This is a genomic window from Mesorhizobium captivum, from assembly GCF_033977165.1.
Classification (GTDB): Bacteria; Pseudomonadota; Alphaproteobacteria; order Rhizobiales; family Rhizobiaceae; genus Mesorhizobium; species Mesorhizobium captivum.
In genome coordinates this window covers 1-41068 of record NZ_JAVIJB010000052.1, presented here as the reverse complement: position 1 = coordinate 41068, position 41068 = coordinate 1, and the positions used below count along the sequence as shown (strand labels likewise).

42 protein-coding genes are annotated in these 41068 nt (G+C 64.5%); 25 read left to right on the top strand and 17 right to left on the bottom strand.

Annotated elements, in window-relative coordinates:
- Window positions 1–154: 154 nt before the first annotated feature.
- A complete protein-coding gene (locus tag RFM40_RS29625) occupies window positions 155–427 on the bottom strand; it encodes a hypothetical protein (protein ID WP_320276348.1) in 273 nt (90 codons plus the stop codon).
- 83 nt (window positions 428–510) lie between these two features.
- Window positions 511–1260, bottom strand: a complete 750-nt coding sequence (locus tag RFM40_RS29620) for a DUF899 domain-containing protein (RefSeq protein WP_126100585.1) — start codon at window positions 1258–1260, stop codon at window positions 511–513.
- Between the two features lie 136 nt (window positions 1261–1396).
- On the opposite strand from RFM40_RS29620, the gene RFM40_RS29615 reads away from it, so the two are divergent.
- Together RFM40_RS29615 and RFM40_RS29610 are read left to right on the top strand one after the other, a co-directional pair.
- Window positions 1397–2617: a helix-turn-helix domain-containing protein gene (locus tag RFM40_RS29615; protein WP_320229006.1), complete on the top strand. Its 1221-nt coding sequence runs from the start codon at window positions 1397–1399 to the stop codon at window positions 2615–2617.
- A 31-nt stretch (window positions 2618–2648) separates the two neighbouring features.
- Window positions 2649–3287, top strand: coding sequence for a Vgb family protein (locus RFM40_RS29610; RefSeq protein ID WP_320229007.1), 639 nt, complete (start codon window positions 2649–2651; stop codon window positions 3285–3287).
- A 28-nt stretch (window positions 3288–3315) separates the two neighbouring features.
- On the opposite strand, the gene RFM40_RS29605 is transcribed toward RFM40_RS29610, so the two are convergent.
- The 4 genes from RFM40_RS29605 to RFM40_RS29590 all read right to left on the bottom strand — a co-directional run bounded on the left by RFM40_RS29605 (window position 3316) and on the right by RFM40_RS29590 (window position 7651).
- Window positions 3316–4404 carry an acyltransferase family protein gene (locus RFM40_RS29605; RefSeq protein WP_320278745.1) on the bottom strand — a complete coding sequence of 363 codons (1089 nt, stop codon included), beginning with the start codon at window positions 4402–4404 and terminating at the stop codon, window positions 3316–3318.
- 130 nt (window positions 4405–4534) lie between these two features.
- The gene (locus tag RFM40_RS29600; protein WP_320278744.1) at window positions 4535–5425 is read right to left on the bottom strand and encodes an ankyrin repeat domain-containing protein; all 891 of its coding nucleotides are present in this window, start codon (window positions 5423–5425) and stop codon (window positions 4535–4537) included.
- Window positions 5426–5666: 241 nt separating this feature from the next.
- Complete coding sequence (locus RFM40_RS29595; protein ID WP_320278743.1) at window positions 5667–6923, bottom strand: MFS transporter; 1257 nt, start codon at window positions 6921–6923, stop codon at window positions 5667–5669.
- Window positions 6920–7651, bottom strand: coding sequence for an MBL fold metallo-hydrolase (locus RFM40_RS29590; protein WP_320278742.1), 732 nt, complete (start codon window positions 7649–7651; stop codon window positions 6920–6922). Before RFM40_RS29590 ends, RFM40_RS29595 begins: the two co-directional genes overlap by 4 nt.
- A gap of 109 nt (window positions 7652–7760) precedes the next feature.
- On the opposite strand from RFM40_RS29590, the gene RFM40_RS29585 reads away from it, so the two are divergent.
- Window positions 7761–8426 carry an ArsR/SmtB family transcription factor gene (locus tag RFM40_RS29585; protein WP_320278741.1) on the top strand — a complete coding sequence of 222 codons (666 nt, stop codon included), beginning with the start codon at window positions 7761–7763 and terminating at the stop codon, window positions 8424–8426.
- Between the two features lie 20 nt (window positions 8427–8446).
- On the opposite strand, the gene RFM40_RS29580 is transcribed toward RFM40_RS29585, so the two are convergent.
- Window positions 8447–10441: a BTAD domain-containing putative transcriptional regulator gene (locus RFM40_RS29580; RefSeq protein WP_320278740.1), complete on the bottom strand. Its 1995-nt coding sequence runs from the start codon at window positions 10439–10441 to the stop codon at window positions 8447–8449.
- Between the two features lie 170 nt (window positions 10442–10611).
- Between RFM40_RS29580 and RFM40_RS29575 the strand changes: the two genes are divergently transcribed.
- Together RFM40_RS29575 and RFM40_RS29570 are read left to right on the top strand one after the other, a co-directional pair.
- Window positions 10612–10860: a DUF1127 domain-containing protein gene (locus RFM40_RS29575; protein WP_320278739.1), complete on the top strand. Its 249-nt coding sequence runs from the start codon at window positions 10612–10614 to the stop codon at window positions 10858–10860.
- 19 nt (window positions 10861–10879) lie between these two features.
- Window positions 10880–11755: a phytochelatin synthase family protein gene (locus RFM40_RS29570; protein WP_320229014.1), complete on the top strand. Its 876-nt coding sequence runs from the start codon at window positions 10880–10882 to the stop codon at window positions 11753–11755.
- A gap of 184 nt (window positions 11756–11939) precedes the next feature.
- Here the strand turns inward: RFM40_RS29570 and efp are convergent, their stop codons facing one another.
- Window positions 11940–12509: an elongation factor P gene (gene efp / locus RFM40_RS29565; protein WP_126100001.1), complete on the bottom strand. Its 570-nt coding sequence runs from the start codon at window positions 12507–12509 to the stop codon at window positions 11940–11942.
- Between the two features lie 129 nt (window positions 12510–12638).
- On the opposite strand from efp, the gene epmA reads away from it, so the two are divergent.
- Window positions 12639–13685: an EF-P lysine aminoacylase EpmA gene (gene epmA / locus RFM40_RS29560; RefSeq protein ID WP_320278738.1), complete on the top strand. Its 1047-nt coding sequence runs from the start codon at window positions 12639–12641 to the stop codon at window positions 13683–13685.
- 129 nt (window positions 13686–13814) lie between these two features.
- On the opposite strand, the gene RFM40_RS29555 is transcribed toward epmA, so the two are convergent.
- Window positions 13815–14231, bottom strand: coding sequence for a VOC family protein (locus tag RFM40_RS29555; protein ID WP_320229016.1), 417 nt, complete (start codon window positions 14229–14231; stop codon window positions 13815–13817).
- Window positions 14232–14423: 192 nt separating this feature from the next.
- Between RFM40_RS29555 and RFM40_RS29550 the strand changes: the two genes are divergently transcribed.
- The 6 genes from RFM40_RS29550 (at window position 14424) to lpxK (ending at window position 20082) form a co-directional block, all read left to right on the top strand.
- On the top strand, window positions 14424–15767 hold the full coding sequence (locus RFM40_RS29550) for a TldD/PmbA family protein (protein WP_320229017.1): 1344 nt from the start codon (window positions 14424–14426) through the stop codon (window positions 15765–15767).
- Entirely contained in the window at window positions 15754–16563 is an 810-nt protein-coding gene (locus RFM40_RS29545) for a 3'(2'),5'-bisphosphate nucleotidase CysQ (RefSeq protein WP_320229018.1), read from the top strand. Before RFM40_RS29550 ends, RFM40_RS29545 begins: the two co-directional genes overlap by 14 nt.
- Before the next feature lie 75 nt (window positions 16564–16638).
- Window positions 16639–16884: a DUF4170 domain-containing protein gene (locus RFM40_RS29540; protein ID WP_320229019.1), complete on the top strand. Its 246-nt coding sequence runs from the start codon at window positions 16639–16641 to the stop codon at window positions 16882–16884.
- Window positions 16885–16889: 5 nt separating this feature from the next.
- Entirely contained in the window at window positions 16890–17666 is a 777-nt protein-coding gene (locus tag RFM40_RS29535) for a lysophospholipid acyltransferase family protein (RefSeq protein ID WP_320229062.1), read from the top strand.
- On the top strand, window positions 17663–18979 hold the full coding sequence (gene waaA, locus RFM40_RS29530; RefSeq protein ID WP_320278737.1) for a lipid IV(A) 3-deoxy-D-manno-octulosonic acid transferase: 1317 nt from the start codon (window positions 17663–17665) through the stop codon (window positions 18977–18979). Before RFM40_RS29535 ends, waaA begins: the two co-directional genes overlap by 4 nt.
- A 74-nt stretch (window positions 18980–19053) precedes the next feature.
- A complete protein-coding gene (gene lpxK, locus RFM40_RS29525; protein ID WP_320278746.1) occupies window positions 19054–20082 on the top strand; it encodes a tetraacyldisaccharide 4'-kinase in 1029 nt (342 codons plus the stop codon).
- A 106-nt stretch (window positions 20083–20188) separates the two neighbouring features.
- Here lpxK and RFM40_RS29520 read toward each other — a convergent pair whose 3' ends face one another.
- Window positions 20189–20422: a DUF2093 domain-containing protein gene (locus tag RFM40_RS29520; protein WP_320229021.1), complete on the bottom strand. Its 234-nt coding sequence runs from the start codon at window positions 20420–20422 to the stop codon at window positions 20189–20191.
- Window positions 20423–20536: 114 nt separating this feature from the next.
- Between RFM40_RS29520 and RFM40_RS29515 the strand changes: the two genes are divergently transcribed.
- Complete coding sequence (locus RFM40_RS29515) at window positions 20537–21136, top strand: hypothetical protein (RefSeq protein ID WP_320278736.1); 600 nt, start codon at window positions 20537–20539, stop codon at window positions 21134–21136.
- Window positions 21137–21224: 88 nt separating this feature from the next.
- Here RFM40_RS29515 and RFM40_RS29510 read toward each other — a convergent pair whose 3' ends face one another.
- A complete protein-coding gene (locus RFM40_RS29510; RefSeq protein WP_320229023.1) occupies window positions 21225–22151 on the bottom strand; it encodes a LysR substrate-binding domain-containing protein in 927 nt (308 codons plus the stop codon).
- 90 nt (window positions 22152–22241) lie between these two features.
- On the opposite strand from RFM40_RS29510, the gene RFM40_RS29505 reads away from it, so the two are divergent.
- Complete coding sequence (locus RFM40_RS29505; RefSeq protein WP_320278735.1) at window positions 22242–23135, top strand: DMT family transporter; 894 nt, start codon at window positions 22242–22244, stop codon at window positions 23133–23135.
- Between the two features lie 152 nt (window positions 23136–23287).
- Window positions 23288–24013: a hypothetical protein gene (locus RFM40_RS29500; protein WP_320229026.1), complete on the top strand. Its 726-nt coding sequence runs from the start codon at window positions 23288–23290 to the stop codon at window positions 24011–24013.
- Between the two features lie 52 nt (window positions 24014–24065).
- Here RFM40_RS29500 and mutL read toward each other — a convergent pair whose 3' ends face one another.
- Together mutL and RFM40_RS29490 are read right to left on the bottom strand one after the other, a co-directional pair.
- Complete coding sequence (gene mutL / locus RFM40_RS29495; protein WP_320278734.1) at window positions 24066–25934, bottom strand: DNA mismatch repair endonuclease MutL; 1869 nt, start codon at window positions 25932–25934, stop codon at window positions 24066–24068.
- Between the two features lie 45 nt (window positions 25935–25979).
- On the bottom strand, window positions 25980–26882 hold the full coding sequence (locus tag RFM40_RS29490; RefSeq protein WP_320222213.1) for a LysR substrate-binding domain-containing protein: 903 nt from the start codon (window positions 26880–26882) through the stop codon (window positions 25980–25982).
- Between the two features lie 90 nt (window positions 26883–26972).
- Between RFM40_RS29490 and RFM40_RS29485 the strand changes: the two genes are divergently transcribed.
- The 4 genes from RFM40_RS29485 (at window position 26973) to RFM40_RS29470 (ending at window position 31377) form a co-directional block, all read left to right on the top strand.
- Entirely contained in the window at window positions 26973–28523 is a 1551-nt protein-coding gene (locus tag RFM40_RS29485) for a trimethylamine methyltransferase family protein (protein WP_320229028.1), read from the top strand.
- Window positions 28524–28567: 44 nt separating this feature from the next.
- Window positions 28568–30217, top strand: coding sequence for an ABC transporter substrate-binding protein (locus tag RFM40_RS29480; protein ID WP_320229029.1), 1650 nt, complete (start codon window positions 28568–28570; stop codon window positions 30215–30217).
- 100 nt (window positions 30218–30317) lie between these two features.
- Entirely contained in the window at window positions 30318–30791 is a 474-nt protein-coding gene (locus RFM40_RS29475) for a DUF3828 domain-containing protein (RefSeq protein WP_320229030.1), read from the top strand.
- 4 nt (window positions 30792–30795) lie between these two features.
- Window positions 30796–31377, top strand: a complete 582-nt coding sequence (locus RFM40_RS29470; RefSeq protein ID WP_320229031.1) for a hypothetical protein — start codon at window positions 30796–30798, stop codon at window positions 31375–31377.
- A gap of 11 nt (window positions 31378–31388) precedes the next feature.
- Here RFM40_RS29470 and queF read toward each other — a convergent pair whose 3' ends face one another.
- A complete protein-coding gene (gene queF, locus RFM40_RS29465) occupies window positions 31389–31850 on the bottom strand; it encodes a preQ(1) synthase (protein ID WP_040986590.1) in 462 nt (153 codons plus the stop codon).
- Between the two features lie 13 nt (window positions 31851–31863).
- On the opposite strand from queF, the gene RFM40_RS29460 reads away from it, so the two are divergent.
- From RFM40_RS29460 to RFM40_RS29450, 3 genes are all read left to right on the top strand, one after another.
- Window positions 31864–32088, top strand: a complete 225-nt coding sequence (locus RFM40_RS29460) for a hypothetical protein (RefSeq protein ID WP_320229032.1) — start codon at window positions 31864–31866, stop codon at window positions 32086–32088.
- A 16-nt stretch (window positions 32089–32104) separates the two neighbouring features.
- Window positions 32105–34150, top strand: coding sequence for an NADH:flavin oxidoreductase (locus tag RFM40_RS29455; RefSeq protein WP_320278733.1), 2046 nt, complete (start codon window positions 32105–32107; stop codon window positions 34148–34150).
- 147 nt (window positions 34151–34297) lie between these two features.
- Window positions 34298–35029, top strand: coding sequence for a hypothetical protein (locus tag RFM40_RS29450; RefSeq protein ID WP_320278732.1), 732 nt, complete (start codon window positions 34298–34300; stop codon window positions 35027–35029).
- A gap of 223 nt (window positions 35030–35252) precedes the next feature.
- On the opposite strand, the gene RFM40_RS29445 is transcribed toward RFM40_RS29450, so the two are convergent.
- Window positions 35253–35660: a hypothetical protein gene (locus RFM40_RS29445; protein ID WP_320229035.1), complete on the bottom strand. Its 408-nt coding sequence runs from the start codon at window positions 35658–35660 to the stop codon at window positions 35253–35255.
- A gap of 156 nt (window positions 35661–35816) precedes the next feature.
- Here RFM40_RS29445 and RFM40_RS29440 point away from each other — a divergent pair, with 156 nt between their 5' ends.
- Entirely contained in the window at window positions 35817–36245 is a 429-nt protein-coding gene (locus tag RFM40_RS29440; protein WP_320222221.1) for a MarR family winged helix-turn-helix transcriptional regulator, read from the top strand.
- Between the two features lie 6 nt (window positions 36246–36251).
- On the opposite strand, the gene RFM40_RS29435 is transcribed toward RFM40_RS29440, so the two are convergent.
- Together RFM40_RS29435 and RFM40_RS29430 are read right to left on the bottom strand one after the other, a co-directional pair.
- Window positions 36252–36986 (bottom strand): polysaccharide deacetylase family protein, encoded by a 735-nt coding sequence (locus RFM40_RS29435; protein WP_320278731.1) that lies wholly within the window; start codon window positions 36984–36986, stop codon window positions 36252–36254.
- 72 nt (window positions 36987–37058) lie between these two features.
- Window positions 37059–39128, bottom strand: a complete 2070-nt coding sequence (locus tag RFM40_RS29430; RefSeq protein ID WP_320278730.1) for a putative bifunctional diguanylate cyclase/phosphodiesterase — start codon at window positions 39126–39128, stop codon at window positions 37059–37061.
- A 288-nt stretch (window positions 39129–39416) separates the two neighbouring features.
- Between RFM40_RS29430 and RFM40_RS29425 the strand changes: the two genes are divergently transcribed.
- On the top strand, window positions 39417–40604 hold the full coding sequence (locus tag RFM40_RS29425) for a glycine C-acetyltransferase (protein WP_320229038.1): 1188 nt from the start codon (window positions 39417–39419) through the stop codon (window positions 40602–40604).
- A 52-nt stretch (window positions 40605–40656) separates the two neighbouring features.
- Window positions 40657–41068, top strand: a 412-nt coding sequence (locus tag RFM40_RS29420) for an alcohol dehydrogenase catalytic domain-containing protein (protein WP_320278729.1), incomplete at its 3' end; no start/stop codon positions are given.

Here is a 41068-nt window from a genome sequence, read left to right as displayed (position 1 = left end):
GAGCGCGACGTCCGGCTCGTGATCTCTACCTCACCGCACGGGCCCATCCCGCGCAGCGGGTTCGTTCATCGGCCCGTTGCGGTCATTCGAGAACTGGCGGCGGATGACCTGGCACTTTGGGCCTGTTCGGCGGTCACTAGCCGCGGTGCAAACCTCACGCCTGCCTCGCCATCAACCTTAGCCAAGGCGCCAGATGGAACGCCGCCATCAGGAGATACATCGGCACCATGCCGCTGAGCAGCGAGGCGCCGGGGCCGGACATGCACATCATGTCCTGGCCACCATAGGCGGCTGTGAGCAGCGCCATAGTCGCAAAAGTCGGCGCTGCCGCGAGGCAGAGGCAGTCGGCCAGGCCGAAGCCGCTCGAGCCGGACGGGCGAGGGGCGTTCGGTCTTTCGATGGCCAGGTCTGGGTTCTCGCTGCTCATCTCATCCACCTTCCAAATGGCCGGGCTTTCAAGGCGCGCTCGGCTCTGGCGGCGCAGTCGGCACCGCCAGAGTCGCTCCACGCTCAGGCGTCCTTGTTGCGGAACGCCGCTTCGCCGGCATCCGACACCTCGACCCATCTCTGGTCGGGCGCGGCGCCTTCCTCATAGTTGTCGTGCCAGTTCCACCACTTGTAGGTCTGGGTCTGCGGATAGCCCTTGGGCGAATCCTCCCATACCTCCTGGCGGCCGAGCGGGGTGACGTCGAGATAGCTCCACACGGTACCAAATGCCTCGTCGCCGCGGTTGTTGACGAAGTAGGTGCGGAAGATGCGGTCGCCGTCGTGAATGAAGACGTTGTGGCCGTGCCATTCGTCGACGCCGAAATCCTTATCCCAGCTGTCGGTGATGGTGTACCACGGCATCTTCCAGTCCATCCGCTGCTTCAGCCGCTGGATGTCGGCCTGGGGCGCGCGCGAGGCATAGGCAAGCGTGGTGTCGCGGGCATTGAGATGGGCGAGGTTGCCGACCTGGTCGGCGCCGAGCGAGCAGCCGCGGCACGCGTGCTCCGGCCAGCCATAGACGCCGGGCTCGAAGAAGGCGCGGTAGATGATCAGCTGTCGGCGGCCTTCGAAGAGGTCGAGCAGGCTCGCCTTGCCGTTCGGGCCTTCGAACACATAGTCCTTCTCGACAAGCATCCATGGCATGCGGCGGCGTTCCGCGGCTAAAGCATCGCGAGCGCGGGTGAGGGCTTTTTCCTTCACGAGCATCTCATCATACGCGCCTTCCCAGGCTTCTGGCGAAACGACCGGTGGTGTGTGCATTTGCTGGGTCATTGCTCTTGTCCCATTCTCTCGGTTGGTTGAGGGTGACGAGGAGAGACATAGGGCCGGATGGCGCGATGGTGAGAGTTACAAGTGTGACGCGATTTGATCCGGCGGGCCCAGAAGCGGGCATTGAGGCGGGCATTGCATGGACTCGCTGATCAACGCCGCCGGCCGCGCGCTTGCCGCGGGCGATCCGCTCGGCGCATTGAAGCGCGTCGCGCTGCGCGACGACGCGCCGGCGCTGGCGTTGCGCGGCATCGCCATGGCGCAGCTCGGCGACTTCGCCAAGGCCAAGACGCTGCTGAAGAGCGCCGCCCGCGCCTTCAGTCCGAAGGAGGCGGTGGCGCGCGCCCGCTGTGTCGTCGCCGAGGCCGAGATCGCGCTGGTCTCGCGCGATCTCGGCTGGCCGGAGAAGGCGTTGCGAGCCGCAAGAACGACGCTTGCAGTGCATGGCGACCGCGTGAATGCCGCCTATGCCGGCAGCCTCGAAGCGCGACGCCTGATCCTGATCGGCCGCCTCGACGAGGCCGAGCGCCTGCTTGCCGGCTTCGATCCGGCGCCGCTACCGCCGGTGGCGCGCGTCGCGCATGAGCTCGCCGCCGCGGGAATCTCGGTCCGGCGCCTGAGGACGAAGGCGGCCCGCTCGGCGCTTGGCCGAGCGTCGCTTGCTGCTTATGAAGCCAACATTCCGGCGCTGAAGGCGGAGGTCGAGAGCGCTTCGCTGGTTTTGAACGTGCCGGTCGCGCGGCTCGTATCGAAGGGTTTGGAGACGCCGCTCCAACTCGATGAGGTTGAAGCGCTGCTCGCATCCGGCACGCTCGTCATCGATGCCTGCCGCAATGTCGTGCGGCAGGCCGATACGGTTGTCTCGCTGGCGACCCGGCCGGTGCTGTTCGCCCTGGCGCGCGCGCTCGCCGATGCCTGGCCGGCCGATGCGTCGCGCGAGGTGCTGCTGAGGCGCGCCTTCAGGGCCAGGCACGCCGATGAATCGCACCGTGCGCGGCTCAGAGTCGAGATGGGACGGCTACGGGCCGAACTCAGCGCGCTTGCAGAAGTCAACGCGACGGCCGCCGGCTTTGCGCTCACGCCGTTGAATGCCGCCGAAGTCGTGGTGCTCGCGCCGCCCGTCGAGGAGGAGCATGGCGCGGTGCTCGCATTCCTCGCCGACGGCGAGTCGTGGTCGAGCTCGGCGCTGGCGCTCGCGCTAGGCGCCAGCGCTCGTACCGTGCAGCGGGCGCTGGAGGAGCTTTCCGCGCAGGAAAAGGTACAAGCCGTCGGCCGCGGCCGGGCGCGCCGCTGGATGACGCCACCGGTGACCGGATTCCCGACCGTCTTGTTACTCCCGGGTCCGCTGCCGAGCGACTAGTCTGCGGCCATTGTTCGAATGGAGATCAGAAATGAAACGAGCCGCTGCCGAGATCCTGCGGGAATATGGGCCCTTTCCGGATGCCGAGCGCATCAATGGCGTCACCTATGACGGCAAGAATGTCTGGTTCGCCACCGGCGACAAGCTGAAGGCGCTCGACCCGGAGAGCGGCACGATCGTGCAATCGATCGACGTCGCCTCGCATGCCGGGACCGCCTTCGACGGCGAGTACCTCTACCAGATCGCCGAGGATCGCATCCACAAGGTCGATCCGAAGACCGGTAAGGTCATCGCCACCATTCCCGCCCCCGGCAATGGTGGCGATTCAGGCATGGCCTGGGCCGAAGGTTCGCTGTGGGTGGGCGAATACAGGGCGCACAAGATCCATCAGATCGATCCTGAAACGGGCAAGGTGATCCGCACCATCGAGTCGAAACGCGTCGTCACCGGCGTCACCTGGGTCGATGGCGAGCTCTGGCATGCCACCTGGGAAGGCGAGGAGGGCGATCTGCTGCGCATCGATCCTGAGTCCGGCGACGTGCTGCAGGAGGTGGCGATGCCCTCCGGTGTGTCGGGACTGGAATCCGATGGTGGCGGCTGCTTCTTCTGCGGTGGCGGCAGCAGCGGCAAGATCAAGGCCGTGCGCCGTCCCGGACACACTGGCAAGTAGCTGGCATACCGAGACGAAACAGGCGGTCTCAGGCCGCCTCGCGCGCCGGCCTAGCAACGCCCTTGTTTGAGATTTGGCCGGCATTCGCTCTGTCGATATGCGCCCAGGCCGGCCGCTCGAACAGGAAGTTTCCGAAGCCGGTGCGCTTGACGATGAAATAGAGAATGACCGGGCTGATGACCGAGACGAGCAGCACCGCGAGGCTCAGCATGCCGGTGTCGGTCAAAAGGCCGCTTGCAAGTGCTGCACCGCGGAAGATCGACATCGGGATGGTGAAGGCGACATAGACGACTAGCGAATGCTCGCCCAGCCAGCGCAGCCATTCCATCGAGGCGAATTTCGACAGGAAGCCGCCGGCGACGCAGAGCGCCACCGCTCCGGCGACGGCAAGCGTAAGATGCAGCGGCGGCCATGCCGCAACGCCCATCTGCATGCCGACCGGCTGAACGGCATAACCCGGCGAATAGACGAGCAGGCCGTTGACGATCGCCCACGCGGCCAGGCCCGCAACGGCGATCGCCGGTCGATTTTGCGTCCATTCGACGAGACGGAACACCAGTGGCGCCATGACGAAGCCGAGATAGAAGAACACGAAATAGGCGGCGAATTGCGTGAGGGCATAGCTGTCCGAATGCGGCGCCCACATCTGCAGCGCCGCGGCGGCCAGGATGACAATCCAGTGCGGCACGCCGAGCTCTCGCAACACGCGCGCGACGAGGCCGAACACCGCCAGCATGTAGATGAACCACAACACGCCATAGGGCTGGACGAGAGCCATTGCGAGGTCATGCAGCATACCTGCGGGATCGCGGCTGAAGATGCCGATCTTCAGCCCGATCGAGATGATCGCCCACAGCACATAGAAGTAGAGGTAGTGAACGGCGCGCCGGTCGATGTAGCGCCGCCACGGCCGGTCGATCACCTGCGACAGGAACAGGCCTGAGATGAGAAAGAATTCCGGCATGCGGAACGGCGTCGCGAAGCCGATGACATAGTGGAGGAAGCCGACACCGCCGGTGTATTCACCGGTGTTGTAGGCAGAATACATCATCACCACCAGGATGATCGAAAGACCTTTTGCCGTGTCCACCCACGGCATGCGTGTCGAGCTGCTCATGAACGATCTCGAGGAAAAATACCTGCGCCATAGTACCGGACAGGCTCACCTCTAGCAGCATGAAGCTTCGGATATCGTAAACGCGGCGACGACGCAGGCCTGTGCAGTAGTTGCAGCAGAGATTATCGATTCAGGGTAGCGGGATCGGCTTGTCACTGAGTGTGCGCAAGTAGGCGATCAGGTTGACCCGTTCGGCCTCGTCCGGGACACCAGGAATCTCCATGGAGACGCCCGGCCTGGTGAGCATGGGCCCGAAGAGATATCTGTTCAGGTCCTCGTACGACCATACGCCTTCCCAGCCCAGCAAGGCGTCAGAGTAACGCATATTTGCCATAGATCCCTTGTCGCGGCCGACGACGCCCCACAAGTTCGGTCCCGTTTTGGTCCCTCCCTGTGGCTCGGCATTGTGGCAACCGTGACACACACGGGTGAAGTAGGTTCGGCCTTTCTCGACATCGGCAGAAGCCAACTTCATCGAGATCGGGGCTGGTGTTGGCAAGACGACGCCGTGCGACATCAGATAGTCGGCAACTTCGCGTTGCCCCCGGCGTTTTGCCAGATGGAGCGGTGTCTTGCCGCCATTTGTCTTCGCATTCACGTCCGCGCCGGCCTCGACCAGTGCCTTCACGCAGTCGAGACAACCGAGAATGACGGCGACATGAAGGGCGGATTCGCCGTCACGGTCCGAATTTGGATCTGCGCCCCGCTCCAGCAACAGTTTTAACAGATCGATCTTGCCTTTCCCCATAGCCGCCATCAGCGGGCGACCCCAAGTCGTCTGGGCGTTGACGTCCGCACCGCGTTCTATGAGCAGTTTTGCCGCTTCGATGTGGCCCATCATGACCGCAAAATAGAGCGGCGTTGCGTCTCCATCGCTCTCATCGACGCCGGCGCCTGCGTCGAGCGCTGCCGTGATCGCCGCGACTTCGCCGTTCTTCGCGGCGTCGTGAATGGCGGCAGCGCGCGATTCAATCGGGAAATGTACAAGCAGTAGCGCGATGAAAAGCAGGAGCCTGCGCATTTGGCACCTCTCCAAGGTAAACCGGAGGACGCAGCATGCTTTTTAGCAAATAAGCATATCTCAAATGCCCCGTGAGAACGAGAGTTTTCACGAAGACTGGCCACGGCCTTTTCTGGCCGTCAGTCAGCGGGCTGTGAGGTCCCATGCGGATCAACTCGTGCCGTAGCGCGTGCAAAGGTGGACGGCTGAAAGGGTCGTCTCCAGCCCTTCTACGCGGGTACCAAGCGTAAGGCTTTCGCCACTAGCCGTCGCTTCGTGCCGGCGTTGACGCTGTTGTCTCCCGCATCGCCACCGCCACGATCGAGCCCGACAGGAAGGTCAGCGCCGCGATTGCTGCGATTGCCGCGACGAAACCGAAGAAGTCGGCGATCAGCCCTGCCGACAGCGCGCCCACCGCATAGCCGAGATCGCGCCAAAAACGGTAAACGCTGAGCGAGCGCGCCCGCCAGGAAGGATGCGAGGCGTCCGATACCGCCGCGATCAGGCTTGGATAGACCATCGCCGTGCCGAGGCCGAGCAGCAGGCTCGCCAGCAGCCACCAGCCGAAATCGCGCGTCATGGCGGTGGTGAGAAGCCCCGCCGCCTGCACCCACATGCCGGCGACGATCAGGCCCTTGCGGCCCCACCGGTCGCTCAATGGCCCGGTCGCAACCTGCAAGATGCCCCAGACCGCGGGGTAGACCGCCTTGAGGATGCCGATCCGCTCGACGCCGAGGCCGTTGGCGACGAAGAAGAGCGGAAACAGACCCCAGCTCATGCCGTCGTTGAGATTGTTCACAAGGCCCGCCTGCGAGGCCGCGAACAGGTTGCGGTCACTGAGCGAGGTCAGCATGAAGATCTCGCGGAAGCTGAGCGGCGAAGCTGCTTTCTGATGGTTGGCCAGTTCCAGCCGCACATGCTCGCGTGTGTCGCGCACCAACAGGATCGACAGCGCGGCGCCGAGGATCGCATAGCCGACGCCGAGATAGATCGGCACCGGACGCAGTCCGTAGCGGCTCGCCAGGTAACCGGTAAGGAACGCGGTGACGCCGACAGCGAGGTAGCCAGCGAACTCGTTGAGCCCGACGGCGAGCCCACGCGATTTCGGCCCGACGAGATCGACCTTCATGATCACGGTCATCGACCAGGCAAGCCCTTGGTTGATGCCGAGCAGCGCATTGGCGGCAACGATCCAGCCCCAGCTCGGTGCCCAGATGATGATGAAGGGCACCGGCAGGCCGAACAGCCAGCCCAGGATCAGCACGCGCTTGCGGCCCCATTTGTCGGCAAGCTGGCCGGAGACGAGGTTGGCGCAGGCCTTGACCACGCCGAAGCTGACGATGAAGGAGACGACGAGCGTGGTGGAAGCGACGCCGAATTCCTCCGCGCCGATCAGCGGCACGACGGTCCTCTCGATGCCGACCATGCCGCCGACAAAGGCGTTGATCAGCACCAAAAGCGAAAACTGCTTCCAGTTGGCCTTCAGGCCGAGCACAACGGTGGGCGCAGTTGCGCTCAAGACCGAGCCCCGGCATTCGCGGCCCGGGTGCGGGCGGCGTCCGGTGGCGGGGCAGGGATGTCGGCGGTCATTGTGGCGACGAACTGATCCTCGTCCTCGATGCGGAAGGCCTTGTTGAAGCGCCGCTCGAAGCCGATCGTCGACGTCGGCTTGCCACTAAGCGAGCGGCCGCAGACAGAGCCGGAATAGGCGCCCGGCAACACCTCGATGTGGTCGGGCAATTCCTTCAAGCGACGCACGCTGGCGTAGAGCGCTCGGGCGCCATCCTCGGCGTTTGAAGCGAGCTCGGTGCGGCCGAGATCGCCGACCATCAGCGTATGCCCCGTGAGTACGAACCAGGGTTCGGTCGACCGCGTCCAGTCGGTGACTAAAAGGCTCAAATGCTCCGGCGTGTGGCCGGGCGTGTGCATGACGGTCGCCGTCACATTGCCGAGTTCCAGCACCTCGCCGTCCTTCACGCGCCGAAACGGGAAGCCTGCCTCGGCGCCCTCGAACAGAACATATTCGGCGCCGGTCGCCTCGGCGAGCGCGCGCCCGGCCGAGATATGGTCAGCGTGGATATGCGTGTCGACGACGTAGAGGATGCGCATGCCTGTCGCGCGCGCAGCTTCGACATAGGGCGCGATGTCGCCAACCGGATCGACGACCGCCGCGGAAGCCTTGCCGCCGCAGCCGAACAGATAGGAGGCGGCGACGGGGTTGGTGTGCAGGAACTGCCTGAGAATCATCGCTTTTCCTCCGAACGGGCGACCGCGCCGGGCGAACGCACGGCTTGACAGCAGGTCGGAATCGTCATTCAATTATTCTATTGAATAACGATGCGTCGCTGAAAGGCCTATGTCAATCCGCAATCCGAAACAGGCGCTTTACGAACAGTTCGCGATCGTCGCCAAGGCGCTCGGCCATCCGCTGCGCCTGGAAATGATCGAGCATCTCGCGCAAGGCGCGCGCAGCGTCGAAGCGCTGGCGGTCAAGCTCGGCCAGCCTGTCGCCAACATCTCCCAGCACCTGCAGGCACTGCGCCGCGCCGGCATCGTCTCGGCAGAGCGCGACGGCAAGTTCGTCCACTATACGCTTGCGGACGACAGCGTGCTTTCCGCCTTCGCCTCGGTGCGCGCCGTTGCCGAGCGGCATCTCGCCGAAGTCGACCGCATCGTGCGCGGCTATTTCGAGGCGCGAGACCAAATGCGGGCCGTCAACCGGGACGAACTTCAAGCGCTGATGCGCGACGGGCTGGTGACGCTGATCGACGTCCGCCCGCCGGACGAGTTCGCGCTTGGCCATGTGCCAGGCGCGATCAATGTCCCGCTCGGCCAAGTCACGGCCTGGGCCCGCAATGCCGATACGAGCCGGGAAATCGTCGCCTACTGCCGCGGCCCCTGGTGCGTGATGTCCTTCGAGGCCGTGGCCGCGCTGCGCTCGCTTGGCCATTCCGCGCGCCGCCTCGAGGACGGCATGCCGGAGTGGAAGGCCGCCGGCCTGCCGGTGGAAATGGCCGCCTGATGGTGTGGTTAAACGGATAGTCAGCGCTCGGGCAATCCCACCTGCTTCAAGGCTTCGACGACCTGGTCCGCCCATTTCGCTGTGTTTCGAAAGATAGGCAGCGACCGGTATCGCTCGATCGTGAAGTCCGGTTGGGCGGTGAGCAGCTTTTGCGCGGCCCAGCGGGCGGTCTCCAGGTCGCCGCTCATGGCCGACCAGGCGGCGAGGTATCGATAGGACATGATGATGTCGGGATGGGCGGCGATCACCTCGCGGGCGATCGCGACGGCCTGGGAAAGCAAACCTGTCTTTGCCATGGCGGTGGCCATTCCCAGCCTCATGTTGAATGCGAAGGGATCCATCGGGCTCAGCGTCATCGCCCGCTGGAACCGTTCCGCCGCGCGGGCGGCTTCGTCCATGTAGATCGCGATCCAGCCATGTCGTGCCCATGCCCACGCATTGTTCGGATCAAGCGTGAGCGCCTTTTCGATGAAGGTGGCGGCGCGCTCCTGGTCGCCGCACATGCTCAACGCCGAGCCGGCAGCGGCCAAAGCGGTTGGATCATCGCCGATCGAGCCCGCGGCCTCGACCGCCGCGCGCGCCTTTTCCAGCTCGCTTTCAGGGTGCTCGGCCCACAGATAAGCGGCGTTCGAAGCGTGGCACCATGCCAAGAGCGCATGGGCGCGGCTATAGGTCGGATCGATTGCGATCGCTTTCTTGAGCAGCTCTATCGCCTGGCTGTTGGTGTCCTTGCGGCGGCCCCAGATGTTCGGATAGGCGCGCATGACGAGATCATAGGCCCGCAGGCTGATCGGCGGCTTGCGCTTGGCCAGCTCGATCTCGGCGCCGCGGATGGCCGGATGGATGGCGCCCGCCACCTGCGCCGCGATCCTGTCCTGGAACTCGAAAACGTCCTCGGTCGCGCCCTCGTAGCGCTCGGACCAGAGCTGTGTCCGTGTCTCGGCATCGACCAGCTGCACGGAAATGCGCAGCCGGTCGCCGCCCCGCCGAACGGTGCCTTCCACCACGTAATTGACGCCGAGTTCCCTGCCGACATCGCGCACGTCGACGAAGCGTCCCTTGTAGGTGAAGGCGGACTGGCGGGCGATGACGAAGAAGTCCCGGATGCGCGAAAGCGCGGCGGTTATCTCCTCGACGACGCCATCGGCAAAATACTCGTCGTCCGCCCCGCCAAGATTGTCGAAGGCCATCACCGCCACCGAGGGCTGGTCATGCGGTCTCGCCTGGGCGGAGACAGGCTGAGGCGGCTGGGCGGTGTCGTGCATCGTCGCGGTCAGGCGATTTCCGCCACGCGTTTGCAGCGACGCCGCCAGTGCGTTCGTCTGCGCCTCCGGCTCCACGTCCAGATGCTTCCTCAGCAGCGCTCGGCAGGACTCGAACTGGCGCAGGGCCGCATTCTCGTGGCCCCTGGCGGAGTGGATCCGCATCAATGCCCGATGGGCCGCCTCCGCGGTCGGATCCGAGGCGAGCAGCCTTTCCGCGAGCCGTTCGCAGGCCGCTTCGTCCGCGGTTCCGGCTTCGGGCTGCACGAGGCTCAGGCGTTCCACCAGTTGCAGCGCTTTCTGCCGGTACCTGATCTGATGCGGGCTGAACCATTCATCCAAGCCGTCGGGAATGACTTCGCCCGCAAGCACGTCCCCACGGTAGAGCTCGGCCGCGAAGGCGAGGTCCGCCGTCCCGCTTTCGGCGAGCTTGCGCTCAAGGATCCAGATATCCGCTTCGTCCGCGCCGGCCGTCAGCGCGACCGTTTCCTGATCGCCCTCGATGGAAATGGCTGCATTGCCGTCGGTGGGAAACCATCGCCTGATGTCGGCAAGGGCCTGGCGCAGGCTGTTTCGCGACTGCGCATCGCCGCGCCGCGGCCAAAACCCCTCGGAAAGCCGTTCGCGATGGTGGCCGCGGCGACCGGCCAAGGCCAGGGCGGCAAAAAGAAGCGCGGACTTGCGCGTCGCGAAGCGGACGGGCTGGCCGTCTGCGGAAGTTACTTCGAGACCGCCAAGCAACCGGATGCGCACTACGCCCCTCCGAATTTCGAATGCGCCGGCACAATAGCATCTTCGCCGCAAGATTTAACGCGGATTTAACGGCGGCCCGCCGGCCTTTCCTCGACGGTTCACGCCGGGCTGAACAGCCGTAAATCGCGTGTGTGACAAGCTTCGGCCATAATCTGGAACGGGAGAGCAAGATGGCTCACACGGAAGCTCACGCGGAGACCCACGCATCGAAACACCGGCTGCTTGGGGCAGCGTCGAAAGGCATGGCGACAGCACTCGCTGCCTTCACAGCCTGGCGGCGCACCATTGCAGGGCGCAGGGCGTTAGCAGACCTGACGCCCGATCAGTTGAGGGATATCGGCCTTTCGCGGCCCCCGGCACCAAAGGTCCTCGTTAGCGTCGGCGTCGGCCTGATGACGGACCTGATGTCAATGAGATGAGGCGGATCCGGATAAGCGCTTGCGCAGCGCAGCGTCCCGACGCCGGCATCGGCGTCGGGATTGGGTTGCGAGGCTTGAGGCGGCGTGCCGGCAGCATCGAGATCGAACGTGCCACAGCATCGACAAGCTGGTACATTCCTCGACGCTTTCTTCAACCGGGCGGAGGATCACAATGTCTGCGCGTCTGTATTCGCTCCTGCTAACGCTTCTCTTGATTGCACCCAGCGCCTTCTCCGAGACGCTGAAGCTTCCCGACAACCTGACCGGGTTCGGTTCCCCATCCGGAGAGAATTTTCTTATCGAGAGCACGGCGAAGGAGGCCTATTTCCCTCTCGCGAGCAACTTTCTCACGCAAAAGACGCAGTCCTATTGCGGTGTGGCGAGCATCGTCATGGTGCTGAATGCGCTCAACGTTCCTGCGCCTTCGGTGCCGGAATACGAACCCTACAGGACGTTCACGCAGGACAATGTCCTCAATGAGCGCACAGAGGCCGTTCTTCCCCGCGAGGTCCTGGCCAAGCAGGGAATGACGCTCGACCAGATCGGGGCCATTCTTTCCACGCAGCCGATCAAGGCCGAGGTCTTCCATGCTTCGGACGCCAACCCCGAGCAGTTCCGAACCCAGGCCAGTTCATTCCTCTCCAAACCCGGACACTTCGTCATCGTCAACTATCTGCGCAAGGCAATGGGCCAGGAGAAGGGCGGGCATATATCCCCGCTGGCCGCTTACGACGAGAAAGCGGACAGGTTCCTGATCCTCGATGTCGCTCGCTACAAATATCCGCCGGTGTGGGTGAAAACGGTCGACTTGTTCGGGGCGATGAACACGGTCGACAGCGACAACGAGAACAGAACCCGCGGATACGTGCTGATATCGTCGCCTTCGGGGCAGTAGGTCAGCTGAACTTGCCGCTGAGAGTGCCCACAAGGGACCTTCATCCGTGCGGAAGTCGACGGGCGCGTTCGCGACGTAGCCCGCCAAACCCGCCGGATTCACGCCCGGAACACAGCACGACCGCCAGCAGCAATCGGCTCGCCTGGTTGCAGGCGAGCTGCGTAATTGCGCTGCTCCAGGCCCCTCAGTCCTTGGCGCGCTCGACGTAGGAGCCGTCGGCGGTCATCACCACCACGCGCGTGCCGGCGCTGATATGCGGCGGCACGGCCGTGCGCACGCCGTTGGAGAGCACGGCTGGCTTGTAGGACGAGGACGCCGTCTGGCCCTTGGTGACCGGCTCTGTCTCCACGACCTCGAAAGTGGCGCGTTGTGGTAGCACCAGCGAGATCGGCACGTCGTTGAACTGCGCAAGCTGCACGGCCATGCCTTCCTGCAGGTAGGGAGCCATGTCGCCGACCACGCTTTCCGTAGCCACGACCTGGTCGTAGCTTTCCGGGTTCATGAAATGGAAGCCTTCGCCGTCGGAATAGAGGAAGGTGTGCTCGCGCTCCTCGACATAGGCGCGCTCGACCATCTCGGTGGTGCGGTAGCGCTCCGAAACCTTCACGCCGTCGCCGATGCGGCGCATGTCGAGCTGCGTCACCGGCGTGCCCTTGCCAGGGTGGATGTTTTCGGCAAAGAGGATGACATAGAGCTTGCCGTCCTTATCGACGACGTTGCCTTTGCGTAAGGAACTGGCGATGACCTTGACCACGATATTCAATCCCAATCGAGTTTTTCGGCCTGCAAGCGTCTATGCCCATGAAGCGGCGACGGCGGCCTTCGCGTGCGCCCTAGCGCATCTTGCGTCGAACCGCCAGTCTTCTCGGCGATTTTCCCGCTCATGACCGGCGCTTCGCCCTGGTGGACGCCGCATATTCATGCCGACCGCCGGCCAAGGCTGATGGCGCGCAACGCCATTGCGAATGCCCTGCGTAGCTGGTTCGCGACGCGCGATTTCGTCGAGGTGGCGACGTCGGCGCTGCAGGTCTCGCCCGGCAATGAGGCGCATCTGGCCGCCTTCGCCACCGAGGCGATCGGGCCGGACGCATCGCGCCGGCCGCTCTATCTCCACACATCGCCGGAATTCGCCTGCAAGAAGCTGCTTGCCGCCGGCGAGAGGCGCATCTTCAGTCTTGGTGCGGTTTACCGCAACCGCGAGCGCGGGCCGCTGCACCATCCCGAATTCACCATGCTCGAATGGTACCGCGTCGGCGAGACCTACCGGAGTCTGATGGCCGACTGCGCCGAGTTCCTGGCGCTCGCGGCGGAAAAGGCCGGCACAAAGCGCTTCCGCTTTCGCGGCCGCGAGGCCGACCCGTTCGCCGAGCCGGAGCGGTTGAGCGTGGCCGAAGCTTTTTTTGCGTATGCCGGCATCGACCTGCTGGCGACCGTCGCCGCCGACGGCGGCACCGACCGCGACGCGCTTCATGAGGCGCTGGTCCGCGCCGGACTGCGCACCGCGCCCGATGACAGTTGGGCCGACCTGTTCAGCCGGGTTATGGTGGAAAAGGTCGAGCCGGCTCTGGGGCAGGGGCGCGCCACCATCCTCTACGGGTATCCTGTGTCGGAGGCAGCGCTTGCCCGTCCGAGTGCTGCGGACCCACGCGTTGCCGAGCGCTTCGAGCTCTATTGCTGCGGCGTCGAGCTCGCCAACGCCTTTGGCGAGCTCACCGATCCGGCCGAGCAGCGCCGCCGCTTCGTCGCCGAGATGGACGAGAAGGAGCGCATCTATGGCGAGCGCTATCCGCTGGACGAGGATTTTCTCGCAGCCCTTGCAATCATGCCGCAGGCCAGCGGCTCGGCCCTCGGCTTCGACCGGCTGGTGATGCTGGCAACGGGAGCGCAGAAGATCGAGGATGTGATCTGGGCGCCGGTGGCAATGCCTTGATTGCCGGCTGACCCGTGACCTGTGCGCTTAGTGCGGTTCAGCGTTTGATAGAATCGCCGAACCGCTCTAACTATTTGTTTTGACGCAATTCCGGACGGAAAACCGCTACGCACTTTTCCTGGAATTGCTTTAGTGCGCGAAGACCTGCTCCAGCGAACGAAAACCCTTGAATTCGAGCGCATTGCCCGACGGGTCGCGGATGAACAGCGTCGCCTGCTCGCCGGGCTCGCCCTTGAAGCGCACCATCGGCCGTTCCAGCCAATCTATGTCCGAGCGCGCCTCCAGCCGCGCGGCAAGCCTCTCCCATTCGTCCATCGGAAGCACCGCACCGAAATGCGGGATCGGCACCGCCAGGCCGTCGACCTTGCCGTCGCGAGCCGCTTCGGTCGCCTGCGGCCGCAAATGCGCCGACATCTGGTGGCCAAAGAGGTTGAAATCGACCCAGGTGGCGGACGCGCGGCCGATCGCGCAGCCCAGCACCTCGCCATAGAAAGCGCGGGTCTCGTCGAGATCACGGACCGGGAAGGCGAGGTGGAAGGGCGTCATGCTGGAACTCCGGATAGGCAATAATGCAGCGGCTGGCCATTCCAGCCGCTTCGAGCGAATCGGTCGCGGCAACCTGATTGGCCTTCGCCCATTGCACAAGCGAGGATGGAACAATAGATGGTGCGGCAGCATCCATAGATGGTGCGGCAGCGTCTGCCCTCCCGGACCGCTTGAACAAACAGGACTAAATGCATGACCGATACGCTCGACGCAGCGAAACTGACCGACCGTGTCGCGGCGCTTGTCGAGGCGGCGAAGCGTGCAGGTGCCGACGCCGCCGACGCGGTCGCGGTGCGTGGCCGTTCGGCCGGCGTGTCGGTGCGGCTGGGCAAGGTCGAGGGCACCGAATCGTCCGAGAGCGAGGATGTCTCGCTGCGCGTCTTCGTCGGTCAGCGCGTGGCGAGCGTTTCGGCAACCGCCGCTTCCGATCCGAAGGCGCTCGCCGAGCGCGCCGTCGCCATGGCGAAAGTCTCACCCGAGGACCCGTTCCAGGGTCTCGCCGACCCGGCGCTGCTCGCCCGCAATCTGCGCGATCTCGACCTCTTCGATCCGACCGAGGTTTCGGCCGATCAGTTGAAGGAAGCGGCGCTTGCCGCGGAGGCGGCCGCCCTTGCCGTGAAAGGCGTCACCAATTCCTCCGGCAGCGGCGCCAGCGCCGGATTGGGCGGGCTGGTGCTCGCCACCTCGCATGGCTTCCTCGGCCAGTACGTCGCCTCGCGTTTCTCGCGCTCGACCAGCGTCATCGCCGGCGAGGGCACGGCGATGGAGCGCGACTATGAATTTTCCTCGCGCCAGCATTTCGCCGACCTCGACGCGCCCGAGGAGATCGGCCGCAAGGCCGGCGAGCGCGCGGTGCGCAGGCTCGGTGCCCGCAAGGCGGCGACCGGCCCGGTCGACGTGGTGTTCGACCCGCGCGTGGCGCGCGGCATTGCCGGTCATCTCGCCGGCGCCATCAACGGCGCTGCCGTGGCGCGCAAGACGAGCTTCCTGCGCGACATGATGGGTAAGCAGGTGGCTTCCACTGCGATCACCGTCACCGACGAGCCGCTCCGCCGCCGCGGCCAGGCCTCGCGGCCTTTCGACGGCGAAGGCATCGAGGGTGAGAAGCTTTTGATGGTCGACAAGGGCGAGCTCAACCACTGGTTCCTGTCGACCTCGGCCGCGCGCGAGCTAGGCCTTACCACCAACGGCCGCGGCTCGCGCAGCGGCTCTTCGGTTTCGCCGTCCTCGACCAATCTCGCCATCGAACCCGGCGAGCGCGCGCCGGAGGAACTGATCGCCTCGCTGAAGCGCGGCTTCTACGTCACCGAGGTGTTCGGCCAGGGCGTCGACATGGTGACCGGCGAGTACAGCCGCGGCGCCTCCGGCTTCTGGATCGAGAACGGCGCGCTCGCCTATCCGGTGGCCGAGGTGACGATCGCCTCGAACCTGAAGACCATGTTCCTCAATATGGTGCCGGCAAGCGACCTCGACCGCAATTTCGGCACCGCCGCTCCCACGCTCCTGATCGAGGGGATGACCCTTGCCGGTGCATGACGCGGTCATCTCAGCCGGGGCACGCGAGGACCTCGCTTTGCTGCGCGACGCGGCCCGCGAGGCCGGCGCGATCGCCATGCGCTATTTCGGCAACAATCCGCAGGTGTGGATGAAAGGCGGCACCTCGCCGGTCAGCGAGGCCGACCATGCCGCCGACGCCTATCTGCGCGAGACCTTGCTCAAGGCGCGGCCGGATTACGGCTGGCTGTCGGAGGAGACCGCCGACGATCATGCCAGGCTTTCGGCCCGCCGCACCTTCGTCGTCGATCCCATCGACGGCACGCGAGGCTTTCTCGACGGCCTGCATTCCTGGTGCGTCAGCGTCGCCGTGGTCGAGGACGGCCGCTCGCTGGCCGCCGTGCTCGAATGTCCGGCAAAGCATGAGACCTATTGGGCGCTGCCGGGCGAGGGCGCCTTTCTCAACGGCAAGCGCATCCATGTGCGACCGCTCGGCGACACTGTCGAGATCGGTGGACCAAAGCCGCTGGTCGACCTCATACCGGAAGCCTGGCAGGGGAGGCTGCGCCGCATCGCTTATATTCCCTCGCTTGCCTACCGACTGGCGATGATCGCCAACGGCAAGATCGACGCGACCTTCGTCAAGCCCAATGCGCATGATTGGGACATCGCTGCCGCCGACCTCATCTTGAAAGAAGCGGGCGGCGCCTTGTTCGACCGCCGCGGCGAGCGGCCGCGCTATGCCGGCGAGGTGATCAACCACGGCGCGCTCGCCGCCGGCAGCGGCGAGTTGCTCGACGTCCTGGCCGGTGTCATCGCCGGAGCTGACGAAGGGTGAGCCGGCCCACAGTTCCAAAACCGGCTGCTTTGGTCTAAACGTTTCACAAAATTCATGAATCTGCGAAGGATCGGCATGACCGTGGAAGACGGAAAGAAACAGCTTTTGCACCTGGTGTTCGGCGGTGAGCTGAAAAAGCTGGGTGGAACCGAGTTCCGCGACCTGGACGCGCTCGACATCGTCGGTATCTACCCCGACTATCAATCAGCGCACGCCGCCTGGAAGGCAAAGGCGCAGGCCAGCGTCGATAATGCCCATATGCGTTATTTCGTCGTTCACCTGCACCGATTGCTCGACCCGGAAACAAAGGCAGCCGGTTGACATCGATGGAGCATGAAGCGGTGAAAGGGGCAACGGGGCGCGCCGCCGGGCGGGGCGGGACGCGCACGCTGTGGCGCCGCATCCGCGAGCCGCTCGCCCAGTCGCGATTCGTCAAGAATTTCATCGCCAGCCTGTTCGCCTGGTTCGTGCGCCTGATTCGCATTACCAGCCCGCTGGTCAAGGGATCAACGCAGGTTGCGGGCGGCGCCTACGCGTATCTCGAGCCCGGCATCATCGCGCTCTGGCACGGCCAGCATCTTCTCACTCCAGCCTATTACCCGAAGGGCCGGCCGCTGGTCGCTATGGTCTCGCGCAGCGCCGATGCCGAGCTCAACGCGCTGATGATCGAGAAATTCGGCATCGAGGCGGTGCGCGGCTCGGGCGGCCGCGACAGTTCGAGGCATCTCGACAAAGGCGGCGCCAAAGCCTTGATCGCGCTCAAGAAAGCGCTGGTCGCCGGCAAGAATGTCGCCATGATCGCCGACATTCCGCACGGCACGCCGCGCGACGCGGGGCTGGGCATCGTGCTTTTGGCCAGGCTGTCCGGCCGGCCGATCCTCCCCTCCGCGATCGCTACCAGCCGCCGCAAGGTGTTGGAAAAGAGCTGGGACAAGACGACCATCAACCTGCCGTTCGGCCGCTCCGCGGTCATCGTCGGAACACCCGTCTTCGTGCCGGCCGATGCCGACGACGCCGAGATGGAGCGCAAGCGTCAAGAAGTTACCGCTTCCCTCAACGCCGCGACGGCCGAGGCCTATCGCCTCGTGGACGGCGACAAATGAGCGAGCGCTGGGCGCGCGCGGCCCTGAGGGCCTACCGCTATGCGGGGGCCGCCGCCTATCCGCTGATCGGACCCTATGTCGCCTGGCGCGCCTCACGCGGCAAGGAAGACCGCGTTCGCCGCCGCGAGCGCTACGGCGTCGCCGGCCGGCCGCGTCCGGAAGGCCCGGTGATCTGGATCCACGCCGCGAGCGTCGGCGAGACGATCGCCGTCGTGCCGCTGGTCGAATGCATCCTCGACTACGGCGTCAACGTCGTGCTGACGACCGGCACCGTGACCTCGGCGAAGGTTGCCGACGAGCGGCTGGGGAGCCGCGTCATCCACCAATATGTGCCACTCGACCTCAAGCCGGCGGTCAGCCGCTTCCTCGATCACTGGCGGCCGGAATTGGCCATCATCGCCGAATCGGAGATCTGGCCGATGACCATCCTGGAGCTCGGCGCGCGCAACGTGCCGCAGGTCCTCGTCAACGGGCGGTTGTCGGACCGCTCCTTCCGCTCGTGGAAGAAGCGCGCCAGCGTTGCCGAGGCGCTGTTCGAGAACCTTGCCCATGTCGTTGCCCAGTCGGATGTCGACGGCGAGCGCTTCCGCGCCCTCGGCGCCCGGCCGGTCACCATCTCCGGCAATCTCAAGGTGGACACCAATCCGCCGCCGGTCGACGAGCGGGCGCTGGCGACGCTCCAGCGCCAGATCGGCAACCGCCCGACTTGGGCGGCGACCTCGACCCATGATGGCGAGGAGGTGGTCGCCGCGGAAGTCCATGCCACCTTGCACAGGCGCCACCCCGGCCTGTTGACCATCGTCGTGCCGCGCCATCCCGACCGTGCCGACGCGCTTGCCGCGCAGATCTCCGGCATGGGGCTGACGGTCGCGCGCCGCAGCAAGGGCGACCGCATTTCTCCCGACACCGATATCCTGCTCGGCGATACGATCGGCGAGATGGGGCTCTATCTCAGGCTGACGGAGATCGCCTTCGTCGGCCGCTCGCTGACCTCGCAAGGCGGCCAGAACCCGCTGGAGCCGGCGATGCTCGATACGGCCGTGCTTGCCGGCCGCAACGTGCAGAATTTCCGCGAAGCCTATCAGCGCCTGCTCGACCGCGGCGGCGCCAAGCTGGTGCGCGACCGCGACATGCTGGCCGGCGCCGTCAATTTCCTTTTGAGTAACGAGGCGGCGCGCCACGAGATGATGGCGGCGGGTGCCGCGACCGTCGACGAGATGCGCGGCGCGCTCGCCCGTACGCTGAAGTCGCTTGAGCCATACATCCAGCCGCTGGTCGTCAAGGCGCGCCTGAAAGGCGCCAACGGGCGTTAGCGCATGGCCCCAAAAATCGGACCCGATTTTTGGAAAGGATCATGCGCAAAGTCAAACTGCGCGGAGCCCGCGCCATGACCAGCGAAGCGCCGCCCTTCTGGTGGGAAAAGCCGGACTGGCGTGTGCTGGCGCTATCGCCGGTATCGGCGGTCTACGGGATGGTGGCGGGCCGCCGCATGCGGCACGCGCCGCGCGAGAAGGTTGCAGCACCTGTGCTCTGCGTCGGCAATCTCACCGTCGGCGGCAGCGGCAAGACGCCGGTGGCCATCGCGCTGGCGAAACAGGCAAAGCGCATGCAGCTCACGCCCGGCTTCCTGTCGCGCGGCCATGGCGGCTCCTTCGCCAAGCCGCATGTCGTCGACGCCCATCATGATGCCGCCAAGCATGTCGGCGACGAGCCGCTGCTTTTGGCCGAACACGCGCCGGTGGCGGTGACGGCCAACCGCGCCGCCGGCGCGAAATTGCTGATGGAAGAGCATGGCTGCGATTTCCTGATCATGGATGACGGCTTCCAGTCGGCGCGTATCCACATCGACTACGCGCTGGTCGTGGTCGATGCGCGCTTCGGCGTCGGCAACGGCCGCGTCATTCCGGGTGGGCCGCTCCGGGCCAAGGTCGTCGACCAGATGGTCTTCACCAGCGCATTGCTGAAGATGGGCGAGGGGAGCGCCGCCGATACGGTGGTGCGCCAGGCGGCGCGCGCCGGCCGGCCAATCTTTCTGGCGCATGTCGAACCGGCGAACCCGGCGCGCTTCGCCGGCGGCAGATTCCTCGCCTTCGCCGGCATCGGCCATCCGGAAAAATTCTTCGACACGGTGCGCAGCGCCGGCGGCGAGGTCGCGCTGTCGCGCGCCTTCTCTGACCATCATTTCTACGCCGCGGACGAGCTCGCCGATCTTGCGGCGCTTGCGCGGCGCGAGGGGCTGCGTCTTGCAACCACCGCCAAGGACGCCGCGCGGCTCCGCCACGGCACGGCGCCAGCCGGCTTCCTCGATCAGCTCGACGTGCTAGAGATCGACGCTGTGTTCGAGCTCGACCATGTGCCGGAACGCATCATCGGCGAGACGCTGGATGCATGGCGGCTGCGGAAGATGCGGGGGTGAGTCACGATTGCGGCGATGCAGAAACCGCGACGTCGGCGGGACAGCACCCCCTGGCAGGACAGAGGGGGGTGGGACGGAACGCCACGCCTCCCTGTTGCTCCGCGTCCTACCCGCGCTTGCACATCTCCGGATGCATCTCGATCTCGCGGCGCAGCGACGCGGTCGCGTTCACATAAGGCTCCTGCCTGACGACGCTCCAATATTTGAGCTCGTCCAGCGGAATGCTCTCGCCGGTCACCGCGCAGCGCACGAACGCGCCGGGGCTCGTCACCTGGAAGTCGCCGTCAAGATAGCGGATGCGCGCTTCCTTGCCGCCAGGGCCTTCAAAACGGTTCATCATGAAATGACGCTTGGGTTCATCGAGGTTCAATCGCCATAAATCGCGGGCAAGGTCAAGCTTGGCGCAATGCTCATGTAATACTGCCGAACGGCACAATGCTTGTCAGGAAGCGCCATGGACATCGCCAATGCCAGCATGACGTCTCTGCTGAAAGAGGCGCTCACCCCGCAGCCGGTGCCGTCGGCCAGGCCCGACCCGGTGACCGCCGCGCTGGTCAAGGCGCTCGTCCAGCCGCCGGCGCCCGAAACGGTGCAATCGGCGCAGTTCGCCGCGCAGGCGCTGAACGGCTCCCTGGCCAGGCCGCCCACTCAATCGTCCCAGCGCCTGTCCTCCGCCGAGATCGAGAATGCCTACAGGGCCGTTATGGAACCGGATGCCGGCACGGAGTCTGCTGCGCCGAGGACCCTGGCACGTAGGCCGGCGGCCGATGCCGATCAGCCTTCGCGAGCGGTGACTGAGGCGCAACCGGCGGTCGCCGCCGACACTGCCAGGGCCGCGGCGGCCCCGCCGCCGCCTTCGTTCTCGCCGTCCACTGCTTCCGGGGTGCTGCTTGCGGCCAACACCAACGCGCCGCAACTGCGGGGTGCGGCGGCCCGGCCGGCGGGCCATGCTCCGCGATCCGAACCCGGCCAGACGCCGCTGTGGATGATATCGATCGTGACGGCCATCGTCTCAGCCGCGACCACCACGATCGTGCTCATACTGCTTCGCTGATATCTAAAACATGTCTCCCGAAACTGGGAACCGGTTTCGGGACAAAACCTAAAGCGCATGGAGCGAATCTGAAAGATCGCGACGCGCTTTAGTCGTCGTCCTGCAGGAAGGCTTCGAGCTTCTCCGGCGCTAGCCCGGCTTGTTCGGCGATGCGCTTGGCCAGGTCCGCGGCAGCCGTGCGCGGCCGCCCGACCGGGCGGTCGAGCCAGTAGGACACCGGGTTGAGCGCGAGGCGCTCGTCGACGGGGACGATGCGGCCCGAGCTCAGCTGGTCTTGCGTCAGCGGCGGCCGCGCCAGCGCGACGCCCAAGCCGTGCGCCGCCGCGTCGAGCACCAGATTATAGTCCTCGAAGCGCCGGTCCTGCGGGCGCGGGCGGTAGTCGACGTCCTGCGCCGCGAACCAGGCGCGCCAGCCGGAGGCGTCGGAATCGTTGATCAGCGGGAATTTGAGCAACCGCGCCGGGTCGCCCTTGCCGATCTCCTTCGCCAGCTCCGGCGACGCGATCGGGAAAATATGCTCCTCGAAAAGCTGCACCGAGACGCGGCCGGGAATGCGGCCGCGCCCGCAGCGCACCGAAAGGTCGATGCCTTCGTCGGCGAGATCGGCCTGGCGGTTGTCGACGTCGAGTACGATGCGCAGCCGGGTGGGGTTGTTCTCCAGCGCCGCCATGCGCGGCATCAGCCAGAGGCCGCTGACCGAGGGAATCGAGGCCAGCCGCACCACGGCGGTGCCGCGCGGCTCGACCCACCGGTCGGAGTTGACCGAGATCAGCGCGAAGGCCTCTGCAGTCCTCAGATGCAGCCGGTTGCCCTCATTGGTCAGCGTCACGCCGCGCGCGTTGCGCTCGAACACTTTCAGTCCCAGCCAGTCCTCCAGCTTGGCGATCTGGCGGCTCACCGCGCCATGGGTGAGGTTGAGCTTTTCCGCCGCCGCGGAAAAGCTCCCGGTGCGTGCAGCCGCATCGAAGGCGCGCAAGGTCTCCAGCGGCAGCATCTGGTTCGAGCTGTGATCCATGCTCACAGCTGACCCTCGAATTGCTCGTTTGTCAATCGGCCGGCAATGGCGTTTTCTGGTTTCATGGCACTGAAAGACGAGGATTCGACAATGAGCGCTTACACCGGCACGTTGAATGAGACACAGCGCATGGATACCGCCGCTGCAGTCGCGGTGGCGCTGACGGTGATCGGCTGGGCCTCGGCCTTCCCGGCGATCCGCGCCGGCCTTGCCGCCTTCCAGCCGCTGGAACTCGGAGCATTGCGCTTTGCTATTGCCGCCGTGCCGGCAGCGATCTTCCTCGCGGTCAAGCGCCCGGCGCTGCCCAGGATCGACGAGTTGTGGCGCTTCGGCTTCGGTGGGGCGATCTTCGTCGCGCTCTACACCGCCATGCTCAATTTCGGCGAACTGACCGTCTCGGCGGGGGCCGCCGGATTCATCATCAATGTCAGCCCGATCTTCACCGCAATCATGGCCATGGCGCTGCTTGGCGAGCGCTTCTCGCGTCTGGCCTGGCTCGGCACGGTGATCTCCTTCACCGGCATCGGCATCATCGCGGTCGCCGACGGGCACGGCCTGCATTTCAACGCCGGCGCGCTGCTGGTGCTGGGCTCGGCGCTTTGCTCGGCCGTCAACACCATCGTCCAGAAGCCGCTCTTTGCCCGCCATCATCCGCTGACGATCGCTGCTTCGAACATGGTGCTCGGCGCGCTCTGCCTGTCGCCTTTCCTGCCGGAGGCCTTCCATCAGGCCGCCGTCGCCGACAGCGCCGGCCTCGGCGCCGTCATCTATCTCGGCGTCGTGCCGAGCCTGATCGCCTACGCCGCCTGGGCGACGGCGCTCTCCCGCCTGCCGGCCGCGCGCGCCTCGAACTTCCTCTACCTGGTCTCGCCGACCTCCGCCCTGATCGGCTTCTTCTGGCTCGGCGAAGTGCCGTCGCTGCTCGGCATCCTCGGCGGCGCGCTGGCGCTAGGTGGCGTGATCGTGGTGAATTTGAAGCGATAAATCAAAAGGTTGCGACCGTTCTCGACTCGAACTGATAAGTTGCGGCCTGTTCAATCAACAGCCCTGTGATCTCGACACGAGGCAAGTTATCTTGATCCGCCTTGATGGAGGGGATCGGGATGGGAAGAGGGTTCATTATAGCAGTTTCTTGCTTGCTGATGCTGTGCGGCAAAGCCGCTGCCGGTTGGTATCAGGTGGAGAATTACGAGGGCACCATCGGGCCTGATCCTGTCCATCTCTCTCTGCAGACCTATGGTAGCTTCGGCAGCGGCATTACCGTGAAGGGAAGCTACTTCTACGACGCCAAGCAAAGGCCGATCGTGCTCTACGGCACGGTCAGGGGCACCAAGGTTTCGCTGTGTGCGATTTCGGACGACAAGGAATTTCAACGCATCATCGTGATGGGGTCGAAGACGCCTGTCGACACCACCGGATGTCCGTTGTCTCTCGATCTCAGCGAGAGCGGCGCGACCGGGACCTGGAGCAAGGGCACGGACAAATTTCCGGTCGCGCTGAAAAAGGTGGCGACCCTAGACGACACCGGCGAGGGGAAGATCGTGGGAAACGTCGAGATTCCCTTTTGGGCCGAGACCGCTGCCGACCGGTTTGCCGGCGTCTACACGAAAACCAACGCCGGCATCTGCATGACGAAAATGCAGGTGATCAACAAGAAGAAAAAGAAGGTCGTTCAGGAGATCGGGTTCGACGATGAGGACTGCAACGCCGGTATGTCGACGACGCCCATTTATATGAACGTGGAAAAATGGGTGGAGGGAGGCAAGGACATCATTTCAGTAGATTTTGGAGGTGGCAAATTCGCAAACCCGGACGACTATGTCCTCAACCCGAAGACAAGAAAATACCATCTAAAGAAATGATATAAAGGTGTATGCCGCCAATCCTGCTGTTGCGAAACGAGCCAGGGGACGCTCACCGCCGGCCGAACAGCCGTTCGATATCCGCAAGCTTGAGCTCGATATAGGTCGGGCGGCCATGGTTGCAGGTGCCGGATCCGGGCGTTGCCTCCATCTGGCGCAGCAGCGCGTTCATCTCCTCGGCCTTGAGCAGCCGGCCTGAGCGCACCGAGCCGTGGCAGGCCATGGTGGCTGCTATTCTGTCCAGCCTTTCCTTCAGCGTCTCGACCGTGTCGTTGTCGGCGATCTCGTCGGCGAGGTCGCGCACCAGTTGCTGCACATTGGTCTCGCCGAGCATCGAGGGCGTCTCGCGCACCGCGACCGCCCCAGGGCCGAAGCGTTCCAGGCCAAGTCCGAATTTGGCGAGCGTCTGCGAATGCATTGCCAGCCGCTCGGCGTCCTCTTCCGGCAGGTCGACGATCTCAGGCAAAAGCAGCATCTGCGAAGGCACGGCGCGGGAATGCAGCGCGTTCTTCAGCGCCTCGTAAACCAGACGCTCATGCGCTGCGTGCTGGTCGACGATGATGAGCGAATCCCTGGTCTGGGCGACGATGTAGTTCTCGTGCACCTGCGCGCGCGCTGCGCCCAGCGCCATGCCGAGCAGCGCTTCGGCCGGCTCGGCTGTGCCGGCCCGCGCGTCGCCGCTGGCAAGCGGTCCGGTGTCGAAGGCCGCCTGGTCGTTCTCGGCGAAGCCGTTTCGCGCTGGCCGCGCTTCACCCATATCCAGCGGCCGCTGCGGCGAGCGAGCCGGCTCGAATCCGCCGAAGCCGGAGGCGTGGTAGGCCGCTTCGTAGCTGCGGTGTCCGTTGGCCGGCCCCGGATGCGCGTACGGCGCCGCGCCCGGCCGGAACGCCGCCATCATGCCGGTCGCGCCGGTGGTCGCGGCGCGGATGCCGGCGCCGGCCAGCGCCTCGCGGATGGCGCCGACGATCAACCCGCGCACCAGGCCCGGATCGCGGAAGCGCACATCCGCTTTGGCCGGGTGCACGTTGACGTCGACCGTCGCCGGATCGATCGTCAGGAACAGCACAGTCACTGCGTGACGGTCGCGCGGCAGCACGTCGGCGAAAGCGCCGCGGATCGCGCCGGCAATCAGCTTGTCGCGCACCGGCCGGCCGTTGACATAGGCATATTGCTGCAGCGCATTGGCGCGCGTGTAGGACGGGATCGAGACGTGGCCGGCAAGATGCACGCCGTCGCGCATGGCATCGATGGCAATGGCATTGTCGGGGAAATCCTTGCCCATCACTTGCGCGACGCGGGCGAGCCGGCCGTCCGGCGTGTCGCCGGTCGCCGGCAGTTCCAGCGTCGAACGGTCGGAGCCGGCGAGCGTGAAACGCACCGAAGGGAAGGCGATGGCGATGCGCTTCACCACGTCGCTGGTGGCCGAGCTTTCGGCGCGCTCGCCCTTCATGAATTTGAGCCGTGCGGGCGTCGCGAAGAACAGGTCGCGCACTTCCACGGTTGTGCCGCGATTGGCGGCCGCCGGCTTCACCGCCGAGACGCGGCCGCCCTCGATGCCGATCTCGGCCGCGCTGTCGCCCGTAGCTGTGCGTGAGCGGATCGAGAGCCGCGCCACCGAGCCGATCGAGGGCAGCGCCTCGCCGCGGAACCCCAGCGAGCGGATGTCGTGGATGTCGTCGGAAAGCTTCGAGGTGCAGTGGCGGGCAACCGCTAGCGACAATTCCGGTTCGGCAATGCCCGAGCCGTCGTCGGTGACGCGGATGAGGGAGAGCCCGCCACCGGCGGTGACGATCTCGACACGGGATGCGCCGGCATCGAGCGCGTTCTCGACCAGCTCCTTCACCACGCTCGCCGGACGCTCGATCACCTCGCCGGCGGCGATCTGGTTGATCATCGTTTCGGAAAGCTGGCGAATGGGCATCTGTGGATTATAGGCGGATTCGAATGGCGAGGGGGAGGGGCTACGTCACGCCTGCGCCACCAGCCAGTCCCTGACCTTGCGCGCGTTGTCGCTGAGCTCGCGGTTCTTCGGCCAGATCACGTAGAACGCTATGCCGGTTTTCATCACATGGTCGGTCACCGGCACCAGCAGGCCGGATGCCACCAGCCGCTCGACGAGATGGCGCCAGCCGAGCGCGATGCCTTGTCCTTCCATAACCGCTTGGATCACCAGGGCGTAGTCGTTGATGCGCAGGCCGCGCTCGGCATTGCGCAGACTGGTTCCGGCGGATGCGAACCATTCGTCCCAGTTCGGGGCCTCGCGATAGGGCTCCTCGAGATGGATGAGCCGGTGCGTGGCGAGTTCCGCGACGGTCTCCGGCCGGCCAAACTTGGCGAGATAGCTGGGGCCCGCGACCGGAAAGATCTCCTCGTCGGAGAGCGGCAGCGAATGATAATCCGGCCAGTGTCCCGGCACGCCGCCGCGCACGCCGAGCGGGATGCCTTCGGCGATGATGTCGAGGTCGCGGTCGGCCGTCTGGATGCGGAGATCAATGCCGGGCAGTGCGTCGCGGAACCGCTGCAGGCGCGGCATCATCCAGAAGGAACCGAATGCGGTCGAGGCGGCAAGCGTCACATGACCGCCGCTCACCTGCAGGCGAAGGTCCTCGGCCGACTTGCGTATATGCGACAAGCCCAGCGAAACGTCGGCATGGAAGCGCTCACCCGCTTCCGTCAGGAGCACCTGCCGGTGGCGGCGCTGAAAGAGTTTGGCGCCGAGCTGTTCCTCCAGCCCGCGCACCGCATAGGAAACGGCCGCCTGCGTCATGCCGAGCTCGCGCCCGGCGGCGGTGAAGCTGGACAGCCGGCCCGCCGCTTCGAAGACGATAAGGCTGCCGGCCGAGGGCAGGAGGTGTCGTAGGCTTCGCATAAGTGCAGCTTATACAAGAGATCAGGATTTTCCAGCGTCACAGCCATATTTCGTCTCGCTAACTTGGCGGGGCGGGAAGAAGGAGACCCCATGAACGCACCGGCCGCTGAAACGATCGAACCGACCCACCGCCGCGGCGGCGGCCGTCTTGGGCGCAAGGCGCTGAGAAGCGCGCCGGTTGCGTCGTTTCCGACGCTTGTCCGGCAGATTCCCGTCTACGAGATCGTTCCCGACGAGGCGGTGGAGCTGATCCACGAGGAGTCGCTCAAAATCCTCGAGGAGGTGGGCTGCGAATTCCGCGATGACGAGGCGATCGCGCTTTGGAAGGCCGCGGGCGCCGACGTCAGGGAAACGCGTGTTCGCATCGACCGCGCGCTCCTGATGGAGCTCGTCTCGAAGGTTCCGCCGGAATTCACGCTTCACGCGCGCAATCCCGAGCGCACCGTCCGCGTCGGCGGCAAGAACTCGATCTTCGTGCCGATGTATGGCGCGCCCTATGTGCGTGACCTCGACAACAAACGGCGCTACGGCACGCTCGCCGACCTCAACAATTTCCACAAGCTCGCCTACATGGCGCCGGCATTACATTCCTCGAGCTCGATCATCTGCGAGCCGATGGAGATCCCGGTGCCGAAGCGACACCTCCACATCATCCATTCTGCGCTGAAACATTCCGACAAGCCGTTTATGGGGATCGTGACGTCGAAGGAGCGCGCCGAGGACACGATGGCGATGGCTGGCATCGTGTTCGGCGAGGATTTCGTCCGCGACAACCCGGTGCTGGTGGCGATCACCAACTGCAATTCGCCGCTGGTATGGGACGCCACCATGCTCGACGCCATGCGGGTCTATGCGCGCCACAACCAGCCGCTGATCCTGGCGCCCTTCGCGCTCTGCGGCGCCTCGACTTCCGCCTCCGCGGTCGGCGCGGTCGCGCAGGTCAATGCCGAGGCGCTTGCGGGCGTGGCCTTCACCCAGCTCATCCGCCCTGGCTCGCCGCAGATCTACGGCCAGTTCATGGTCACCGTCGACATGAAGACCGGCGCCCCGATGGGCGGTACGCCCGAGGCGGCGCAGATGATGTATCTGATGGGCGCGCTGGCGCGAAAATACAAGCTGCCGTGGCGCACGTCCGGCTTCCATGTCGGCTCCAAGCTCAACGACGCCCAGGCGGGCTACGAGGCGAACATGCTGATGCATGCCGCGATCCTCGCCGGCGCCAACTACATCTGGCACTCGGCCGGTTGGCTGGAAGCCGGCCTCACCTGCGGCTACTCGAAATTCGCCACCGACTGCGAGCAACTGGTCGGCTGGTACAAATATGCCGGCGGCCTTCCCTTCGATGATTTCAAGGACGCTCTTGCCGCGATCCGCGAGGTCGGTCCGCAGGGGCATTTCCTCGGCACGCAGCACACGCTCGAACATTTCGAGCGCGCCTTCTTCATGCCGAGCATCATGGACTTTAACTCCTTCGAACAATGGACAGCGGAAGGCGCGAAGGATCATGATACGCGCGGCTTGGAAAAGGCGCGCAATATGCTCGCCGATTATCAGGAACCGAAACTCGACGAGGGCGTCGCCGAAGGTCTCAAGGATTTGATCGCGCGGCGCGAGGAAAAGCTGCCTGATAGCGTTAGTTGACAGAGAACGGGCGAAGACCCGCCGAAACCAATGGGAGAAAGAAAATGACAATCTTCAAAAGCAATGGTGACCGTGTCCCCGCCGCGATCGAGGCGATGGCGGAAGAAGCGCGGGCGGGCCGCATGGACCGGCGCGAATTCCTGGCGCTGGCAAGCGCCTTCGGCGCATCGACGGCTTTCGCCTATGGTATGATCGGTCTTGCCGCGCCGACAAAAGCCCTGGCCGACGAGCCGAAGAAGGGCGGCACGCTGCATGTCTCGATGTCGGTGAAGGCGCAGAAGGATCCGCGCACCTATGACTGGGTGGAGATGGCAAACGTCACCCGCACCTGGCTGGAGCCGCTTGTGCGCTACACCAAGCAGTTCACCTTCGAACCGGTGCTGCTCGAAAGCTGGGACGTCAACGACGACGCCACCGAATACACGCTGCATCTGCGCAAGGGCGTGACCTGGAACAATGGCGACGCCTTCAACGCCGATGACGTGGCCTTCAATCTGACGCGCTGGTGCGACAAGGGCGCCTCGGGCAATTCCATGGCTGCGCGCGTCGGCGCGCTGATCGACGCCAAGACCGGCAAGGCCAGGGACGGTGCCATCACTAAGGTCGACGACAACACGGTCAAGCTGAAACTCAACGAACCCGACATCTCTATCATTCCGAATTTCACCGACTATCCGGCGCTGGTGGTCCACCGCAACTTCGATGCCGATGGCGCGGATCCGATCAAGAAGCCGATCGGCACCGGACCTTTCGAGCTGGTGTCCTACGCGGTCGGCCAGAAGGCGGTGGTCAAGCGTCGAGAGAACGGCAAGTGGTGGGGCGGCGAGGCGCCGCTCGACGGCGTCGAGTTCATAGACTACGGCACCGACTTCAACGCCACGGTGAATGCCTTCGATTCCGGCGAGATCGACATCAATTTCGAGACACCCGCAGACTTCATCGACATCCTCGACAAGATGGATCTGGTGAAATCGGAGGTCGCGACCGCGACCACGCTGGTTGCCCGCACCAACATCACGCACAAGCCTTATGACGACCAAAAGGTGCGCAACGCGCTGCAGATGGCGGTCGACAACAACCAGGTGCTGCAGCTTGGCTATAACGGCCGCGGCACGGTCGGGGAGAACCACCATGTCAGCCCGATCCACCCGGAATATTATCCGCTGCCCAAGAAGAGCCGCGATGCGGCCGGCGCCAAGAAGCTGATGGCCGATGCCGGACAGGCCGACTTCGAGCACGAGCTGATCACCGTCGAGGACGAGTGGCAGAAGAACACCGGCGATGCGATCGCCGGCCAGCTGCGCGATGCGGGCATCAAGGTGAAGCGCACGGTGCTGCCGGGCTCGACCTTCTGGAACGACTGGACGAAGTATCCTTATTCCATGACCATCTGGTACATGCGCCCCCTCGGCGTGCAGGTGCTGGCGCTGGGCTACCGCACCGGCGAGGCCTGGAATGAGACGGCCTATTCGAACCCGGACTTCGATGCCAAGCTCAAGCAGGCGCTGTCGCTCATCGACGTCGACAAGCGCAAGGAGGTGATGAAGGACGTCGAGCAGATCCTGCAGGACTCCGGCGTCATAATCCAGCCGTTCTGGCAGAAGCTCTACAGCCACACCAACAAGAAGGTGAAGAATTACGGCGTCCACCAGACCTTCGAGATGGACCTCTACAACGTCTGGCTGGAGGCCTGAGACGGGCAGCGCAAGGACTTCATGCGCCGCGAAAAAGCCGATATGCAGGATGCGTGGTGGTGATCTTGCCGCCACGCCGCCGAACATCCGGAGATCCTGCATGAGACCGATAGTGCTGGCCGCTGCCATGTCGATCGCCTTGCCCGCCGCGGCGCTGGCAGGGCAGGCTTCCAACGCCGTGAAGTTCTTCTATGTACCGTCAGTGAAGTTCGAGGCGGATGCGAAATACCGCGACCGCTTCACCGAGCCGGTCACCAAGCTCTTCGAGCTCAACGACAAGGCGCAGAAGGAGAAACCGGACGAGGTATCCTGCATCGATTTCGACCCCGGCCTCGACGCGCAGGATTTCGACCAGAAGACCCTGTCGAAGACCCTGAAACTGGCCGAGACCGTCCATGGCGACACCGCCGAGGTGACGGCAAGCTTCAATCTTTTCCCGGAAGGCGATGACTCCAAACGCGAAATGGTGTGGTCGCTGAAGAAAATGGACGGCAAGTGGAAGATCGCCGACATCATCTCCAAGACCAGCGACTGGACGCTGAGCGCGCTGGGATGTGGCTCATCGGCGGAGTGATCCCATGCTTCGCCGCCTCGCTCTCGCGCTGGCAAGTGCCTCGATGCTGGCCGCGGGGCTGAGCGGCAGCGCCTCGGCGCAGGGGCTGTTCGGCTCGCCGCCGCCGAACGCCTCATCCGGCGACAACGCGCCGGCGGACGACAAGTCGCCACCGGCCACAACGCCGGCACCGGCCGACCCGGCGCCTGCCGCGCCCGTCCTGCCTGGATCGCCAACGGCGGTGGTGAAGCCCTTCTACGAGCATCTCGGGCTGGAACTGGACCCAGCCCAGCGCAACAACTTCATCGATCCGGCCAAGAGCGTGCTGGACAAGAGCGATGCACTCAGAGCCTCGGGGCAGGGCGAATGCCTAGACCCCAACATGGCGCTCGACAATGCCGACTACGACAAGCTCGCCATCGACAAGAGCCTGCGCACCATCGAAGCCATCAATGGCGACGAAGCCAAGGTGGTCGTTGCCTTTGTCGTCGAAGGCCACCAGCATCGCCTCGAATGGAAGCTGAGGAAGGTCGACGGCAATTGGAAGATCTCCGACCTTCTGTCGGTGACCGGCGAATGGGCTCTCAGTCAATACCAGTGCGAATGATGGTGGTTGCCTCAACCCCTTCCGCGATAGGGCGCAACGCCGGTGTCGGGCAGCCAGGCGTCCTTGGGTGGTGCGCCCGTCTGCCAGAAGACGTCGATCGGGATGCCGCCGCGCGGGAACCAGTAGCCGCCGACGCGCAGCCAGAGCGGCTTGGTCGCCTCCACGATGCGGCGGCCGATCATCACCGTGCATTCCTCGTGGAAGGCGCCGTGGTTGCGGAACGAGGTCATGAACAGCTTCAGCGACTTCGATTCCACCAGCGTCTTGTCGGGCGCGTAGTCGATGACGATGTGGGCGAAATCCGGCTGGCCGGTGACCGGGCAGAGCGAGGTGAACTCCGGGCAGGTGAAGCGCACGATCGCCGGCGGTCCGTCGCCGCGCTGGAACGGCACGGTCTCCAGGACCGCCTGTTCCGGGCTCTGTGGCGTCTCGACGTGCTTGCCGAGTTGGGTGAGGTTCTTTGCATCAGTCATGGGCGGAGCCTTCTTGGTTTTTGTCGCTCCTTTAGCATCGGACCGAAAAGTGCGCAGCGGTTTTCGGACGAATCCGGTGCGTGAAATAGAAGCATCGGAGCGAAAAATGCGCGGCGGTTTTCGGTCCAATCCGATGCGTGAAATGGAAGCATCGAACCGAAAAATGCGCGGCGCTTTTTCGGGTGGTCCGATGCGTGAAACGGAAACAGGAGCCGCACGTTGCTCCCGCACAATTTGAAAACGGCAGGAACACGATGACCAGCAACGACCCGCTTCTCCAACCGTACCAGCTCAAGCACCTGACGATGAAGAACCGGGTGATGTCGACCAGCCATGAGCCGGCCTATTCCGAGGACGGCATGCCAAAGGAGCGCTACCGGCTCTACCATGCCGAGAAGGCCAAGGGCGGCATGGCGCTGACCATGACGGCGGGCTCCGCGATCGTCTCGCGCGACAGCCCGGCCGCCTTCGGCAATCTGCACGTCTATGACGACCGCATCGTGCCGTGGCTGGCAGAGCTCACGGAGGCCTGCCACGAGCATGACTGCAAGGTGATGATCCAGATCACCCATCTCGGCCGCCGCACCGGCTGGAACAAGGCCGACTGGCTGCCGGTGCTTTCGGCCTCGCCGGTGCGCGAGCCGGCGCATCGCGCCTTTCCGAAAACCATCGAGGATTGGGACATCGAGCGCATCGTCGCCGACTATGCGGCGGCCGCTCAGCGCTGCCAGGCGGCCGGCCTCGACGGTATCGAATTCGAATCCTACGGCCATCTGATGGACGGCTTCTGGTCGCCGGCCACCAACCAGCGCGACGACGATTTCGGCGGCTCGCTGGACAACCGGCTCCGCTTCACCAACATGGTGCTCGACGCCGTGCGCGCGGCGGTCGGTGAGAAATTCATCGTCGGCATCCGCATGGTTGCGGATGAGGATTTCGAAAAGGGCCTGTCGAAGGAGGAAGGCATCGAGATCGCCAGGCGGCTGGCCAAGTCAGGCAAGGTCGATTTCCTCAACATCATCCGCGGCTCGATCGAGACCGATGCGGCATTGACCAAGGTCATCCCGGTCACCGGCATGCGTTCCTCGCCGCATCTCGACTTCGCCGGCGAGGTGAGGGCGGCGACCAAGTTCCCGACCTTCCATGCGGCGCGCATCTCCGATGTCGCTACCGCGCGCCATGCGATCGCCACCGGCAAGCTCGACATGGTCGGCATGACGCGCGCCCACATCGCCGACCCGCATATCGTGCGGAAAGTAATGGAAGGCCGGGAGCATGAGATCAGGCCTTGCGTCGGCGCCACTTATTGCCTCGACCGCATCTATGAAGGCGGCGAGGCGCTCTGTGTCCACAATGCGGCGACCGGGCGCGAAGCGACCATCCCGCACATCATCGCGAAAAGCGAAGGACTGAGGAAAAAGGTCGTGGTCGTGGGCGCCGGAGCCGGCGGCCTGGAAGCCGCGCGTGTCGCGGCCGAACGCGGCCATCAGGTGACTGTGCTCGAAGCGTCCAGCCAGGCAGGCGGCCAGGTGCGGCTCGCGACTCAGAACCCGCGCCGCAAGGAGCTCATCGGCATCATCGACTGGCGGCTTGCCGAGCTCGACCGGCTCGGCGTTGAGATCCGCTACGACACCTGGGCGGAGAAGGACGACGTTCTGGCGCTGTCGCCGGACGTGGTGATTGTGGCCACCGGCGGCCTGCCGCAGAACCCGCCGCTGAGCGCCGGCGACAATCTCGTCACCTCGAGCTGGGACATCATGGCGGGCAGCGTCAAGCCGGCCGAGAACGTGCTGCTCTATGACGACAATGGCGGCCATCAAGGCATGGGCGCGGCGGAATTGATCGCCAACAGCGGCGCGAAGCTGGAGCTGGTTTCGCCCGAACGCTTCTTCGCGCCGGAAATGGGCGGCCTGAACCACGTGCCCTATATGCGCGCCTTCCACGAGAAAGGCGTCACCGTCACCATCAACACCCGCCTGCGCTCGGTGCGACGCGAGGGCAACCAGCTCGTCGCCGAGCTGGCGTCGGACTTCGCCGATGGCTGGCGTGGCGAGCGGCGCGTCGACCTGGTGGTGGTCGAGCACGGCACGGCGCCGCTCGACGATCTCTATCTGTCGCTGAAGCCGCTGTCGAAGAATGGCGGCGCGGTCGACTACGAGCGGCTGGTCAGCGGCGGCGATATTTTTCCGCAGCGCAATCCCGAAGGCGGCTTCGTGTTGTTCCGCATCGGCGACGCGGTCGCCTCGCGCAACATCCACGCCGCCATCTATGACGGCATCAGGTTCGGAATCCGGATCTGAGTCTCAGTAGCCCAAACGGGTCAGACTGGACTTGGCCATACGGCATTCAGCAAGACTGGACTCGGTTGGTTGTATCTGCAATTTTCCGGCGCCGATCCAGGGGAGGCACAACCTGTGCTGAGGGGTCTGCACAGTCGGGGGGCTTGCTTGACCGAACTATTCGTTCCGCGCCAGACCAACACGGCGCTTTATATGCAGCTTTACGAAGCCGGGCATGCGGTGGACGATATCGTCCGCGTCCAAAAGGCCTACCGCGTGGGGTGTGCAATGTTCAACGGCCGCTACCGCAAGACGGGACGGCCTTTCATCTGCCATGCGGTGGGGGCAGCGTCATCGGTCGCGCATTTCGACAAGGATCTTGATCTTGTCATCGCGGCGATGTTTCACGCCGCTTATGACAGTGGCCAGTATCCGGACGGCAAATCCAGCCGGCGCAGCGATGCGCACCGCAGGTGGCTGGAGCCAAAGATCGGAGCCACGGTGGAAGGTCTCGTCGCGCGGGTCGATGCAATGAAGTTCGACACTGGAGATCCCGAGCGTCTTGTAGAGAAAGGTGTGCCGGCAGGCGACGAGGATGTCCTGTTCCTGCGGCTTGCCCACGAGATCGATGACTTGGCTGACGGAGGGCTGGCATTCGCGCCCAAATATGGCCGGTCGATAGAATCGCGGATTACGGCTTGCGCTATCCTCGCCAGGCGGCTGGGTCGTGAGCGCTTGGCCGCGACCATAGAAACCTATGGCAGTCTGTACGAGACGCAGGCGCGGGCGGCCGCGTTGCACGAGCCTAAGCTGGAAGGTTTTCGCATCGCGCCGAACATGCGCACCTACATAAAGCTGCGTCGGGAAAGTCTACGTGGCGGTTCGGTCGAGGTGATCTAGAGCAATTCCAGGAAAAGTGCGAAACGGTTTTCCGCCCGGAATTGCGCAAAAAAATACTCAGAGCGGTTCAGCGATTCTGTGAAACGCTGAACCGCTCTGACGCGCCAAAGGCCGAGGGATTGAAGAAACGCACCGGACCTTCACAAGGAGAGCCACCTGCCGCGTTGGTCCGGTGCGTCGCGCACGGTCGCCGACCTGCGCCGGCACCGCGCGATCGGTTTTCCTAGAACATCCGGGCGGTGGCCATGCAGAACACGGTGATGACCAGCAGCCCGCCGGCGATGCGTTCGCCCCTGGTCATTTTCGCCCGCAGCTGGGTTTGCGTCGCCGCATCGGTGCCGGCCAGCTGCCGGCTCGCAGAGGCCACAACGGCGCCCTGCACGCCGGCGGCGATCAGCGCCGTCGCAATGCCCAACGCGAGCACCATCTCCATCGAGCCGAAAGCACCCTCATGGAAGAAATACCAGAGCAGCAGACCGGTCAGGAACACCACGCCGGAGGCGCCGAGCTGCGGCCGGATGAAGCGCTCCGCCTTGATCTCCGGATCGCGCGCGACCGCGATGGTCGTGCCGGCCCAGAACACGCCGGCCATGACATGCAGGCCGATGACGACAATGTAGACATATTGCATGACCGCATTCCTCTTTCCGCCCGCCGCCACGATCTGCCGCCGCATCGCCTTCAGTCCGGCGACGTCATCAATAAGACAAAGTTAGATATCTAATTGTTAGATGTCAATGCATGATGCCGAGTTTCGCATGTCCCTTGCTTGTCCTAGTGTTCAACCATGACTCCGTTTGACCGCCCGCCAGTCGGCATGAATCTCGCTCGCACCTCCAAGATCGTGGCGCAGGCCTTCGACGCTGCAATGGTCGAGGCCGGCGGGACGCTGCCGGTCTGGCTAACCTTGCTGTCGGTCAAGTCGAAGGAACTGGCTAACCAGCGCGAGCTTGCCGGCATGATCGGCATCCAGGGCGCGACGCTGACGCATCATCTCAACGCTATGGAGGCGCAAGGATTGCTGACGCGCCGGCGCGATCCGGAGAATCGAAGGGTCCATCAGGTGGCGTTGACCGAGGCCGGCGAAGCCATGTTCGAGAAGTTGCGCCTCGCAGCGATTGACTTCGACAGGCGGTTGCGAGCCGGAATTGCAGATGAGAGACTGGCCGAATTCGCCGAGGTGCTTGCAGCACTTCGGGCGAATGCCGGGGGTTAAGACGCCTCAGTCATAGGTGGGGATGGCTCCGAAGGCGTAGCGGCGCAGCTTGAGCGCCGTAATCAGCGCCGTCAGCTTCGCCTTGCCGTCGAAGGCGTCCTGGAACATCTCGTCATGCATCAACAGGATCAGCTTGCCCGGCTTGACGAAATGGCCGTAGCCGAACAGATGGTCGATCTCGCTGACCAGATGGTCGACGCTCTGCACCGGCTTGCCGCTGTCCTCATGCACCCACTCATGGTCCCAGCCATAGAGCCAGAAGCCTGACGCGGCGACGAACTCGTAGTCGGGATCCTCGCGTCCGGCCTGCGCCAGCCCGAGCGAGTTGTCGTCCTTCGACATCGACGGCAGCCGGAACACGTCGCGCCCGGGCAGCCGCGCGTGTACGGCGGGCTTTAGGCCAAGCACGGTATTCGCCCTCAGCATGTCGGCGACCACGCCTTCGGTGTCGCCGTAGAAATGCCGGTAGTGATTATAGGCGTGGCTGTAGCTATGATTGCCGATCGTCACCAGCGGCATCGACTTCGCCCGCGGCACCAGCACCCGATTGGTCGCGTTGGCCCCGACATGCATGCCGACCATGAACAAAGTTGCCGGCACCTGCTCTGCCTGCAGCACGTCGAGAATGTTGGCGGTGCCGTTCAGCGGGCCGTCATCGAAGGTGAGATAGATGGTGCGATCTGCTGCGAGCGCCGGAGATGCGACAAGTAGCCAGAGCGTTGCGGCGAGACGAAGCAGCATCGGCAAGACCCGTTTGCGATCACGGCAAGCCGCCATGTCCGCGATGGCCTGCCAAGCTCATGACGGATCGCGCTAAGCCAGGCTGCCTTGCAGCACCTTGAGCTTCGCCTTCTTCGGGCTGCGCGCCAGCAGCCATTCGCGCGCCTTGTCCTGGGGCATCGGAAAGGCGATCGAATAGCCCTGCACCTGGTCGCAGCCGATCGCCATCAGGGAGTCGAGCTCGGCCTCGGTCTCGGCGCCTTCGGCGACGATCGAGATGCCGAGACCCCGGGCAAGCTCGGTAATGGCGCGCACGATCTTGGTGTTGTCGCCGTTCTCGTTGATGTTCTGGACGAAGCGGCGATCGATCTTCAGCCGGTCGATCTCGTTCGGGTTGACGTGGCTTAGCGAAGCATAGCCGGTGCCGAAATCGTCGAGCTCGAGATGCACGCCGGCGGCGCGGATATGCCTGAGCTTGGCGGCGATGCCGGTCTTCTCGTCGTCGAGGATGACGGATTCGACGATTTCCAGCGACAATTTCTGCGGCGCGAGCCCGGCCCGCTCCAGCGTTCCGAACAGGAACTGGTCGAAGTCCGGCTCGCGCAGCTCGGTGCCCGAGACATTGACGGCGATGCGTCCGAAGTCGATGCCGGCGCGGTCCCACTCGGCGGCTTCGTCGATCGCCTTGGTGATGACGATGCGGCCGATATCCGGCATGAAGCCGCATTTCTCCGCCACAGGGATGAATTCGCCGGGCGAGATCATGCCGCGCGCGGCATGCTTCCAGCGCACCAGCGCCTCGATGCCGCTGATCTTGCCGCTGGTCAGCGACACCTGCGGCTGGAAATAGACCTCGAAGGTCTTTTCCGCGATCGCCGTGCGGATGTCCTGTTCGAGCTGCTTGCGGTAGTCGAGCTCGCGCCGAAGTTCTTCGGAGAAGAAGGAGAAGCTGCCGCCGCCGAGTTTCTTGGCGGAGTAGAGGGCGAGATCGGCATGGACGAGCAGGTCCTGCGCATTGTCGGCATCGATCGGGTAGACGGCGATGCCGGCGCTGGCGCCGGGCATGATGGTCGTGCCCTGGAAGATGATCGGCTCGTTGATCTCGTCCAGGATGCGCTTGGCCAGGGCATGGATATCCTCGGTGGAGCCGGCGCCGTTGAGGATCATCACGAATTCGTCGCCGCCGAGCCGGGCGCAAAGATCCGACGCACGGCAGGAATCGCGCATGCGCTGCGCGGTGACGACAAGCACATAGTCGCCCGCTGCGTGCCCCAAAGTGTCGTTGATCTGCTTGAAGCGATCGAGGTCGAACTGGATCACCGCCAGCCGCTCGCGGCGGCGGTGCGCGCCCTTGATCAGCGTGTCGAAATGATCGGTGAGGAAGGTGCGGTTGTGCAGGCCGGTCAGTCCGTCATGCACGGCGATGAAAGCCATCGAATTGCGCGCGTCGACCAGCTCATGCGTCTTGCGCAGGATCGCCTTCGACATCGGCCGGAAGATGAACAGGGCCACCAGCACGATGACGCCGATGGTGGCGAAGAACAGCGTGCGGTGCAGGTCGAGCATCTCGTCAGACCGCTCGTTGGCAAAGGCGCTGATGCGCTGGCCGAGCGCGGCATAGCCGGACAGGGTCGCGTTGGCGACGGAGGCGTCGATGCCAACGCGTTCACCGCCCCCTTTGTAGCCGTCGCTTTTCATGCCGAGCTGCGATTCGAAAGACGATACCAATCGATCACCATTCGCAATCAGGCCGACCGAGAAATAGTCGAGGTGGAACGGTTTGCTGAACAGCACATACTCGATCGATTTCGGATCGTTGCGTGCGGGCGACAGCGGATCGGCGCCGGTCTGCTTGAGCAGCCGCTCGTAGTTGGTCTCGAACTCGGCCGTCGCCTGCTTGAGCGCGGTGACAAGCGCCGGCTGCTTGTCGCGCGAGGCGGCACCGGTGGCGCTGGCCAGAAAGACGACACGCTGCGACAGCGCCTTCTGCGTCGAGACGATATCGAGCAGCGCATCATTGTGCTGCTGCTGCGCCATCAATTGCTGCAGAAGGACGAAGGACGCCATCACCATGGCGGCGATGATCATGAGCGCCAGCCAGTAGCCGGTCTTGATGAGCAGAATCAGCTTGCGCGAAACGCTCTGCACTGGCTGCTGCGACATAACTTGGTGACCCCTCCGGTCGACGGATTCCTGCCCTGGATTCGTGGCGAGAAGACCCTTGACGTGAAAGGGTTAACAGCTCGGCAAGCAGGCGCGGCGCTCATCCCGACGGCGTGACAAAGCTGACAAGATGGTTATCGCGTCCTTTCGAGCGTAGTTGGCATTTGAGTGCATCGTCATCCCGCCCTGATCGCAAAGCTTTCGCGACGCCACCGAAGCGGTCGTTTTTGCGATGGATTTTTCTTGCCCGCGGCGCGACAGTCCGCGTCAAACGAACAGGGCCACACCATGAGCGCAGCGTTTCTCTCCCACATCGACAACGAGCTTCAGGGGCTGAAATCGGCCGGACTCTACAAGTCCGAGCGGGTCATCTCCTCGATGCAGTCGGCCGAGATCGAGGTTGCCGGCCAGAAGGTGCTGAATTTCTGCGCCAACAATTATCTCGGCCTCGCCGACAGCCCCGAATTGCGCGAGGCCGCGAAACAGGCGCTCGACCGCTACGGCTACGGCATGGCCTCGGTGCGCTTCATCTGCGGCACGCAGGAGGAGCACAAGCAGCTCGAAGCAACGATCTCGTCCTTCCTCGGCATGGAGGACACCATCCTCTACGGCTCCTGCTTCGACGCCAATGGCGGTCTGTTCGAGACGCTGCTCGGCGAGGAGGACGCCGTCATCTCGGACGCGTTGAACCACGCCTCCATTATCGATGGCGTCCGGCTCTCCAAGGCAAAGCGCTTCCGCTACGCCAACAACGATATGGCCGACCTCGAAGCGCGGCTGGAGGAGGCGAAGGACTGCCGGTTCCGACTGATCGCCACCGATGGCGTGTTCTCGATGGATGGCATCATCGCCAACCTGCGAGGCGTGTGCGACCTCGCCGAAAAATACGATGCCATGGTCATGGTCGACGACAGCCACGCAGTCGGCTTCGTCGGCAAGAACGGCCGCGGCTCGGCCGAGCATTGCGGCGTCGAGGGCAGGGTGGATATCATCACAGGCACGCTCGGCAAGGCGCTGGGCGGCGCTTCCGGCGGCTATACGTCGGGGAAGAAACAGGTGGTCGAGTGGCTGCGTCAGCGCTCGCGTCCCTATCTTTTCTCCAACACGCTGATGCCCGCGATCGCCGGCGCCTCGCTGAAAGTGTTCGAGCTGGTCCGCAATGGCGGCGCGCTGCGCGAGCGCCTATATGCCAATGCGCAACGTTTCCGGTCTGAGATGGGCAAGCTCGGCTTTACGCTTGCCGGCGCGGATCATCCGATCATCCCGGTGATGTTGGGCGACGCAGCTCTTGCGCAGGAGATGGCGCAACGCATGCTGAAGCGCGGCATCTATGTCATCGGCTTCTCCTTCCCGGTGGTGCCGAAAGGCCAGGCGCGCATCCGCACGCAGATGTCGGCGGCCCATTCCAGCGCCGATATCGATCGCGCGGTCGAGGCATTCGGCGCGATCGGCAAGGAACTGGGCGTGATTTCCTGAACGGCCGACATCGAAAAGCGATTCCGGATCAAGGGATTCAAGGAACAAAAGAATGTCGAACATGATGAAGGCGCTGGTGAAGGCCAAGGCCGAGCCGGGCATCTGGATGGAAGAGGTACCGGTGCCGGAGATCGGCCCCAACGACGTGTTGATCAAGATCAAGAAGACCGCGATCTGCGGCACCGACGTCCACATCTACAATTGGGACCAGTGGGCGCAGAAGACCGTGCCGGTGCCGATGGTGACCGGGCATGAATTCGTTGGCACCGTGGCCGACTATGGCGCCGCGGTCACCGAATACAAGGTCGGCCAGCGCGTCTCGGGCGAGGGCCACATCGTCTGCGGCCACTGCCGCAACTGCCGCGCCGGGCGAGGGCATCTCTGCCGCAACACGCTCGGCGTCGGCGTCAACCGTCCGGGCGCCTTCGGCGAGTACATGGCGATCCCGCAGCACAATGTCGTGC

What these genes read in the sequence shown, in the direction of transcription:
- epmA (WP_320278738.1), top strand. Translation starts at nt 12,639, where the DNA reads ATGACCGGCGCTTCGCCCTGGTGGACGCCGCATATTCATGCCGACCGC.
- RFM40_RS29615 (WP_320229006.1), top strand. Translation starts at nt 1,397, where the DNA reads ATGGACTCGCTGATCAACGCCGCCGGCCGCGCGCTTGCCGCGGGCGAT.
- RFM40_RS29610 (WP_320229007.1), top strand. Translation starts at nt 2,649, where the DNA reads ATGAAACGAGCCGCTGCCGAGATCCTGCGGGAATATGGGCCCTTTCCG.
- RFM40_RS29540 (WP_320229019.1), top strand. Translation starts at nt 16,639, where the DNA reads ATGACCGTGGAAGACGGAAAGAAACAGCTTTTGCACCTGGTGTTCGGC.
- RFM40_RS29490 (WP_320222213.1), bottom strand. Translation starts at nt 26,882, where the DNA reads ATGCGAAGCCTACGACACCTCCTGCCCTCGGCCGGCAGCCTTATCGTC.
- RFM40_RS29550 (WP_320229017.1), top strand. Translation starts at nt 14,424, where the DNA reads ATGACCGATACGCTCGACGCAGCGAAACTGACCGACCGTGTCGCGGCG.
- RFM40_RS29440 (WP_320222221.1), top strand. Translation starts at nt 35,817, where the DNA reads ATGACTCCGTTTGACCGCCCGCCAGTCGGCATGAATCTCGCTCGCACC.
- RFM40_RS29430 (WP_320278730.1), bottom strand. Translation starts at nt 39,128, where the DNA reads ATGTCGCAGCAGCCAGTGCAGAGCGTTTCGCGCAAGCTGATTCTGCTC.
- RFM40_RS29435 (WP_320278731.1), bottom strand. Translation starts at nt 36,986, where the DNA reads ATGCTGCTTCGTCTCGCCGCAACGCTCTGGCTACTTGTCGCATCTCCG.
- RFM40_RS29590 (WP_320278742.1), bottom strand. Translation starts at nt 7,651, where the DNA reads ATGATTCTCAGGCAGTTCCTGCACACCAACCCCGTCGCCGCCTCCTAT.
- RFM40_RS29505 (WP_320278735.1), top strand. Translation starts at nt 22,242, where the DNA reads ATGAGCGCTTACACCGGCACGTTGAATGAGACACAGCGCATGGATACC.
- waaA (WP_320278737.1), top strand. Translation starts at nt 17,663, where the DNA reads ATGAGCGAGCGCTGGGCGCGCGCGGCCCTGAGGGCCTACCGCTATGCG.
- RFM40_RS29445 (WP_320229035.1), bottom strand. Translation starts at nt 35,660, where the DNA reads ATGCAATATGTCTACATTGTCGTCATCGGCCTGCATGTCATGGCCGGC.
- RFM40_RS29470 (WP_320229031.1), top strand. Translation starts at nt 30,796, where the DNA reads ATGCTTCGCCGCCTCGCTCTCGCGCTGGCAAGTGCCTCGATGCTGGCC.
- RFM40_RS29485 (WP_320229028.1), top strand. Translation starts at nt 26,973, where the DNA reads ATGAACGCACCGGCCGCTGAAACGATCGAACCGACCCACCGCCGCGGC.
- RFM40_RS29605 (WP_320278745.1), bottom strand. Translation starts at nt 4,404, where the DNA reads ATGAGCAGCTCGACACGCATGCCGTGGGTGGACACGGCAAAAGGTCTT.
- RFM40_RS29535 (WP_320229062.1), top strand. Translation starts at nt 16,890, where the DNA reads ATGGAGCATGAAGCGGTGAAAGGGGCAACGGGGCGCGCCGCCGGGCGG.
- lpxK (WP_320278746.1), top strand. Translation starts at nt 19,054, where the DNA reads ATGACCAGCGAAGCGCCGCCCTTCTGGTGGGAAAAGCCGGACTGGCGT.
- RFM40_RS29575 (WP_320278739.1), top strand. Translation starts at nt 10,612, where the DNA reads ATGGCTCACACGGAAGCTCACGCGGAGACCCACGCATCGAAACACCGG.
- RFM40_RS29475 (WP_320229030.1), top strand. Translation starts at nt 30,318, where the DNA reads ATGAGACCGATAGTGCTGGCCGCTGCCATGTCGATCGCCTTGCCCGCC.
- RFM40_RS29425 (WP_320229038.1), top strand. Translation starts at nt 39,417, where the DNA reads ATGAGCGCAGCGTTTCTCTCCCACATCGACAACGAGCTTCAGGGGCTG.
- mutL (WP_320278734.1), bottom strand. Translation starts at nt 25,934, where the DNA reads ATGCCCATTCGCCAGCTTTCCGAAACGATGATCAACCAGATCGCCGCC.
- RFM40_RS29520 (WP_320229021.1), bottom strand. Translation starts at nt 20,422, where the DNA reads ATGATGAACCGTTTTGAAGGCCCTGGCGGCAAGGAAGCGCGCATCCGC.
- RFM40_RS29600 (WP_320278744.1), bottom strand. Translation starts at nt 5,425, where the DNA reads ATGCGCAGGCTCCTGCTTTTCATCGCGCTACTGCTTGTACATTTCCCG.
- RFM40_RS29515 (WP_320278736.1), top strand. Translation starts at nt 20,537, where the DNA reads ATGGACATCGCCAATGCCAGCATGACGTCTCTGCTGAAAGAGGCGCTC.
- RFM40_RS29620 (WP_126100585.1), bottom strand. Translation starts at nt 1,260, where the DNA reads ATGACCCAGCAAATGCACACACCACCGGTCGTTTCGCCAGAAGCCTGG.
- RFM40_RS29625 (WP_320276348.1), bottom strand. Translation starts at nt 427, where the DNA reads ATGAGCAGCGAGAACCCAGACCTGGCCATCGAAAGACCGAACGCCCCT.
- RFM40_RS29510 (WP_320229023.1), bottom strand. Translation starts at nt 22,151, where the DNA reads ATGGATCACAGCTCGAACCAGATGCTGCCGCTGGAGACCTTGCGCGCC.
- queF (WP_040986590.1), bottom strand. Translation starts at nt 31,850, where the DNA reads ATGACTGATGCAAAGAACCTCACCCAACTCGGCAAGCACGTCGAGACG.
- RFM40_RS29455 (WP_320278733.1), top strand. Translation starts at nt 32,105, where the DNA reads ATGACCAGCAACGACCCGCTTCTCCAACCGTACCAGCTCAAGCACCTG.
- RFM40_RS29555 (WP_320229016.1), bottom strand. Translation starts at nt 14,231, where the DNA reads ATGACGCCCTTCCACCTCGCCTTCCCGGTCCGTGATCTCGACGAGACC.
- RFM40_RS29585 (WP_320278741.1), top strand. Translation starts at nt 7,761, where the DNA reads ATGTCAATCCGCAATCCGAAACAGGCGCTTTACGAACAGTTCGCGATC.
- RFM40_RS29480 (WP_320229029.1), top strand. Translation starts at nt 28,568, where the DNA reads ATGACAATCTTCAAAAGCAATGGTGACCGTGTCCCCGCCGCGATCGAG.